Source organism: Microlunatus sp. M237, from assembly GCF_056896895.1.
In genome coordinates, this window is sequence record NZ_JBXHBL010000001.1 from 793,606 (window position 1) to 849,894 (window position 56,289).

General features: G+C 69.8%; 53 protein-coding genes (2 of these 53 cut by a window edge). 23 read left to right on the forward strand and 30 right to left on the reverse strand.

Going from position 1 to position 56,289, the window contains the following annotated elements:
* Positions 1-460, forward strand: the 3' end of a protein-coding gene (locus AC1XX3_RS03750) for a hypothetical protein (RefSeq protein WP_483319731.1). The gene continues 860 nt to the left of window position 1, outside the view; the window shows 460 of its 1,320 coding nt (coding positions 861-1,320); its start codon lies beyond the left edge, outside the window; it ends in the stop codon at positions 458-460.
* 142 nt (positions 461-602) lie between these two features.
* Positions 603-2,567 carry a M13 family metallopeptidase gene (locus tag AC1XX3_RS03755; RefSeq protein ID WP_483319732.1) on the forward strand — a complete coding sequence of 655 codons (1,965 nt, stop codon included), beginning with the start codon at positions 603-605 and terminating at the stop codon, positions 2,565-2,567.
* 34 nt (positions 2,568-2,601) lie between these two features.
* On the opposite strand, the gene AC1XX3_RS03760 is transcribed toward AC1XX3_RS03755, so the two are convergent.
* Positions 2,602-3,207, reverse strand: coding sequence for a class I SAM-dependent methyltransferase (locus tag AC1XX3_RS03760; protein ID WP_483319733.1), 606 nt, complete (start codon positions 3,205-3,207; stop codon positions 2,602-2,604).
* Positions 3,208-3,326: 119 nt separating this feature from the next.
* On the opposite strand from AC1XX3_RS03760, the gene AC1XX3_RS03765 reads away from it, so the two are divergent.
* Complete coding sequence (locus AC1XX3_RS03765) at positions 3,327-3,803, forward strand: DUF1203 domain-containing protein (protein ID WP_483319734.1); 477 nt, start codon at positions 3,327-3,329, stop codon at positions 3,801-3,803.
* Between the two features lie 23 nt (positions 3,804-3,826).
* Here the strand turns inward: AC1XX3_RS03765 and AC1XX3_RS03770 are convergent, their stop codons facing one another.
* The 16 genes from AC1XX3_RS03770 to AC1XX3_RS03845 all read right to left on the reverse strand — a co-directional run bounded on the left by AC1XX3_RS03770 (position 3,827) and on the right by AC1XX3_RS03845 (position 22,499).
* A complete protein-coding gene (locus AC1XX3_RS03770) occupies positions 3,827-4,807 on the reverse strand; it encodes a polyprenyl synthetase family protein (protein ID WP_483319735.1) in 981 nt (326 codons plus the stop codon).
* Between the two features lie 19 nt (positions 4,808-4,826).
* Entirely contained in the window at positions 4,827-6,434 is a 1,608-nt protein-coding gene (gene nuoN / locus AC1XX3_RS03775; RefSeq protein WP_483320208.1) for an NADH-quinone oxidoreductase subunit NuoN, read from the reverse strand.
* Positions 6,434-7,984: an NADH-quinone oxidoreductase subunit M gene (locus tag AC1XX3_RS03780; protein WP_483319736.1), complete on the reverse strand. Its 1,551-nt coding sequence runs from the start codon at positions 7,982-7,984 to the stop codon at positions 6,434-6,436. The genes nuoN and AC1XX3_RS03780 overlap by 1 nt, the downstream gene beginning before the upstream one ends.
* Before the next feature lie 14 nt (positions 7,985-7,998).
* Positions 7,999-9,921 carry an NADH-quinone oxidoreductase subunit L gene (nuoL, locus tag AC1XX3_RS03785; protein WP_483319737.1) on the reverse strand — a complete coding sequence of 641 codons (1,923 nt, stop codon included), beginning with the start codon at positions 9,919-9,921 and terminating at the stop codon, positions 7,999-8,001.
* Between the two features lie 9 nt (positions 9,922-9,930).
* Positions 9,931-10,227 (reverse strand): NADH-quinone oxidoreductase subunit NuoK, encoded by a 297-nt coding sequence (nuoK, locus tag AC1XX3_RS03790; RefSeq protein WP_483319738.1) that lies wholly within the window; start codon positions 10,225-10,227, stop codon positions 9,931-9,933.
* Complete coding sequence (locus AC1XX3_RS03795) at positions 10,224-11,063, reverse strand: NADH-quinone oxidoreductase subunit J (protein ID WP_483319739.1); 840 nt, start codon at positions 11,061-11,063, stop codon at positions 10,224-10,226. The genes nuoK and AC1XX3_RS03795 overlap by 4 nt, the downstream gene beginning before the upstream one ends.
* Positions 11,060-11,635, reverse strand: coding sequence for an NADH-quinone oxidoreductase subunit NuoI (nuoI, locus tag AC1XX3_RS03800; RefSeq protein ID WP_483319740.1), 576 nt, complete (start codon positions 11,633-11,635; stop codon positions 11,060-11,062). The genes AC1XX3_RS03795 and nuoI overlap by 4 nt, the downstream gene beginning before the upstream one ends.
* Positions 11,635-13,005 carry an NADH-quinone oxidoreductase subunit NuoH gene (gene nuoH, locus AC1XX3_RS03805; RefSeq protein WP_483319741.1) on the reverse strand — a complete coding sequence of 457 codons (1,371 nt, stop codon included), beginning with the start codon at positions 13,003-13,005 and terminating at the stop codon, positions 11,635-11,637. The genes nuoI and nuoH overlap by 1 nt, the downstream gene beginning before the upstream one ends.
* Entirely contained in the window at positions 13,002-15,524 is a 2,523-nt protein-coding gene (locus AC1XX3_RS03810) for an NADH-quinone oxidoreductase subunit G (protein WP_483319742.1), read from the reverse strand. The genes nuoH and AC1XX3_RS03810 overlap by 4 nt, the downstream gene beginning before the upstream one ends.
* Positions 15,521-16,846 (reverse strand): NADH-quinone oxidoreductase subunit NuoF, encoded by a 1,326-nt coding sequence (gene nuoF / locus AC1XX3_RS03815; protein WP_483319743.1) that lies wholly within the window; start codon positions 16,844-16,846, stop codon positions 15,521-15,523. Before nuoF ends, AC1XX3_RS03810 begins: the two co-directional genes overlap by 4 nt.
* On the reverse strand, positions 16,843-17,706 hold the full coding sequence (gene nuoE / locus AC1XX3_RS03820) for an NADH-quinone oxidoreductase subunit NuoE (RefSeq protein WP_483319744.1): 864 nt from the start codon (positions 17,704-17,706) through the stop codon (positions 16,843-16,845). Before nuoE ends, nuoF begins: the two co-directional genes overlap by 4 nt.
* Positions 17,703-19,073 (reverse strand): NADH-quinone oxidoreductase subunit D, encoded by a 1,371-nt coding sequence (locus AC1XX3_RS03825; protein ID WP_483319745.1) that lies wholly within the window; start codon positions 19,071-19,073, stop codon positions 17,703-17,705. The genes nuoE and AC1XX3_RS03825 overlap by 4 nt, the downstream gene beginning before the upstream one ends.
* On the reverse strand, positions 19,073-19,888 hold the full coding sequence (locus AC1XX3_RS03830) for an NADH-quinone oxidoreductase subunit C (protein WP_483320209.1): 816 nt from the start codon (positions 19,886-19,888) through the stop codon (positions 19,073-19,075). Before AC1XX3_RS03830 ends, AC1XX3_RS03825 begins: the two co-directional genes overlap by 1 nt.
* Positions 19,889-19,977: 89 nt before the next feature.
* On the reverse strand, positions 19,978-20,532 hold the full coding sequence (locus AC1XX3_RS03835) for a NuoB/complex I 20 kDa subunit family protein (RefSeq protein WP_483319746.1): 555 nt from the start codon (positions 20,530-20,532) through the stop codon (positions 19,978-19,980).
* 51 nt (positions 20,533-20,583) lie between these two features.
* A complete protein-coding gene (locus tag AC1XX3_RS03840; RefSeq protein WP_483319747.1) occupies positions 20,584-20,943 on the reverse strand; it encodes an NADH-quinone oxidoreductase subunit A in 360 nt (119 codons plus the stop codon).
* 302 nt (positions 20,944-21,245) lie between these two features.
* On the reverse strand, positions 21,246-22,499 hold the full coding sequence (locus tag AC1XX3_RS03845; protein ID WP_483319748.1) for an isochorismate synthase: 1,254 nt from the start codon (positions 22,497-22,499) through the stop codon (positions 21,246-21,248).
* Between the two features lie 98 nt (positions 22,500-22,597).
* On the opposite strand from AC1XX3_RS03845, the gene AC1XX3_RS03850 reads away from it, so the two are divergent.
* The 4 genes from AC1XX3_RS03850 (at position 22,598) to AC1XX3_RS03865 (ending at position 26,500) form a co-directional block, all read left to right on the forward strand.
* Entirely contained in the window at positions 22,598-24,145 is a 1,548-nt protein-coding gene (locus AC1XX3_RS03850; RefSeq protein WP_483319749.1) for a molybdopterin-dependent oxidoreductase, read from the forward strand.
* A 20-nt stretch (positions 24,146-24,165) separates the two neighbouring features.
* Entirely contained in the window at positions 24,166-25,152 is a 987-nt protein-coding gene (locus tag AC1XX3_RS03855; RefSeq protein WP_483319750.1) for a phosphotransferase family protein, read from the forward strand.
* 110 nt (positions 25,153-25,262) lie between these two features.
* Positions 25,263-25,880, forward strand: a complete 618-nt coding sequence (locus AC1XX3_RS03860) for a ClpP family protease (protein ID WP_483319751.1) — start codon at positions 25,263-25,265, stop codon at positions 25,878-25,880.
* Positions 25,880-26,500, forward strand: coding sequence for an ATP-dependent Clp protease proteolytic subunit (locus AC1XX3_RS03865; protein WP_483319752.1), 621 nt, complete (start codon positions 25,880-25,882; stop codon positions 26,498-26,500). The genes AC1XX3_RS03860 and AC1XX3_RS03865 overlap by 1 nt, the downstream gene beginning before the upstream one ends.
* Here AC1XX3_RS03865 and AC1XX3_RS03870 read toward each other — a convergent pair.
* A complete protein-coding gene (locus AC1XX3_RS03870) occupies positions 26,478-26,882 on the reverse strand; it encodes a helix-turn-helix domain-containing protein (protein ID WP_483319753.1) in 405 nt (134 codons plus the stop codon). The genes AC1XX3_RS03865 and AC1XX3_RS03870 overlap by 23 nt on opposite strands.
* Positions 26,883-27,054: 172 nt before the next feature.
* Between AC1XX3_RS03870 and AC1XX3_RS03875 the strand changes: the two genes are divergently transcribed.
* Positions 27,055-28,119 (forward strand): YihY/virulence factor BrkB family protein, encoded by a 1,065-nt coding sequence (locus AC1XX3_RS03875; protein ID WP_483319754.1) that lies wholly within the window; start codon positions 27,055-27,057, stop codon positions 28,117-28,119.
* Between the two features lie 96 nt (positions 28,120-28,215).
* Positions 28,216-29,559, forward strand: coding sequence for an MFS transporter (locus AC1XX3_RS03880; protein ID WP_483319755.1), 1,344 nt, complete (start codon positions 28,216-28,218; stop codon positions 29,557-29,559).
* 31 nt (positions 29,560-29,590) lie between these two features.
* On the opposite strand, the gene AC1XX3_RS03885 is transcribed toward AC1XX3_RS03880, so the two are convergent.
* The 3 genes from AC1XX3_RS03885 to AC1XX3_RS03895 form a co-directional block, all read right to left on the reverse strand.
* Positions 29,591-31,243 carry a protein kinase domain-containing protein gene (locus AC1XX3_RS03885; RefSeq protein ID WP_483319756.1) on the reverse strand — a complete coding sequence of 551 codons (1,653 nt, stop codon included), beginning with the start codon at positions 31,241-31,243 and terminating at the stop codon, positions 29,591-29,593.
* Positions 31,244-31,307: 64 nt separating this feature from the next.
* Positions 31,308-32,948 carry a DUF6297 family protein gene (locus AC1XX3_RS03890; RefSeq protein ID WP_483319757.1) on the reverse strand — a complete coding sequence of 547 codons (1,641 nt, stop codon included), beginning with the start codon at positions 32,946-32,948 and terminating at the stop codon, positions 31,308-31,310.
* Complete coding sequence (locus tag AC1XX3_RS03895) at positions 32,945-33,589, reverse strand: ABC transporter ATP-binding protein (RefSeq protein WP_483319758.1); 645 nt, start codon at positions 33,587-33,589, stop codon at positions 32,945-32,947. The genes AC1XX3_RS03890 and AC1XX3_RS03895 overlap by 4 nt, the downstream gene beginning before the upstream one ends.
* A gap of 156 nt (positions 33,590-33,745) precedes the next feature.
* Between AC1XX3_RS03895 and AC1XX3_RS03900 the strand changes: the two genes are divergently transcribed.
* From AC1XX3_RS03900 to AC1XX3_RS03920, 5 genes are all read left to right on the forward strand, one after another.
* A complete protein-coding gene (locus tag AC1XX3_RS03900; RefSeq protein WP_483319759.1) occupies positions 33,746-34,414 on the forward strand; it encodes a fasciclin domain-containing protein in 669 nt (222 codons plus the stop codon).
* 31 nt (positions 34,415-34,445) lie between these two features.
* Positions 34,446-35,057: an ECF RNA polymerase sigma factor SigK gene (sigK, locus tag AC1XX3_RS03905; protein WP_483319760.1), complete on the forward strand. Its 612-nt coding sequence runs from the start codon at positions 34,446-34,448 to the stop codon at positions 35,055-35,057.
* Positions 35,054-35,866 carry an anti-sigma factor gene (locus AC1XX3_RS03910; protein WP_483319761.1) on the forward strand — a complete coding sequence of 271 codons (813 nt, stop codon included), beginning with the start codon at positions 35,054-35,056 and terminating at the stop codon, positions 35,864-35,866. Before sigK ends, AC1XX3_RS03910 begins: the two co-directional genes overlap by 4 nt.
* Positions 35,867-35,941: 75 nt before the next feature.
* Positions 35,942-36,646, forward strand: coding sequence for a demethylmenaquinone methyltransferase (locus tag AC1XX3_RS03915; protein WP_483319762.1), 705 nt, complete (start codon positions 35,942-35,944; stop codon positions 36,644-36,646).
* A gap of 13 nt (positions 36,647-36,659) precedes the next feature.
* Complete coding sequence (locus tag AC1XX3_RS03920) at positions 36,660-38,405, forward strand: TM0106 family RecB-like putative nuclease (protein WP_483319763.1); 1,746 nt, start codon at positions 36,660-36,662, stop codon at positions 38,403-38,405.
* Here AC1XX3_RS03920 and menD read toward each other — a convergent pair.
* Positions 38,380-40,008, reverse strand: coding sequence for a 2-succinyl-5-enolpyruvyl-6-hydroxy-3-cyclohexene-1-carboxylic-acid synthase (menD, locus tag AC1XX3_RS03925; RefSeq protein WP_483319764.1), 1,629 nt, complete (start codon positions 40,006-40,008; stop codon positions 38,380-38,382). The genes AC1XX3_RS03920 and menD overlap by 26 nt on opposite strands.
* Positions 40,001-40,969, reverse strand: coding sequence for an o-succinylbenzoate synthase (locus AC1XX3_RS03930; protein ID WP_483319765.1), 969 nt, complete (start codon positions 40,967-40,969; stop codon positions 40,001-40,003). Before AC1XX3_RS03930 ends, menD begins: the two co-directional genes overlap by 8 nt.
* A gap of 47 nt (positions 40,970-41,016) precedes the next feature.
* On the opposite strand from AC1XX3_RS03930, the gene AC1XX3_RS03935 reads away from it, so the two are divergent.
* Both AC1XX3_RS03935 and AC1XX3_RS03940 read left to right on the forward strand, forming a co-directional pair.
* Positions 41,017-42,174, forward strand: a complete 1,158-nt coding sequence (locus tag AC1XX3_RS03935) for an AMP-binding protein (RefSeq protein ID WP_483319766.1) — start codon at positions 41,017-41,019, stop codon at positions 42,172-42,174.
* Complete coding sequence (locus tag AC1XX3_RS03940; protein WP_483319767.1) at positions 42,171-43,070, forward strand: 1,4-dihydroxy-2-naphthoate polyprenyltransferase; 900 nt, start codon at positions 42,171-42,173, stop codon at positions 43,068-43,070. Before AC1XX3_RS03935 ends, AC1XX3_RS03940 begins: the two co-directional genes overlap by 4 nt.
* 16 nt (positions 43,071-43,086) lie before the next feature.
* Here the strand turns inward: AC1XX3_RS03940 and cds1 are convergent, their stop codons facing one another.
* Entirely contained in the window at positions 43,087-44,244 is a 1,158-nt protein-coding gene (cds1, locus tag AC1XX3_RS03945; protein WP_483319768.1) for an L-cysteine desulfhydrase Cds1, read from the reverse strand.
* A 41-nt stretch (positions 44,245-44,285) separates the two neighbouring features.
* On the opposite strand from cds1, the gene AC1XX3_RS03950 reads away from it, so the two are divergent.
* Positions 44,286-45,155, forward strand: a complete 870-nt coding sequence (locus tag AC1XX3_RS03950; protein WP_483319769.1) for a glycosyltransferase family 2 protein — start codon at positions 44,286-44,288, stop codon at positions 45,153-45,155.
* 73 nt (positions 45,156-45,228) lie between these two features.
* Here AC1XX3_RS03950 and AC1XX3_RS03955 read toward each other — a convergent pair whose 3' ends face one another.
* Positions 45,229-46,680 (reverse strand): HNH endonuclease signature motif containing protein, encoded by a 1,452-nt coding sequence (locus tag AC1XX3_RS03955; protein ID WP_483319770.1) that lies wholly within the window; start codon positions 46,678-46,680, stop codon positions 45,229-45,231.
* A gap of 167 nt (positions 46,681-46,847) precedes the next feature.
* On the opposite strand from AC1XX3_RS03955, the gene AC1XX3_RS03960 reads away from it, so the two are divergent.
* Positions 46,848-47,576: a GNAT family N-acetyltransferase gene (locus AC1XX3_RS03960; RefSeq protein ID WP_483319771.1), complete on the forward strand. Its 729-nt coding sequence runs from the start codon at positions 46,848-46,850 to the stop codon at positions 47,574-47,576.
* On the opposite strand, the gene AC1XX3_RS03965 is transcribed toward AC1XX3_RS03960, so the two are convergent.
* On the reverse strand, positions 47,554-48,402 hold the full coding sequence (locus AC1XX3_RS03965; RefSeq protein ID WP_483319772.1) for a CDP-alcohol phosphatidyltransferase family protein: 849 nt from the start codon (positions 48,400-48,402) through the stop codon (positions 47,554-47,556). The genes AC1XX3_RS03960 and AC1XX3_RS03965 overlap by 23 nt on opposite strands.
* A gap of 184 nt (positions 48,403-48,586) precedes the next feature.
* Here AC1XX3_RS03965 and AC1XX3_RS03970 point away from each other — a divergent pair, with 184 nt between their 5' ends.
* From AC1XX3_RS03970 to AC1XX3_RS03980, 3 genes are read left to right on the forward strand one after another with little or no spacing between them, the layout of a single operon-like run.
* Positions 48,587-48,841 carry a PLD nuclease N-terminal domain-containing protein gene (locus AC1XX3_RS03970; RefSeq protein ID WP_483319773.1) on the forward strand — a complete coding sequence of 85 codons (255 nt, stop codon included), beginning with the start codon at positions 48,587-48,589 and terminating at the stop codon, positions 48,839-48,841.
* Between the two features lie 37 nt (positions 48,842-48,878).
* The gene (mobA, locus tag AC1XX3_RS03975; protein ID WP_483319774.1) at positions 48,879-49,478 is read left to right on the forward strand and encodes a molybdenum cofactor guanylyltransferase; all 600 of its coding nucleotides are present in this window, start codon (positions 48,879-48,881) and stop codon (positions 49,476-49,478) included.
* Between the two features lie 40 nt (positions 49,479-49,518).
* On the forward strand, positions 49,519-50,121 hold the full coding sequence (locus AC1XX3_RS03980) for a DinB family protein (RefSeq protein WP_483319775.1): 603 nt from the start codon (positions 49,519-49,521) through the stop codon (positions 50,119-50,121).
* A 2-nt stretch (positions 50,122-50,123) separates the two neighbouring features.
* Here the strand turns inward: AC1XX3_RS03980 and AC1XX3_RS03985 are convergent, their stop codons facing one another.
* The 3 genes from AC1XX3_RS03985 to gndA are packed head-to-tail and all read right to left on the reverse strand — an operon-like array spanning position 50,124 to position 53,050.
* Positions 50,124-51,053, reverse strand: coding sequence for an oxidoreductase (locus tag AC1XX3_RS03985; protein ID WP_483319776.1), 930 nt, complete (start codon positions 51,051-51,053; stop codon positions 50,124-50,126).
* 9 nt (positions 51,054-51,062) lie between these two features.
* A complete protein-coding gene (locus AC1XX3_RS03990; protein WP_483319777.1) occupies positions 51,063-51,617 on the reverse strand; it encodes a gluconokinase in 555 nt (184 codons plus the stop codon).
* The gene (gene gndA / locus AC1XX3_RS03995; protein WP_483319778.1) at positions 51,614-53,050 is read right to left on the reverse strand and encodes an NADP-dependent phosphogluconate dehydrogenase; all 1,437 of its coding nucleotides are present in this window, start codon (positions 53,048-53,050) and stop codon (positions 51,614-51,616) included. The genes AC1XX3_RS03990 and gndA overlap by 4 nt, the downstream gene beginning before the upstream one ends.
* A 133-nt stretch (positions 53,051-53,183) precedes the next feature.
* On the opposite strand from gndA, the gene AC1XX3_RS04000 reads away from it, so the two are divergent.
* The gene (locus AC1XX3_RS04000) at positions 53,184-54,152 is read left to right on the forward strand and encodes a helix-turn-helix domain-containing protein (RefSeq protein ID WP_483319779.1); all 969 of its coding nucleotides are present in this window, start codon (positions 53,184-53,186) and stop codon (positions 54,150-54,152) included.
* A 215-nt stretch (positions 54,153-54,367) separates the two neighbouring features.
* Here AC1XX3_RS04000 and AC1XX3_RS04005 read toward each other — a convergent pair whose 3' ends face one another.
* Complete coding sequence (locus AC1XX3_RS04005; protein WP_483319780.1) at positions 54,368-54,772, reverse strand: hypothetical protein; 405 nt, start codon at positions 54,770-54,772, stop codon at positions 54,368-54,370.
* Positions 54,773-55,271: 499 nt separating this feature from the next.
* Between AC1XX3_RS04005 and AC1XX3_RS04010 the strand changes: the two genes are divergently transcribed.
* Positions 55,272-56,289, forward strand: the 5' portion of a protein-coding gene (locus tag AC1XX3_RS04010) for a protealysin inhibitor emfourin (protein WP_483319781.1). It continues 335 nt past the right edge of the window; the window shows 1,018 of its 1,353 coding nt (coding positions 1-1,018); its start codon is at positions 55,272-55,274; its stop codon lies beyond the right edge, outside the window.

A 56,289-nucleotide genomic window follows, 5' to 3' on the forward strand; every position in this document is an offset into this window, starting at 1 on the left:
CAGCGGCAGCAAGCTGGTCGACTACGGCAGCGAGAACGTCCTGCTGCTGAAGAGCCCGTCGGACTACCCCAGCGCCAGTGACATCAAGCCCACGCTGACCGAAGAGGGCTACAACACCTTCGTGAAGACGGCCAAGGCGGGCCTCGACAACTGCCTGAAGCAGAAGCAGCTCGCTCCGGCGAACTGCCCGTTCGGCATCAAGGCGCAGTCGGGCCAGAAGATCACGGCCTCCACCATCAGCTGGAAGCTCACCGAGGACCCCTTCGCCAACCTGAAGCCGCGGCTGAACTACCAGAACCCGGCCCTGGTCGAGGGGTCGGCGTCGATGACCTTCTCCTTCCAGGCCCAGGGCAGCCAGGACGGTCGCAAGGCGACCTTCGGTCCACAGCGGGTCTACCGCTTCGTGAAGCTCTCGGGTGACATCACCAAGGAGCCGATGAAGGTCACCTTCTCCAACTGACGCTGGGCCCGTCTGAACCCGGCACCGACCACGGCGCGTCCGCAGCTCAGCTGCGGGCGCGCCGTCGTCTTTCGCCCGCCCCGACGACCGAGGTGGCGCGGGCGATCCGAGCGCACCGACCGCGCTGGGTAGCATCGGGTGCGTGACCGACACCCAGATCCCTCCCGTTATCGAGTTCGCCGACTTCGACCCCAGCACCCGGGTGCAGGACGACCTGTTCCGCCACGTGAACGGGGCCTGGCTGGACCAGACGGAGATTCCCGAGGACAAGCCGCTGACCGGCTCCTTCATGGAGCTGCGCGACGCAGCCGAGGCTGCCGTCCGCGACATCATCACCGGCATGGACGCCGCGCAGCCCGGCACGGACGAGGCGAAGATCGCCGACCTGTATGCCAGCTTCATGGACGCCGACGCCGTGGAAGCGGCCGGCGCCACCGCCTTGTCCCGACCGTTGGGCCGGATCGACGCGATCACCAACCCGGCGGAGCTGATGCGCCTGGTCGGTGGCTTCGCCCGCCGGGGCGTGCGTGGCCTGATCGACTTCGAGGCCGAGCCGGATCCGGGTGACCCCACTCGCTATGTGATGTTCGTCGGCCAGGGCGGCCTAGGCCTTCCCGATGAGGAGTACTACCGCCTGGACACGTACGAGGAGATCCGCGACGCCTACGGCGAGCACCTGGCGAAGGTGTTCTCCCTGGCCGGCCAGTCCTATCCGGCGACCCAGGCGCAGCGGGTGCTCGACCTTGAGACCGATATCGCCGCCGCGCACTGGGACAAGGTCAAGTCCCGCGACATGCGGGCCATGTACAACCTGATGGACCTGGCCGCCTTCGAGGCGTCCGCTCCGGGCCTGCACTGGCGCGAGTTCCTGGCCGGGGCGGAGATCGATGAGTCCACCATGGCCGAGCTGGTGGTGACCCAGCCGTCCTTCTTCACCGAGGTGGCCGAGCTGCTGACCGAGGAGCGGCTCGCCGCCTGGAAGGCGTGGGCGAAGTGGAAGCTGATCTCATCCATGTCGCCGTACCTGTCCAGCGCGTTCGTCAACGAACGGTTCCGGTTCTACGGCACCGTCTTGTCGGGCACCCCGGTGCTGAAGGAACGGTGGAAGCGGGGCGTCGAGCTGGTCGAGGGCGCGCTGGGCGAGGCCGTCGGGAAGGTCTACGTCGAGCGGCACTTCTCCCCCACCGCGAAGGCGCGGATGGACGAGCTGGTGGCCAACCTGATCGAGGCCTATCGGCAGTCCATCACCGCGCTGGACTGGATGACCGACGCGACCAAGGAGCGGGCCTTGGACAAGCTGAGCAAGTTCCGCCCGCACATCGGATATCCGTCGAAGTGGCGCGACTACTCCGCGCTGGAGATCTCGGCCGACGACCTGATCGGCAACGTGATGCGCGCCGCCGCCTTCGAGCTGAACCGGTCGCTGGCCAAGATCGGTCAGCCGATGGACCGGGAGGAGTGGCTGATGACCCCGCAGACGGTCAACGCCTACTATCACCCGCTGAAGAACGAGATCGTCTTCCCGGCCGCCATCTTGCAGCCCCCGTTCTTCCACGAGCAGGCTGACGACGCGGTGAACTACGGCGGCATCGGCGCGGTCATCGGCCACGAGATCGGCCATGGCTTCGACGACCAGGGCTCCACCTGCGACGGCGACGGCAAGCTCGAGGACTGGTGGACCGCCGAGGACCGGTCGGCGTTCGAGCAGCGCACCGGCGCCCTGATCAGCCAGTACGACGCTCTAGAGCCGGCGCAGACGCCCGGTCACCACGTGAACGGCGCGCTCACCATCGGTGAGAACATCGGCGACCTGGGCGGGCTCTCCATCGCGCTGAAGGCGTATCGGATCGCCCGCGGCGACACCGAGGTGGCACCGCTCGACGGCTACACCGACGAGCAGCGGCTGTTCCTCAGCTGGGGTGCCATCTGGCAGCAGAAGGCGCGGACCGAGATGGTGAAGCAGCGGCTGGCCACTGACCCGCACTCGCCGAATGAGTTCCGGTGCAACCAAATCGTCCGCAACCTCGACGAGTTCTATGCCGCCTTCGACGTGACCGAGTCGGATGCCTTGTGGCTCGCACCGAATGAGCGCGTCACCATCTGGTGAGCACCGCGGAGGTGGTGAGGCTCCGGTGTGTCGATCAGGCGCGCGACTTGGTCCAGATGATCGAGTAGCGCCACATCGGCAGCCGGCGCCAGGTGGCCCCCGGCAGGACTTCGGTGGCGCTGCGTCGTACGTCGACATAGGTGTGGGGCGGCGGCCACACGATCGGGGCGGAGTGCTCCCAGATGCCGTACCGACGCTGATAGCCGTACTGCTGCACCAGGCCTGCGAGGTCATAGAGCGCATCGAGCGGCCGTGACGACTTCGCCAGACCGACCACGGCCACCACCCCGCCCGGCGCGGTCAGGTCGGCGAACCGGGCGAACGTCTGGTCGAGGTCGGGCAGGTGATGAACCGTCGCCACCGAGGCCACGATGTCGAAGGAGGCCAGCGGGAAGGGATACGTCAGCACATCGCCGTGGATCCAGTCCACGGCCGGATCCTCGGTGCGGGCAGACTCCAGCACTCCGGCGTCGGGGTCCAGACCGGTCACCTTCGGCACCCGCTGATGCAGCTCGGCCGCCAGCAGACCGTTTCCGGTGCCGACGTCGAGAGCGGTCCGCGCTCCGGCCGGCACGGCATCGAGGATGCGGCGATGATAGTGAATGTTGTTGTTCCACCGAACCGCCCGCTGATCGATCATCGCCCTACCGTGCCCGGTCCGGCTGGCCGGGGCAACCAGCGACGCGGGCGGAAACCAGAATTAGCTCACCGGTCGCCAAGATCGGCTCACGATCACGGTGGCTGCGTCGTCTTCTAGCTATGACATCCTCACCAGACCTCCACGTCCACCCCATCGACCCCAGCGAGCTCGAGGCGATCCGGGCCCGGGGTCTCGACGCGTTCGGCAACGTCCCGGAGCTGCGGATCAGCGACGGCGGCGACCAGCTGCGCTGCTGTCTTCGACACAGTTCACCCGGTGACCGCCTCTGGGTGATCTCCCACGCTCCGCTGACCGCCCGGCGACCCTGGCGCGAGGTGGGCCCGGTGTTCGTGCACGCGGTGCCCTGCCAGGGCTATCACCCCGCCGGCGGCCTGCCGGACTTCGTCGCCGGCAAGCCCCGCGTGCTGCGCAGCTATACCGCCGACCAGGCGATGTACTACCGCGGCAACCGGATCACCGGAGCCGATGACGACCTGGACGCCGTCCTGCGCGAGCTCTTCACCGACCCCATGATCGCCGAGGTGCACCTGCGCAACCTGGAGGCGCAGTGCTTCATCGCCCGCGTCACGCGGTGATCACTGGACGCATCGGACGACGCTCAGGCGGAGCGGCTCACCACGGTGTCGCAGAGCTCCTCCAGCGCGCTCCGCGCCCGGCCCGCCGGCAGCGTACGCAGCTTGGACCGCGCCACCTCCGCGCGACGGAGCACCTCGGTCCGCGCCTGCTCGACCGACGGGTGTGCCCGCAGCAGCTGCAACGTCTCGGCGTGCAGCCCGTCGTCGGAGAGGTCGGCGTCCAACAGCTCGAGCAGCCGCGCGTCCGCCGGGTCGGTGGACCGTCGGGCCAGCAGCGTGGGCAGGGTCGGTACGCCTTCGCGCAGGTCGGCGCCGGGGGCCTTGCCGGTGGAGTCGCTGGTGATGTCGATGATGTCGTCGCTGAGCTGGAAGACCAGGCCGATCTCCTCGCCGAACTCCGCCATGGTCTGCTGCACCGCCGCGTCGGCCCCGCCGAGCTTGGCCCCGAACACCGCTGAGGTGGCGATCAGGGAGCCGGTCTTGTCGGCCAGCACCTGGAGGTAGTGCTGGACCGGGTCCTCGCCGTCCTGCGGCCCGACGGTCTCGGCGATCTGGCCCTGGACCAGCCGGGCGAAGGTGCGTGCCTGCAGCTGGACGTACTCGGGGCCGAGCTCGGAGACGAGATCGGAGGCACGGGCGAAGAGGAAGTCACCGACCAGGATGGCGACCGAGTTGCCCCAGCGCACGTTGGCGCTCGGAGCACCGCGGCGCAGCGGAGCGTCGTCCATCACGTCGTCGTGGTAGAGGCTGGCCACGTGGGTCAGCTCCACCACGACGGCACCGCGGACCACGTCGGCGGCGTCCGCCGCGGGACCCAGCTGGGCTCCCAGGACGACGAGCAGCGGACGGAACCGCTTCCCGCCGGAGGCGATGATGTGCTGTGCGACGTCGGTGACCATCGGGGTCCGGGCCTCGGCCGCGTCCAGGAGCGCGGCCTCGATCACCTCGAGCTGGGCACGGACGGAGTCGGCAAAGACCTCGTCGTGCGTCGATTCTGCAAGCACATCTCTCCTCAGCGCCCGATCAGCGCAAGAACTCCCCCGCATGCTGGGCGAGATCCAGCAGCGGTCCGGGGAACACACCTAGGGCCACAGTAGCGACGACCCCAAGTCCGACGGCGGTCAGCGTAGTCCACCCGGGCCGCGCAACCACTGCCGCACGCTCGGTGGGGTCGGAGAAGAACATCATCACGATGACCCGGATGTAGAAGAAGGCGGCGATGACGCTGATGACCACGGCGACGACCACCAGCCAGTGCGCCCCGCCGGTCCAGGCAGCTGCGAAGACCGCCCACTTCCCGATGAAGCCACTGGTCAGCGGAATGCCGGCGAAGCTCAGCAGGAACAGAGCGAAGACCAGCGCCACCATCGGCGAGCGCCGGCCCAGGCCGACCCAGCTGGTCAGCAAGGTGGCCTCCCCGCTGGCGTCGCGGACCATGGTGATCAGGGCGAACGCACCGATGGTCGCCGCGCCGTAGGCCACCAGATAGAACAGGATCGACGAGACGCTCGTCAGTGCGCCGGGCGGGCTGCCGGTGGCGGCCTGGGAGGCGCCCACCAGCGCAGTCAGGATGAACCCTGCATGGGCGATCGAGGAGTACGCCAGCATCCGCTTGACGTCGGTCTGGGTGATAGCCAGCACCGAGCCCAGCGCCATGGTGGCGATCGCGACGACAGTCATCAGTGGCTGCCAGTCCCAGCGATCGGCCCCCAGGGCGACGTAGAACACCCGGAGCAGTGCGCCGATGGCGGCGATCTTCGTGCAGGCGGCCATGAAGGCGGTGACCGGGGTCGGCGCGCCGGCGTACACGTCGGGCGTCCAGGAGTGGAACGGCACCGCCCCGAACTTGAAGAGCAATCCCGCGCCGACCAGCGCCATGCCGGCCAGCAGCAGCCCGGTGCCCTGCTGGCTGGTGCGCAGCGCGGCGTCGATCGCGGCCAGCTCGAAGGAGCCGGCATAGCCGTACAGGAGGGCGGCGCCGTAGAGGAAGAACGCCGAGGACAGCGCCCCGAGGAGGAAGTACTTCAGGGCCGCCTCCTGTGACAGCAGCCGCCGGCGCCGGGCCAGCCCACAGAGCAGGTAGAGCGGCAGTGACAGCACCTCGAGGGCGACGAACATGGTGATCAGGTCGTTGGAGGCGGGGAACAGCATCATGCCGACCAGCGCGAACAGAGCCAGCGGGAAGACCTCGGTGTGCTCCACCTTGGCTTCGGCAGCCTCCCGCTCGGCCGCGGTCCCGGGGACGGCTGCGGCCTGCGGCGCGAAGACGCTGGCCCCGTTGTCCAGCCGGCGCTCGGCGAACACGCCGAAGGAGACGGCACCGAAGACCAGCAGGATCGTCCACATGAAGTACGTCGGACCATCGATGGCCACCGACCCGACTGCGGTGATGGCCGGGTCGTGCACGTACCAGTTGCGCAGGGTCATGACCAGCGCGGCCAGGATGGATCCGAACGTCACAGTCAGCTGGAGGGCCTGCCGGTTCGCCCGCGGTGCGAGAGCCTCGACCAGCACCCCGATGAGCGCGCCGGCGAAGACCAGCAGCATCGGCGACAACAAGGCGTACTCAAGCTTCGGGGCGGGCATGCTCGGCAACTGCAGAGCCACTGCCAGGAACGGTGTTGCGGGCATCATCGGCCACCCTCCGCGAGCACTGTGGGTTCGGGGTCGGTCACGCCGACGTGTTGCATGGTGGCGACCACGGTCGGCTCGATCACGTCAAGCAGCGGCTTGGGGAAGACACCGAGGACGATGATCAGCAGCACCAGGGGGGCCAGGGCGAGCCGTTCCCGACCGCGGAGGTCGTCGACCTGCTCGGACACGACCGGATCCAGCGGTCCGGTCATGATGCGCTGATACATGATCAGGATGTAGAGCGCGGCCAGCACGATGCCGAGCGTCGACACCGCCGCGAACACCGGGTGCCGGGTGAACGTACCGGCCAGCACCATGAACTCCGACACGAAGCTCGACAGTCCGGGCAGCGACAGCGTCGACAGCCCGGCGAACAGCAGCACCCCCGCCAGCACCGGTGCCGTCTTCTGCACCCCACCGAAGGCGCCGATGTCGGCCGACCCGCGCCGCTTCACCAGATAGCCGACGGTGAGGAAGAGCGCCGCGGTGGAGAGACCGTGGTTGAGCATGTAGAGCGTCGAGCCGGTCAGGCTCTGGGTGGTGAAGGCGAAGATGCCGAGCACGATGAAGCCGAAGTGACTGATCGAGGTGTACGCCACGAACCGCATCAGGTCGCGGCTGGCGATGGCGAGGATGGCGCCGTACAAGATCGAGATGGTGGCCAGCGTGAGCACCACCGGGGTGGCCCAGGTGCTGGCCTCGGGGAACAGGCCCAGACAGAACCTGATCATGCCGAAGGTGCCGATCTTGTCCATCACGCCGACCATCATGGTCGCCCCGCCAGGGCTGGACTGCTCCGCGGCGTCCGGCAGCCAGGTGTGGACCGGGACCAGCGGCGCCTTGATCGCGAAGGCGAACATGAAGCCCACGAACAACCAGCGGCCGGTGCCGGTGGCGATGTCCAGCTGGGCGAGGTCGGCCAGCAGATAGCTGGGCTGCCCGGCGCGGGCCGAGGCGACGTACAGCCCGATCACCGACGCCAGCATGACGAAGCCGCCGAGCAGACCGAAGATCAAGAACTTGGCCGCGGCGCGGGCGCGCTTGGGTCCGCCGAACCGTCCGATCAGGAAGTACATCGGGACGAGGATGACCTCGAAGAAGACGTAGAACAAGAAGACGTCGGTGGCCAGGAACAAGAACAGCGCACAGCTCTCGACGGCCAGCACCAGGGCGAAGAAGAGCCGTGGGTCCTGCTGTGGGGCGGTGTCGTCGCGGATCCAGCCGTTGCTGCCCGACTGGTCGGCGTCGTTCCAGCTGGCCACGATCACCACCGGGGTGACGATGGCGACCAGCAGGACCAGGACCAGACCGATCCCGTCGAGGCCGAGGGCGTAGTAGGCCCCGAGCGGCTTGATCCAGGACACCTGTTCGGCGAGCTGCATCCCACCGCCCGGGCGGAACCGCACGGCCAACACGATCGCCAGTGCCAAGGTGAGCAGCGAGACCGCCAGCGCCGTCTGCTTGGCGGCGCGGCCGCGGACGCCGATCAGCGCCAGGGCGCCGACCGCCGGAAGCAGGGCGAGGACAGTGAGCCAGGGGAAAGACATGTCTTCCTTTCCTCTCAGCCCAGCCGGCCGAGGACGAGGATGGCTCCGACAGCGGCGGCTCCGGCCACCATCGTCAGCGCGTAGGTCCGGACGAACCCGTTCTGGGCCCGGCGCATCCACATGGACAGGCCGCCGAGGACGGCTCCGGTGCCGTTGGCGGCAGCGTCGATGCCGCTGTCGTCCAGCCGGGCCAGTCCGGCGGTGAGGTGCTGCCCGGGCCGCATGAACACCGCCTCGTTGATGGTGTCACCGAACAGGTCGGAGCGACCGGCGAGGACGAACGGCGATCGGGTCTGCGGCTGCGTCACCGGGATGTCGCGTCGAGGCCCGAACAGCAGAACCGCGACCGCCACGCCGGCGGCGACCACCAGCAGCGTCACCACGCCGACCAGCGAGAAGTGCAGCAGGCTCGGCGCGTGTGCCTCGGCGTGGGCGCCGCCCGTCGCCGGATCGAGCCAGCCGCTGATCCAGTTGTTCAGCACCAGGCCACCGAGCACCGAGCCGGCCGCCAGGATGATCAGCGGCACGGTCATCACCAGCGGTGACTCGTGCGGGTGCACGTCCTTGGCCCACCGCTTCCGGCCGAGGAAGGTCATCAGCATCAGCCGGGTCATGTAGAACGCGGTGACGCCGGCGCCGAGCAGCGCAAGCACACCGACCACGATGTTGTGCTCGAACGCCGCCTCGATGATGTGGTCCTTGGAGTAGTACCCGGAGAAGAACGGGAAGCCGATGATGGCCAGATAGCCCGCGGCGAAGGTGGCGAAGGTGATCGGCATCACGCGGGCCAGCGCACCGTAGTGGCGCATGTTCACGTCGTCGTCCATGGCATGCATCACCGAGCCGGCGCCGAGGAACATGTTGGCCTTGAAGAAGCCGTGGGTGATCAGGTGGAAGATCGCGAACGCGTAGCCGGCCGGACCGATGCCGGCCGCGAGCATCATGTAGCCGATCTGGGACATAGTGGAACCGGCCAGGGTCTTCTTGATGTCGTCCTTGGCGCAGCCGATCCACGCACCGACGAGCAGGGTGACGGTGCCGATGATCACCACGGCCGTGCTGGCCGTTTCGGTCTCGGCGAAGATCGCGTGGCTGCGGGTGACGAGATAGACGCCGGCGGTGACCATGGTGGCCGCGTGGATGAGTGCGGACACCGGGGTCGGGCCCTCCATCGCGTCCAGCAGCCAGGACTGCAGCGGCACCTGGGCCGACTTGCCGCAGGCACCGAGGAGCAGCAGCAGTCCGAGCACCGTGGCCGTTGTGCCACTCATCTGGGCCGCGCCCTGGTTCACGGTGGTGAACGCCGAGGAGCCGAAGGTGGCCAGCATCAGCATGATCGCCACGGACATGCCGAGGTCACCGACCCGGTTCACCACGAACGCCTTCTTGGCGGCAGTGGCGGCGGACGGCTTGTGCTGCCAGAAGCCGATCAGCAGGTAGGAGGCCAGGCCGACGCCCTCCCAGCCGACGAACAGCACCAGATAGTTGTCGGCCAACACCAGCAGCAGCATCGCCGCGATGAACAGGTTGAGATAGGCGAAGAAGCGCCGGCGGCGCTCATCGTGGGCCATGTAGCCGATCGAGTAGACGTGGATCAGGCTGCCGACACCGGTGATCAGCAGCACGAACAGGATCGAGAGCTGATCCAGCTGCAGCCCCACCGAGATGTCCCAGCCGCCGGTCGGGATCCACGAGTAGAGCGGCAGTGCGACCGAGCGCTCTGCCTCCCCTCGACCCAGCAGCTGCACGAACAGCACCAGACCGAGCGCGAACGAGACGATCGGAGCCACTGTGCCGAGCAGGTGGCCCCAGCGATCGCTGACTCGGCCGCTGAGGAGCAGAAACGCCGCGCTCAGCGCCGGCACGGCGATCAGCAGCCAGGCCCAGGAGAACAGGCCGGAGGCGGCCACCGGGGTGACGATCTCGAGTGGGTTCACGTTCGCCTCTCAGAACTTCAGCAGGTTGGCGTCGTCGACCGATGCCGAGCGTCGAGTACGGAAGATGGTCACGATGATCGCCAGCCCCACCACGACCTCGGCGGCCGCCACCACCATGACGAAGAAGGCGGCGATCTGGCCGTCGAGGGTGCCGTACATCCGCGAGAACGTCACCAGCGCCAGGTTCGACGCATTCAGCATCAGCTCCACACACATGAAGGCGACGATGGCGTTGCGGCGGACCAGGAACCCGACCGCGCCGATGGTGAACAAGATCACCGACAAGATGATGTAGTGATCGGTCATTGCGCATCCCCCTTCCGGTCGAGTCCCTCGGACTCCTCCGAGCCGGGGGTGATGGCGGCGACGGTGTCGGTCACCGGCTGCGACAGCTCGCGGCTGTCAGCCACGGTGCCACGGCTGCGCAGCGTAGCGGAGACCGACCGTTCGGCAATGGTGCCGTCGGGCAGCAGGGCCGGGGTGTCCACCGCGTTGTGGCGGGCGAAGACGCCCGGGGTGGGCAGCGGGCCGGGGTGCTCGCCGGTCTCGGCGTAGCGCTGCATCCGCTCCGACACCAGGTCGGCCTGGGTGCGCCGCTTGGTCAGCCGTTCGCGGTGGGCCAGCACCATCGCCCCTAGGGCGGCGGTGATCAGCAGCGCCGAGGTGGCCTCGAAGATGAAGACGTAGCGGTTGAACAGCAGAGCGGCCAGGCCCTGGACGTTGCCGCCATAAGCGCTGTTGGCCCGCTCCAGCCCGATCGGGTCGCCCACCACGGCATTGCCGACGGCGGCGACGAGCAGCAGGGCGAAGCCGAGACCGGCCACCGCAGCCATCGCGCGCTGGCCCTTGATCGTCTCGACCAGCGAGTCCGCCGCGTCGACGCCGACCAGCATCAGCACGAACAGGAACAGCATCAAGATGGCGCCGGTGTAGACGATGATCTGCACGGCGAACAGGAAGGGGGCGTCCTGGGCCGCGTACTGCACGGCCAGCGAGATCATCACCGTCGCCAGGCAGAGTGCGGAGTGCACCGGCTTCTTGGACAGCACCATGCCCAGTGCGGCCAGCACCATCACCGGTGCCAGCAGCCAGAACGCCACCGAGGCGCCCGTCACCATGGGCATCAGCCCCAGTGTCGTCATCGCTTGATCCCTTGGTTGATCTTCTTCGGTTCGACGCCGCTGATGTCGCCGGCCCGGTCGTCGGGGCGCCCGCTGGCGGGCAGCCCGAGGAAGTAGGTCTGCTCGTCGTCGCCGAGACGCCGCGGGTGCGGCGGCTGCTCCATCCCCGGCAGCAGCGGACCCAGCAGATCCGACTTCTCATAGATCAGCGCGGCTCGGTTGTCGTCGGCCAGCTCGAACTCGTTGGTCATGGTCAGCGCCCGGGTCGGGCAAGCCTCGATGCACAGCCCGCACAGAATGCAGCGCAGGTAGTTGATCTGGTAGACGCGGCCGTAGCGCTCGCCCGGGGAGAACCGCTCCTCCTCGGTGTTCTGGGCACCCTCGACGTAGATCGCGTCGGCCGGGCAGGCCCAGGCACAGAGCTCACAGCCGACGCACTTCTCCAGTCCGTCGGGCCAGCGGTTGAGCTGGTGACGGCCGTGGAAGCGCGGTGCGGTGACCTTCGGCTTGAGGGGGTAGTCCTCGGTGAAGGTCTTGCGGAACATGGTCTTGAACGTGACGCCGAAGCCGGCGACCGGGTCTAGCCAACCCATCAGGAACTCTCTCCGTTCTCAGACGTCCTGCTCGGTGCGGTGTCGGTGAGGTCGCCGTCCTCAGCGGTCAGCACCCCCGCCAGCTCGGGCAGCCGCTGGTCGCCCATCGGTGGTACGGGATAGCCGCCGGCGAAGGCGTCGAACTCGGCCGGCTCGTCGTCGACCTCCTCGACCTCCTCCTTGCCGCCGAAGAAGCTGAGGGCCAGCAGCGCCACGAAGACGACACCGGCGCCCACCAGGAAGGTCCGCGACTGGATCCAGCCCTCGGCGGTGCCGACCCGGAAGGTCGCGATGACCACCAGGTAGGCCAGCGAGAGCGGAATCAGCCAGCGCCAGCCGAACCGCATGAACTGGTCGTAGCGCAGTCGCGGCAACGTGCCCCGCAGCCAGACGAAGATCGACAGCATCAGCACGACCTTCAGCAGGAACCACAGGATGCCCCAGTAGCCGGAGTCGAGGCCGGGGATCAGGTTGAACGGCAGCGGGGCGTGGTAGCCACCGAGGAACAAGGTGGTGGCCAGGGCCGAGACCGTGATCATGTTCATGTATTCGGCCATGAAGAACATCGCGAACCGCATCGAGGAGTATTCGGTGTGGAAGCCGCCGACCAGCTCGCCTTCGGCCTCGGGCAGGTCGAACGGGGCGCGGTTGGTCTCCCCCACCATCGAGATCAGATAGAGCGCGAACGCCGGGAACAGCACCACGGCGTACCAGCTGGGCAGTGGCACATTGAGGCCGAAGATCTCGGTGTAGGCGACCTGGTCCTGAGCCGCCACGATCTCGGAGGTGGACATCGAGCCCGCGTAGAGGAAGACGGCGACCAGGGCGAGCCCCATCGCGACCTCATAGCTGATCACCTGGGCGCTGGAGCGAATCGCGCCGAGCAACGCATAGGTGGAGCCCGACGACCAGCCGGCGAGAACGATGCCGTAGACGCCGATGGACGCGATGGCCAGCACGAACAGCACCGACACCGGCAGGTCGGTGACCTGTAGCGGCGTGGTGATGTCGGTGAACGGGATCCGCACCTCACCGGCGATCGGGATGACCGCGAACGCGGTGATGGCCGGGATGGCGGTGATGAACGGAGCCAGCATGAACACCACGCGGTCGGCGGCCTTCGGGGTGAAGTCCTCCTTGAACATCAGCTTCATGCCGTCGGCCAGCGACTGCAGCAGACCGAAGGGCCCGTTCATGGTCGGACCCTTGCGGTGCTGCATGATCCCGACCAGGCGGCGCTCGTACCAGATGGTGAACAGGGTCATCACCAACAGCACGGCGAAGGCGAAGACGGCCTTGATCAGGACCACCCACCACCGGTCCGCACCGAAGATGGTCAGGTCGAGCGGGATCGTGGCCAGGGCGCTCATGCGTGGGCTCCGTTCCGGTTGTCGGCGGCACTCCCGCTGGACTCCGGGATGACGCCGGCCGCGGCCAGCGTCACCACGTCGCCGGCAGCGGCGGCCAGGTGCTCGGACACGGCCATGCCGGGTGCGCGGGTGGGCACCCACACCACCCCGTCCACCATCGCGGGCACGATCTGCACCGGCAGCGTCAGGGCCCCGCGGTCGTTGGAGACCACCACCCAGTCGCTGACCCCGGCGTTGGCGGCGGTGCGCGGCGACATCCGGGCGACCGGTGGGCGCGCGGTGGCCATCAGCGGAGACTCATAGTCCACCGCCCGGCTGTCGTCGATCGCCAGGCGCCAGGTCGCGAGCACCGCTGTGTGGTCACCGGCGGCGCTCGGTACGCCCGCCCCGATGGTCGGCGCCGGAGCGCGGGTGCCCTCCCACGGGCCCAGCTCGGCCAGCTCGGCGCGGGCCTGAGCCGGTGTCCGGACGCCCAGGTCGGCGCCCATCGCGTCGGCCAGCGCGGCGAGCACCCGCAGGTCGCTCATCGAGTTGTCGGTCCGGATGACCACGTCGAAGGAGCGTTCGCGGCCCTCCCAGGTCAGGAACGACCCGGCCCGCTGCTCCATCAGGGAGACCGGGAACACGACGTCGGCACGTTCGGTGACCAGCGAGGCGCGGGTCTCCAGGCTGACCACGAACCCGATGGACTCCAGCCCGGCCAGGGCCGCCTCCGGGTCCAAGAAGTCGCGCGGGTCGACCCCGGCGACGACCAGGGCGGCCAGCTCGCCGTCCTCGGCGGAGAGCAGCATCTCGTCGGCGTCGCGACCCTCCAGCGCCGGGACCGAGTCCACGCCCCAGGTGGTGGCGGTGTCGATCCGGGCCGAGGCGTCGGCAACCGGACGGCCACCGGGCAGCAGGTTGGGCAGGCAGCCCGCCTCGACCGCCCCACGGTCGCCGGCCCGGCGCGGCACCCAGGCCAGCCGGGCGCCGGTCTCCCCGGCGAGCGTCACCAGGGCCGACAGGGTGCCGGAGGACTCCGCCGCCCGCTCGCCGACCAGGATGACCGAGTCGGCGTCGAGAACAACCTCGCTCGGCAGCGCAGCCAGCACCTCGGCCTCGGCTCCCGGCACCGCCGGGACCAGCGTGCTGCCGGCCTTGCGGGCACCGTTGCTGAGATAGGGCGCGACGGTGAACGAGCGCAGTCCCTTCTTGCGGAACGCCTTGCGCAGCCGCAGGAACAGCACTCCGGCCTCTTCCTCCGGCTCGAAGCAGACCATCAGCACCGAGGAGGCGCGCTCGACATCGGCGTAGGTCACACCGCGGCCGGTACCGGCGACGGCGTGCGCCAAGAAGTCGGCCTCTTCGGCCGAGTGCGGCCGGGAGCGGAAGTCGATGTTGTTGGTGCCCAGCACGGTACGGGCGAACTTGGCGTAGCCGTAGGCGTCCTCCACGGTGAGCCGGCCACCGGTCAGGACGCCGACCGAGCTGCCGGCCGCGGCCAGACCCTGCACCGCGACGTCGAGCGCTTCGGGCCACGATGCCGGCCGCAGCACGCCGTTCTCGCGGACCAGCGGCCGGGTCAACCGGTCCTCGCCGCGTCCGTAGCGGAAGGCGAACCGGTCCTTGTCGGTGATCCACTCCTCGTTGACCTCGGGGTCGTCGCCGGCGAGGCGGCGCAGCACCAGACCACGCCGGTGGTCAACCCGGATCGCGGACCCGCAGGAGTCGTGCTCCGACACCGACGGGGTGGAGACCAGGTCGAACGGCCGCGACCGGAACCGGTACTCCGCACTGGTCAGCGCACCGACCGGGCAGATCTGGATGGTGTTGCCCGAGAAGTAGGACTGGAACGGCTCACGTTCGTAGATGCCGACCTGCTGGAGCGCGCCGCGCTCGATCAGGGCGATGAACGGGTCGCCCGCCACCTGCTCGGAGAACCGGGTGCAGCGGGCGCACAGCACGCAGCGTTCCCGGTCCAGCAGGACCTGGGCGGAGATGTTGACCGGCTTGGGGTACGTCCGCTTCACGTCGGTGAAACGCGACTCGTCGTTGCCGTAGGCCATCGCCTGGTTCTGCAGCGGGCACTCGCCGCCCTTGTCGCAGATCGGGCAGTCCAGCGGATGGTTGATCAGCAGGAACTCCATCTGACCGTGCTGGGCCTTGGCGGCCACCGGTGACGTCACATGGGTGTTGATCACCATGCCCGGTGCGACCTCGATGGTGCAGGAGGCCTGTGGCTTGGGCATCCCTCGGCCGTTGCCCGCGTCGGGCACCTCGACCAGGCACTGCCGGCAGGCGCCGACCGGGTCCAGCAGCGGGTGGTCGCAGAACCGCGGAATGGCCACGCCGATCAGCTCGGCGGCACGGATGACCAGCGTTCCCTTGGGCACCGACACCTCGGTGTCGTCGATCGTCAGGGTGACCAGGTCCTCCGCCGGCGCCAGGTCGGTGCCGGCCGTGCTGGGCCCGTCGGGCTTCTGTCCGCTGGCCGTACCCGTGCCCTGCGACCCGGAAGGGCTGTTCGTGGTGACCGTCATGGTGTGGCTCCTGACCCGGACGTCGCCCGGACGAAGGTGGTGCTCCGCTCGTAGGGGAAGAGCTCCCAGGCCGGGGTGTGCATGGCGGCCTCGAACTCGTCACGGAAGTGCTTGATCGCCGAGGAGATCGGCGACGTGGCGCCGTCGCCCAGGGCGCAGAACGAACGACCCAAGATGTTGTCGCACAGGTCGAGCAGCTTCTCGATGTCGCCGTCTTGACCCTGACCGGCCTCCATCCGCTTGAGGATCTGGACCAGCCACCAGGTCCCCTCGCGGCACGGCGTGCACTTGCCGCAGGACTCGTGCTTGTAGAACTCGGTCCAGCGCAGCACCGTGCGGACCACCGAGGTGGTGTCATCGAAGCACTGCAGCGCCTTGGTGCCGAGCATCGACTTCACGCTCGCCACCCCCTCGTAGTCCAGCGGTACGTCGAGGTGCTCGGGGGTGAGGATCGGGGTGGAGGAGCCGCCGGGCGTCCAGAACTTCAGCGAATGTCCGTCCCGGATGCCGCCGGCCAGCTCGAGCAGCTGGCGCAGCGTGATGCCGAGTGGCGCCTCGAACTGACCTGGCTGCTTCACATGGCCGGACAGCGAATAGATCGTCATGCCCTTCGACTTCTCGGTGCCCATCGAGGAGAACCACTCGGCGCCGTTGCGCAGGATGGACGGCACCGATGAGATCGACTCGACGTTGTTGATCACTGTCGGGCTGGCGTAGAGACCCGCCACGGCAGGGAACGGCGGCCGGAGCCGGGGTTGGCCGCGGCGTCCCTCCAGCGAGTCGAGCAGCGCCGTCTCCTCGCCACAGATGTACGCCCCGGCGCCGGCGTGCACCACGACCTCCAGGTCGTAGCCGGTACCGAGCACGTTCTTGCCGAGATAGCCGGCCGAGTACGCCTCGCGGACGGCCTGCTGCACCCGGCGCACCACGTGCAGCACCTCGCCGCGGACGTAGATGAACGCGTAGTTGGCGCGGATGGCGTAGGCGGAGATGATCACCCCCTCGACCAGGGTGTGCGGGCTGGCCATCATCAAGGGGATGTCCTTGCAGGTGCCCGGCTCCGACTCGTCGGCGTTGACCACCAGATATTTCGGCTTCGGGTTGTCCTGCGGGATGAAGCTCCACTTCATCCCGGTCGGGAAGCCGGCGCCGCCGCGGCCACGCAGACCCGAGTCCTTGACCAGCGTGACCACGTCGGCCGGAGCCATCTGCAGGGCCTTGCGCAGCGCCGAGTAGCCGCCGCCGCGCTCGTAGTTGACGATCTTCCACGCGCGCTCGTCGCCCCAGTTGGCGGTGAGCACCGGGGTCAGGGTGTCGGTCACTTGTCCTCCTCGCTTTCAGCGGCGCCGTCGGCCGGGGCCGGCGGAGCGGCCCAGCCGTTCTCGGCGGCGATCCGCAGCCCCAGCTGCGACGCCGGACCCGAGGTCGGTCCCTCATCGGCCCGGTTGTCGGGGAAGCCGGCGAGCACCCGCTCGGCCTGCTTCCAGGTGCAGACCCGGGCACCGCGGGTCGCGGTGACCTCTTCGCCGGCTCGCAGCGCGTCAACGACGGCCACGGCGGAGTCCGGGGTGGTGTTGTCGAAGAACTCCCAGTTGACCATCATCACCGGGGCGTAGTCGCATGCCGCGTTGCACTCCAGGTGCTCCAGGGTGATCGTGCCGTCCGCCGTGGTCTCGTCGTTGCCGATCCCGAGGTGGTCCTGCAGCGCGGAGTACACCTCGTCGCCGCCCATGATCGCGCAGAGCGCGGTGGTGCAGACCCCGACGTGGTAGTCCCCCACCGGACGCCGCTTGTACATCGTGTAGAAGGTGGCGACGCCGCTGACCTCGGCCGGCGTGAGCTGCAGGATCTGCGCGCACGCCTCGATCCCGGCCGGGGTCACCCGCCCTTCGACGCTCTGCACCAGGTGCAGCATCGGCAGCAGCGCGCTGCGCGGCTGGGGATAGCGGGCTGCGATGGAGCGCATCTCTTCCAGCGTCTGCGCGGTGATGGCGGTCTCCACCGTCGAATAGTCCAGGCTCGGCTCGTCGAAGTGGGTGGGAAAGTGACCGTGCCCGATCAGCTCGTTGCTGCCGGTGTCACTGCCGGTGTCGCCGCCGGCGTGGCCGGCGCGGGCGTGCGCCTGCGGCTCGATCTTCGCCGTGGCCTCCCGCTCGGGACTTCCCTGTGGCTCGTTGGTCATCGGTCCACCCCACCCATCACCGGATCCAGCGAGGCGACTGCCACCACCACGTCGGACACCATCGCACCCTCGCACAGCGCGGGCATGGCCTGCAGATTCACAAAGCTCGGGTCGCGGAAGTGCGCCCGGAACGGCTTGGTCCCGCCGTCGGAGACGAGGTGCGCACCGAGCTCGCCGCGCGGGCTCTCGATCGGGACGTACGCCTGACCGGCCGGCACCCGGAACCCCTCGGTGACCAGCTTGAAGTGATGGATCAGCGCCTCCATCGACTCGCCCATGATGTGCTTGATGTGCTCGTTGGAGTTGCCCATCCCGTCCGAGCCGATCGACAGCTGCGCCGGCCAGGCGACCTTGGGGTCGGCGACCATGACCGGGTCGCCGGTCATCTTCTCCAGCCGGTCGACACACTGCTCGACGATCTTGAGGCTCTCCCACATCTCGTTCAGCCGGATCCGGAACCGGCCGTACGCGTCGGGGGTGTCCCAGGTCTGGACCTCGAAGTCATACGTCTCGTAGCCGCAGTAGGGCTGCTTCTTGCGCAGGTCCCAGTCATAGCCGGTGGCCCGCAGCGGCGGGCCGGTGATCCCCAGCGCCAGACAGCCGGCCAGGTCCAGGTGGCCGACGCCTTGCAGCCGGCCCTTGAAGATCGGGTTCTCGTTGCAGAATGCGGCGTACTCGGGCAGATGCTTCTTCATCCAGCTGACCATGTCACGGACACTGTCCAGCGCGCCGTCGGGCAGGTCGTTGGCCACCCCGCCGGGACGGATGTACGCATGGTTCATCCGCAGACCGGTGATTAGCTCGAAGACATCGAGCACCTTCTCCCGCTCGCGGAAGCCGATGGTCATCACGGTCAGCGCGCCGATCTCCATGCCACCGGTGGCGATGCAGACCAGGTGCGAGGAGATCCGGTTCAGCTCCATCATCATCACCCGGAGAACGCTGGCCTTCTCGGGGATCTGGTCCTCGATGTCGAGGAGTCGCTCCACCCCCAGGGCGTAGGTCGTCTCGTTGTGCAGCGGGGCCAGGTAGTCCATCCGGGTGCAGAAGGTGACGCCCTGGGTCCAGTTGCGGAACTCCATGTTCTTCTCGATGCCGGTGTGCAGATAGCCGATGCCGCACCGGGCCTCATGGACGGTCTCGCCCTCCATCTCGAGGATGAGCCGGAGCACGCCGTGGGTGGACGGGTGCTGCGGTCCCATGTTGACCACGATCCGCTCGTCGCCCCGCTCGGCGTGCTCGGCCACGATCGAGTCCCAGTCCTGACCGGTCACCGTGTAGACCCGACCCTCCGCCGCGTCTGCGGCTGCGCCGTACGGGTCCTCTGCTGCTCCGGAGCTGGCGCCCCCGGCTGTGAAGGTGGTCATCAGTTGTAGCTCCTCCGCTGATCAGGTGGCGGAACGGTGGCGCCCTTGTATTCCACGGGCACGCCACCAAGGGGATAGTCCTTGCGCTGCGGGTGACCAGGCCAGTCGTCCGGCATCATGATCCGGGTGAGAGCTGGGTGGTTGTCGAACACGATCCCGAACATGTCGTAGGTCTCGCGCTCGTGCCAGTCGGCGGTGGGATAGGTAGCCACCACCGACGGGAGGTGCGGGTCGTGCTCGGAGACACTCACCTCGAGCCGGATCCGGCGGTTGTAGGTCATCGACTGCAGGTGATAGATGACGTGCAGCTCACGGTCGGTGTCGGCCGGGTAGTGCACCCCCGACACCGAGCTGCAGAACTCGAACCGCAGGTGGGCGTCGTCGCGCAGGTGGCGGACCAGCGTCGACAGGTGCTGCCGGGCCACGTGGAAGGTGATCTCCCCACGATGCACGACCACCTTGGTGATCACGTCACCGTAGTTGGGCAGCAGTGCGCCGATACGGTCGTAGACCTGGTCCCACCAGCCACCGAACGGCTGGTCGCTGGGCGCCGGGAACTCGATCGTCCGGCTCAGTCCGCCGTACCCGGAGGTGTCGCCGGTCCCCCGGACACCGAACATGCCCTTGCGGACCTCGATCACCTCGGGCCCGGCCGGGTCCTGGCCGGCATGGGCGACCGCGTTCTCACCCGTCTCGGTCTTGGCCTCCGAGGCCTGGCTCTGGTCCGAGGCGACGGCCGGCTCGGCGCCGGTGGCCGACCCGGCGCGGGTACCGGCGTCGGGGGCCGACTCACCCTCTGCGGTCGCACCCTTGATGCGTGCCTTGGCGTCCGACTCGGCGTTGATCGGCTCCCCGGTTGCGGTCCGGTCCCCCGACCCGCCCGATGGCTTGTCGTTGTCCCCGCTCACCGGAGCAGCCCCTTCATCTCGATCGTCGCCGGGGCGTTGAGCTGGATCTGCTCGCGCTCGGTGTTGGCCGCAACCTCGTTGAGCCCGATCGGTCTGTGCGCCACCTTCTCCCGCAGCTTGAACATCGCATCGATCAACATCTCCGGGCGCGGCGGGCAGCCCGGCAGGTAGATGTCGACCGGGACGACGTGGTCGACGCCCTGGACGATCGCGTAGTTGTTGAACATGCCTCCCGACGAGGCACAGACACCCATCGCCAGCACCCACTTCGGGTTGGCCATCTGGTCGTAGATCTGCCGCAGGACCGGTGCCATCTTCTGGCTCACCCGACCCGCGACGATCATCAGGTCGGCCTGACGCGGGGACGCCCGGAAGACCTCCTGGCCCCAGCGGCCGGAGTCGTAGCGTGGAGCGCCGTAGGTCATCATCTCGATGGCACAACAGGCCAATCCGAAGGTCGCCGGCCAGAACGACGCGCTCCGCATGTAGCCGAACAGTCCCTCGACGGTGGTCAGCAGGACCCCGGTCGGAAGCTTCTCTTCTGCACCCATATCAGTGGGCCCCTCTCGGTTCGGTGCGACAGGCGACGCGGTGGCGGCGGGTCAGTCCCATTCCAGTCCTCCGCGACGCAGCACGTAGAAGTAGGCGACGAAGACAGTCGCGATGAACAGCACCATCTCGACCAGGGCGAACGTCCCCATCTGGTCGAAGGAAACCGCCCACGGGTAGAGGAAGACGATCTCGATGTCGAAGACGATGAAGAGCATCGCCGTGATGTAGTACTTCACCGGGAACCGGCCACCACCCACCGGCTGCGGGGTCGGCTCGATGCCGCACTCGTAGGAGTCGTACTTGGCGCGGTTGTAGCGGCCCGGTCCGACCAGCATGCTGGTCACGATGGTGAGCGCGACGAATGCGGACGCGATGCCCAGCAAGATCACGATCGGCAGGTAGGGACTCATGCCCGCCACCCCCCACGCCGGGGTCCGCGAGCGGACAGCAGGTCTCCAGAGTGGGCTCCGGCCCTGGCTGACATAGCCTCTCCTACCTGGTTCGATGGCAGCTGATCCACGAGGGCCACCCGGTGATCGGGGTGACGCTCGTGAAACTGTTCACGATCTCGCACGCAGTCTACGACTATCCGTTTGCGTTCAACACCCACCCCTCGCGGCATGTCCAGCGGTCGGATTCCCAATCCTGCAAGGGATGTCATGATCAATTACGCACACCGGAAGTTGCGTAATTGCCCGCGGAGGGCGTCGCGCTAGAGGCCGAGGGCATCTCGCATCGGAACGAGCTTGGCGTTGGACTCGGCCAGCTCCGCCTCGGGGTCGGATCCGGCGACGATCCCGCAGCCGGCGAACAGCTCGATGGAGCACGGGTCGGTGGCCGACACCTGTCCGCAGCGCAGCGCGATCGCCCACTCGCCGTCGCCGGCGGCATCGATCCAGCCCACCGGCCCGGCGTAGCGCTCACGGTCCAGCTTCTCCAGCTCGGCGATGGTGGCCCGGGCCAGATCGGTGGGCGTACCGCAGACGGCGGCGCTGGGGTGCAGGGCGGCGGCCAGTGCCAGTGAGCTGGCGCGCGGGTCGGCCACGGCGGTGACGTCGGTGGCCAGGTGCAAGACGTTGGGCAGCTCCAGCACGTACGGGGCGTCGGGGACGTTCATTCCCGAGCAGAACGGCGCCAGCGCCCGCGCCACCGAGCGGACGGCGTACTCGTGCTCCTCGAGGTCCTTGCTCGACTGGGACAGCGACGCCGCCAGTGCCAGGTCGGCCTGCCCGTTCCCGGAGCGGCGGATCGTGCCGGCCAGTACCCGGGAGGTGGCCAGTCCGTTCTGGCGACGGATCAGCATCTCCGGGGTCGCTCCGACCAGACCGTCCACCAGGTAGGTCCAGCAACGGGTGTATTCCCGGGAGAGCCGGTCGGCCAGCCACCGGGGGTCGATCTCGTTGTCGGCGAAGGCCAACAGCTTCCGCGCCAGCACCACCTTGTCCAGCCCCTGGTGGCCGATCCGGTCGACGGCCTCGGCCACCACCGCCTCCCACTCCGGACCGCTGAGATCTCCGTCCGCGTAGCTGACGTTACGCGGAGGCTCGGGGGCGGGGGTCGGGCTGAGCGGTGCGAGCTCGTCGAGGTCACAGCCGATCCGCGTCAGCCAGGTACGCCCGTCGCGGCGCCCCACCACGGTCTCCGGGACGACCAGCGTGGACTGGGCGGCCGTGTTGTCGGGGTCGAAGACGAAGCTGCCGAAGGCGATCAGCCCGGATCCGACCGGCGGGTCGTCGTAGTCGGAGTGCACCTCGACCGTCGCAACGAGGTCTGCCCACCACTGTGCCGCCTCGGTCACCGAGGTGGGCTTGTGCCGGACCGCCTCGCCCCAGCCGACCATGCCGTCGCCCTGACGCAGCCAGACGTACGCGTCGTCGCGCGGCGCCAGCGCCAGCAGCGGCCCCGGGTCGTCGATCGGGACAGTTCGCGCCACCAGCTGCGGTGCCACCGGGTCGGGCGTGCTCACACCGGCCAGCCTAGTGCGGCCCCGACAGAGCCTGGCGCCCACCGGCATGGGATCGGCCCGGGGCCAAACCACAGCGGCCGCGGTGTCGAAGAAGTGACATGAGTCATCTCGCGACCGCGACGCCCACCAGCACCGCCCCTCCAGCGGGCTGGCGAGTGCTGGCCGGCGTGCTGGCGGCGCTGGCAGCTGTCGGCGTGGGTCACGGCACCGCGATCCTGATCAACCCGGTGGCGTCTCCGCTGCTGGCCGTCGGCTCGACGGTGATCGACGCGGCGCCGACCCCGGCCAAGGAGCTCGCGATCCGTACCCTCGGCACGTACGACAAGCCGGTATTGGTCGCTTCCATCGGGTTGGTGCTGCTGCTGTTCGCGGCAGGGCTCGGACTGATCGCCTGGCGGTTCCCCACTGTCGCCCTGGTCGGCATCTCGCTGCTCGGCGTGGCCGGCCTGATGGCGGCGGTTGCCCGCGGTGGAGCGGTGGACGGGATCCCGTCGTTGGTCGCCGGTGTGGTCGGCATCCTCACCCTTGTGGTGCTGACCCGGCTCGGCGCCATCCGCCACCCACCGCCGGCCTCCGGCCGACCCACCCGGCGCCGGTTCCTGATCGGTCTGGGCGCCGCGGCCGCTGTCGCCGCAGCCGGGAGCGGTGGTGGCATCCTGCTCGACCGCGCCCGGCAGGCCACCTCCGCGGCCCGCCGCGCCCTCGGGCTGCCCGCGCCGGCCTCGCCGGCGGCACCGGTCCCGGCCGGCGCGCAGGTGCAGGACATGACGCCCTTCGTGACCCCGATCAACGACTTCTACCGGGTCGACATCGCGCTGGTGACTCCGCGGGTGGACGTCAGCGGCTGGACCCTGACCATCGACGGGATGGTCGACCGCCCGCTCACCCTGACCTACGACGACCTCCTCGCCCTGCCGATGATCGAGCGCACCATCACCCTCACCTGCGTCTCCAACGAGGTGGGCGGGCCCTACGTCGGCACCGCGACCTGGCTGGGTGTGCCGTTTCGCGAGATCATCTCCCGCGTCGGCGTCCGGGGTGGGGTGGACCAGGTCTTCTCCTACTCCTCCGACAGCGGCTACACCTGCTCCACCCCGTTCCAGGCGGTGAGCGACGGCCGCGACGCGATGATCGTGGTCGGCATGAACGGCGAGGTGCTGCCCGACAAGAACGGCTTCCCGGCCCGGATGCTGGTGCCCGGTCTCTTCGGCTTCGTCTCCGCCACCAAGTGGCTGGAGCGGATCGAGTTCACCAGCTACGCCGAGCGGACCGCGTACTGGACCGAGCGGAAGTGGGCCACCGACGCCCCGATCCTGACCCAGAGCCGGATCGACGTTCCCGCATCGCTCGGCACACTGAGCCGGGACAAGCCGGTGCTCGCCGGGGTCGCCTGGGCACAGCACCGCGGCATCGAGAAGGTCGAGATCCGGATCGACGGGGGTGACTGGCAGCGGGCCACCCTGGCCGCCGACGCCGGTATCGATCTGTGGCGGCAGTGGACCTTCGTCTATGACGGCCCGGCCGGGCGGCACGCCGCCCAGGTCCGCGCCACCGACCTGACCGGTGCGACCCAGCCCGAGCAGCGAACCAAGGTGTTTCCGTCCGGCGCGCGCGGCTGGCACGAAATCCAGTTCACCGTGGAATAGGTCGCTGCCACGATGGGGCCATGCCGGCCCTGCCCCGCGATCGTCCACCGATACCGCTGACCCTGCCGCCCGCCGCCACGGCGCAACGGCCGGAGTGGTCGGCGCTGCCGGCGGCGGTCCGCCGGCGGATCGAGCAGTACCTCGGCTCGCCGGTGGTCGCGGCCGTCAGCCAGGGCAGCGGCTACACCCCGGGGTTCGCGTCCCGGCTCCGGTTGGCCGACGGTGGACGGCACTTCGTCAAGGCGGCCTCGCTCGAGCATCCGTGGCTGACGGCGTCCTACCGGGACGAGGCGGTGAAGTTCCGCCGGCTGCCGGCGGAGGTGCCCGCCCCGCATCTGCACGGCGTACTCGACGAGACCATCGACACCACCACCTGGGTGGTGCTGTTCTTCGTCGACGTGGCCGGCCGACCACCGCACCGTCCCTGGGTGGACGCGGAGGCCAGCGCCGTGCTGACCACGGTCGAGGCGATCAGCCGCGTCCTGACGCCCGCGCCGCCCGGGCCGGGTTGGCACCCGCTCGCCGACGAGTTCGCCGACAACGCCGAACGGTGGTCGCTCCTGCTGGAGCAGGGCTTCCTCGGCGGGCACGGGGTGCAGGCGGCCGCCCTGGCCGCGGAGACGTCGCATCTCCAGGGCAGCAGCCTGGTGCATGCCGACCTGCGCGACGACAACGTGATCCTCGACGCCCAGGGTGGCGTGTGGGTGTGCGACTGGAACTTCCCCGCCATCGGCCCGGCCTGGTTCGACACGCTCACCGTGCTCATCTCCATGCACGGCGACGGCTTGGACGCCGAGGCTCGGTTGGCCGCCTCGCCGCTGACCGACGGCGTGGACCCCGAGGTCATCGACGCCGCCCTGGCGACCCTGCTCGGCTATTTCGCCACCGCCGGCGCCACGCCGGAGGTCGACAACTCCCCTTACCTGCGCCGACTGCAGCGCTGGTACGCCGCCGCGAGCCGGGACTGGCTCAGCCGACGCCGCGGTTGGCCGGTGATCGCCGCCTGATCTGCTGTCAGGCGATCTGCTGCGGGCAGATTCGTTCCCGGTCGGGGCGCTGCGGCGGGCACCGTGGTGATCACGGGCCCGCCACCGGAGCTGGCCGACGAGGAGACACCATGATCACCAGTAGCGTCGAGAGTCCCCCAGTGGCTCTGCTCGACGACCAGCTCAGCACCAGGCTGTTGCACCAGCGGATCGTCGTGCTGGGGGCCGCCGTGGACGACCCCATCGCCAACCGCGTCTGCGCCCAGCTGCTGCTGCTGTCGGCGGAGGACCCGCGCCGCGACATCAGCCTCTACATCAACTCCCCCGGCGGCTCCGTGTCGGCCGGACTGGCCATCTACGACACCATGCGGCTGATCCCCAACGACGTCGCCACGCTGGCGATGGGGATGGCGGCCAGCATGGGCCAGTTCCTGCTCTGCGCCGGCACCGCCGGCAAGCGGTACGCCCTGCCGCACTCGCGGGTTCTGATGCACCAGGGCTCGGCCGGGTTGGGCGGCACCGCGGCCGACATCGAGATCCAGGCCGAGAACCTGGCGTACACCAACGAGCTGATGAGCCGGCTGATCGCCGAACACACCGGTCAGCGGTTCGAGCGAGTGGTGGCCGACAGCGAGCGGGACCGGTGGTTCACCGCCGAGCAGGCGGTCGAGTACGGCATGGTCGACCGGGTGCTGACGTCGCTGGACGACGTCTCACCGCAGCGCTCCTCGCGCCGGGCGAGTCTGTGATGGCCAGCTACACGATCCCCACCGTGGTGGAGCGTACGGCCACCGGCGAGCGGGCCTTCGACATCTACTCCCGGCTGCTCTCCGACCGGATCATCTTCCTCGGCACCGAGCTCGACGACGGCGTGGCCAACGTGGTGATGGCCCAGCTGCTGCATCTGGAGGCGATCAGCCCTGACCTGGAGATCGGGCTCTACATCAACTCCCCGGGTGGCTCCTACAGCGCCCTGATGGCGATCTACGACACCATGCAGTACGTCCGCCCGCCGATCTCGACCATCTGCATGGGACAGGCGGCGTCGGCCGCCGCGGTGCTGCTGGCGGCCGGCACCCCCGGCAAGCGGGCGGTGCTCGAACACAGTCGGGTGCTGCTGCACCAGCCGTCGAGCGGTGGCCAGGGGACGATGCCGGACCTGGCGGTGCAGGCCAAGGAGGTGGCCCGGATCCGCACCCAGCTGGATGAGGTGCTGGCCCGCCATACCGGTCATCCGGCCGCGAAGATCCGGGCCGACACCGACCGGGACAAGCTGTTCACCGCGGCCGAAGCGGTCGACTACGGCCTGGCCGACGAGGTGATCGCCAGCCGGAAGGTGGGAGGGCTCACGCGGCCAGCAGGGCTGTGACCTGGCCGTCGGGCCGGGATCCGAGCCGCCCGGGATAGGCCTCGCGGACCTGGAGCGGGGTCAGCTCGAGCGGCTGCTGGAGCGGCACGCTGCGGGCCAGCAGCTCGGCCATGGGCAGCCGGAGCGCGGTGCAGACGGCGGCGAGGATCTCCGAGGACGGGTCCTTGCGGCCCCGCTCCACCTCGGACAGGTACGGGGTGGAGACTCCGGCCCGCTGGGCGACATCGGTCAGGGTGCGGCCCTGCTCATGGCGGACGGCGCGCAGGGTGGCCCCGAGCGCGGTCCGCAGCAGTGGCTCCGGGCGACGCTCACCGAGCACCACCACCGCGGCCTGAGCGGACCCACGATGGTCAAGACGACTCGGACGGGGACGACGCGCCATGTTGCACCTCCAGTTCGGGTGCTCTCACGCTAACCCCCGGCGATGGCGCCGTCGCCGGGGTTCGCTGGAGGCAGAAGACCGCGGTGCCCCACGCGCGGCTGACTTGTGCCCGTCCCGCACAGCGGGCTGCCCAAACGGTGGCTAGCATCACCAGAGACGAGACGGGGGTGCGGTGACCGAGGACGCGACGACCGAGGACGCGACGACCGGGGCCGGTGAGCACCGGCCGAGCCCGGACGCGCCCGGCAAGCCGACGGCGCTGCGCGAGCTCACCCGCCGGTCGTGGCGCTATCTGCTTCGCCGCACGCTGCGGGAGTTCCTCCGCGACGAGTGCCCCGACCTCGCCGCCGGTCTCACCTATTACGGCGTGCTGGCCATCCTGCCCGGATTGATCGCGCTCATCTCGCTGCTCGGCATCTTCGGCCAGGGGCCGGAGTCGGTGGCCACCATCCTCGGGATCGCCGCCGAGCTGGTGCCGGCCCGCGGGCTGGACATCCTGCGACCGGTGCTCGAGAGCCTCACCCAGTCATCAGCGGCCACCCTCGGCTTCCTGCTCGGCCTGCTCGGTGCACTGTGGTTCGTCTCCGGCTACGTCGCGGCCTTCGGTCGGGCGATGAACCGGATCTATGCGATCCGCGAAGGGCGGCCGTTCTGGAAGCTGACGCCGCTGCTGCTGGCGGTCACCGTCTCGTTCGGCGCACTCAGCTTCTGCGCCGTCGTACTGCTGCTGATCTCCGGACCGATCGCGCGGGCCATCGGCGAAGGGCTCGGGCTGGGCTCGTCGGTGATGCTGGCCTGGAACGTCGCGAAGTGGCCGTTGTTGGCCCTGGTGGTGATGGTGGCCATCGCGCTGCTCTACTACGTCACGCCCAACGTGCGCCAGCCCCGGTTCCGCTGGCTCAGCCCGGGCGCGCTGCTGGCCATCGTGGCCTGGCTGGCCGGTTCGGCCGCCTTCGGTCTCTACGTCAGCAACTTCCCCCGCTACGACGCCGCCTACGGCTCGCTCGGCGGCGTGATCGTCTTCCTGGTCTGGCTGTGGGTGTCCAACGTCGCGTTGCTGCTCGGCGCCGAGCTGGACGCCGAGGTGGAGCGCGCCCGCGAGCTGCAGGCCGACATCGGCGCCGAGCGCACCGTCCAGCTGCCGCCGCGCGACACCCGGGGCAGCGAGAAGGAGCAGGCCCGACACGACGTGGATGTCGCGGGTGCCCGCTCACTGCGCCGTCGCCACCGCCGGTAGCCCGGTCGGCGTCCGCCAGCCCGCCGGCGTGAGCGGTGCTCCCGGCAGCGGCGGACAGGTCGATCACGGCGCCCAGGACTGGGAGACACTACTCGGGTGAGCACCACTCCCACACAGTCGCTGAGCCGTACCGAGCGTCTGGACCGGCTGCCCCTCACCCGCCAGCACGGCCGGCTGGTGGTCGGCTCCGGCCTCGGCTGGGCCCTGGACGCGATGGACGTCGGCCTGATCAGCTTCGTCATGGCCGCGTTGGCGGTGCAGTGGAATCTCGGGGCGACCACCTTGTCCCTGATCGGGTCGATCGGGTTCGTCGGGATGGCCATCGGGGCCGGGCTCGGTGGGCTGCTGGCGGACCGCATCGGCCGTCGTCAGGTCTTCGCGATCACGTTGCTGGTCTACGGACTGGCCACCGGCGCGGCCGCGCTGTCCTGGTCGGTCGGCGCCCTGCTGGTCTTCCGGTTCGTGATCGGGCTGGGGCTGGGCGCCGAGCTGCCGGTGGCCGCGACCTTGGTCAGCGAGTTCGCGCCGGCGAGGATCCGGGGCCGCATGGTGGTCCTGCTGGAGGCGTTCTGGGCCGTCGGCTGGTTGCTGGCCGCCCTGATCGGCTATCTCGTCGTGCCGGCCAGCGACAACGGCTGGCGCTGGGCCCTGGCCATCGGTGCGCTCCCCACCCTCTACGCGGTCGTGGTCCGGCGCGGGCTACCGGAGTCGGTGCGTTTCCTCGAGCAACGTGGCCGCACCGACGAGGCGGAGCGGGTGGTCCGCCGCTTCGAGGCCGCCGCCGACGTGGCGGCGCCGGCAGCCGAGGCCACGCCCAGCGCTGCGGCGATGCCGAGCCGCAGCGAAGGTCCGGCGGCGCTGTGGCGCTCAGCCATGCGCGTCCGCACTGCCTCGTTGTGGCTGGTCTGGTTCGGGGTCAACTTCTCCTACTACGGCGCCTTCATCTGGCTGCCCTCGCTGCTGGTCGCCTCGGGGCTGGACCTGGTCCGCTCGTTCGAGTTCACCTTGATCATCACGCTCGCCCAGCTGCCGGGGTACGCCGTCTCGGCGTTCCTGGTGGAGGTCTGGGGCCGCCGGCTCACCCTGTCGGTGTTCCTGGTCGGCTCGGCGGTGTCGGCGGTGGCCTTCGGCAACGCCGACAGCACCGCCACGCTGGTCGGCGCCGGCATGGCCTTGTCCTTCTTCAACCTCGGCGCCTGGGGTGCGCTGTACGCCATCACGCCCGAGGTCTATCCGACCACCATCCGGGCCACCGGCTCCGGCTGGGCCACCGGGTTCGGCCGGATCGGGTCCATCCTCGCGCCGCTGTCGGTGCCGGTGCTGCTCGACGGCCGCAGCAACACCTTGCTGTTCGCGGTGTTCGCGGCCTTCTTCCTGCTGGCCGCGGCGGCCACCTGGGGCCTGCCCGAGCGCCGCGGCGTACCGCTGGAGGCTCAATGACGGGCGGGCCGGCCGACGGACGTGCGGCCGGTCAGCGGGTTGAGCTGTTCACCACGGTGGACTGGTCGATCTTGAGCGTGCCGTCGTCGTTGACCAGCATGAACGACGTCTCCTCGTTGACCCGCCGGCCGTCGTCGAACTCGTAGCTGATGGTGGCCGTGGCCCGGTTCGGCGGCTCGCCCCGGACATTGCTGACCGAGACCCGTTCCACCGGCTTCCAGAACCGCTCGTACGCGCGCCGCCCGCCGCTCTGATTCTTCTGATAGCTGCTGGTCATCCGCGACCAGGCGGCATCGGTGTCGTCGGGCATCAGCGCGTAGTAGCCGGTGATGGCGGCAGCCAGCTGCTCAGCGGTCACCGGACCGTCCGCTTCGCTCGAGGTCTCGGTCGGGGTCGGGGTCTTCGACGGCTTCGGCGAGTCGGGCTTCTCAGACTCCTCGGACTCCGCAGACGTCTCGGTCTCCTCCGGGTCAGCCGACTCCGACTCGTCCGGCTCTGACGTGGTGGACTGCGACTCCTCGGCGGAGGCGGTGGGTCCACCCGCGGACGCAGGAGGGCCGGTTGAGGTGTCCGGCGGCTGCTGGGTGGTTCCGGTCCGGTCAGACACCAGGTTGGCGCCGACCGCGGTCAGACCGGCGAGCAGGACGATCGCGAGCGCTGCCCACAGCAGCCGGCGGCGCGGCCGTGGGGTGGCTCCCGCCCCACCCGCCGACGTGGGTACGGGCGGCGCGGACGCGGGTACGGGCTTGGGTACGGGCGAGGGCGTGGGGTCGGCGCGGGGTACGGGTTCCGGAGCGGGCAGCACCTCGGTCCGGGGGGCGGCGGGAGCGGGCTGGCGCCGGGTCGGCTCCAGGGCCTCGTCCTCGTCGGGATATCGGGCGGCGAGCCGGTCGGCGGCCTCGCTCATGGCCGGACGGTCGTCCGGGTCGATCGCGAGCATCTGCTGCAGCAGCGGCGTCAACGCTCCGCTGCGGCTCGGCGGCACCACCTGACCGAGTGCGACCTTGTGCAGCAGCGCCATCGAGTTCGACCCGCCCCCGAACGGTGGCGCTCCCTCGACCGCGGCATAGAGCGTGGCCCCGAGCGAGAACACGTCCGAGGCGAAGGTGGCGTCTCCACCGCGGGCCACCTCGGGAGCCAGGTAGGCCGGCGTGCCCGACACCATCCCGGTCGTGGTCAAGGTGACGTCGCCGAGGGCGTGCGAGATGCCGAAGTCGCTGATCCGGGCAGTGCCGTCCTCGGCGACGAGCACGTTGCCGGGCTTGACGTCACGGTGCACGATCCCGACCCGGTGCGCCGCAGCCAGCGCCGCGGAGATCTGCGCTCCCAGCTTCGCCGCACCTGCAGGCGACAACGGCCCCCGCTCGCGCAGGATCACCGAGAGCGGCTTCGACGGCACGAACTCCATCACCAGGCACGGCTGGCCCTCGTGCTCGACCACGTCGAACACCGAGACGGCGAACGGGTGGTGCAGCCGGGCGGTGATCCGGGCTTCGCGCATGGCGCGTTGGTTCGCCAGCTCGGCCTCGGCCGGGCTGAGCCCCACCTGCGCGTGGAGCTGCTTGATGGCGACGGTGCGGTGCAGGCGCTCGTCCCAGCCCTCCCAGACGACACCCATGCCACCGGTGCCGACCCGCCGGCGGATCCGGTAGCGACCGGCGATGAGGGCGTCGGGTGCGCTCACCGCCACCTCCTCTTGGGTCCTCCCGGCCGGTGCCGGGCCTTCACCTTATGACACGCCGGGGCACTCACTTCTTCTTCTGCTTGGCAGCGGCGAGAGCGGCGTCGCGCAACCGGCGCTGTTCCTCCAGCATCTTCTGCTGTTCGGCCTGCTTGGCCCGCAGCGACTCCGCGTCCATCGAGTTGAGCAGGACCGCGGCGGCGATGGCGGCGATCAGCAGTGACCACACCGGTGAGAAGCCCAGCAGCATCGGTGCGGTGATCAGCAGGCAGACGTCGAACCCGCGGAACAGGTTCGTCATCAGCCCGGGCGGGAACGCACCCGCCTGGGTGGAGATCATCGGGGCGCCGAAGTCGACGCCCTTGGCCTGGGTCCACCGCACGGCGGCCAGCAGCCCGGCGACGGCGGTGGCGAAGGCCATCAGCCAGGCGCCGGGGATGCTCCGCTGCACGGCGCCGTCACCGAAGCCGACGTACGCCGCCGTGGTGGCGATGGCCCAGAGCAGCGACACCGCGGCCGGCACGGTGATGGAAGCCAGCTTGATCGCGGCCACCGAGAAGGGCAGGCAGCGGGCCAGGCCGCCGGTCCGGGTCAGCACCCGCAGGCCGCCGAGCATCGGGATCAGCGCGCCGAACAACGCCAGGGCGGAGAACACCGGCGTCAGGGTGCTCATCCCGAGAGCGTCGGCGGCGTACGGGACGACGATCGTCCCGGTCAGCACCAGCAGCGGCTGCGGGAACCGCAGCAACCGCTGCAGCTCGCGCCACATCAAGGCCTGCAGGCCCAATCCGCGACCGCGCTTGGGCTTGACGTGGCCGATCTCGATCGCCCGCCGCTCCACCACGATGTCGCGGGCCAGGCCGATGTCGAGGGCGAAGAAGGCCCCGGAGATGCCGCTCACCAGCGCTCCACCGCTGAGCAGTCGGGCGCTGCGGATCTGGCTCAGCCGCAGCCGCGCGACGACGAGGCTGACCACCAGCACCGTCAGGGCGAAGCCGGCCAGCACCACCGCGACCTCGAGACCGACGTCATAGGAGACGCCGAGCACGAACCAGCCGGCCGAGATGCCGATGACCGCCACCATCGCCGCGATGCCGATCAGGGCGAAGAGGTACGTCGCGCCGCGGGTCAGCCGGTGCTTCTCGATCCCCTGCTGGGCGGCGGAGAACGCCACGGCCGCGGCTGCGGACAGCCCGGTCGCGCCGGCCCAGACCAGGACCGCCGTCAGGCTGGACCCGGTCAGGGCGGCGACCAGGCCGCCGACCAGGGCTCCACCGAGCAGGGCCGCTGCGACGGCACCGACCAGCCGCGGGCCGAGCAGCTTCGCCCGCTGGATCGGGGCGTCCAGCAGCCAGAAGCCCTCTGCGGCCGAGGCCAGCACCGGGCCGAACAGCCGGGCGACGGCCAGCGAGGCCGCGACGCCGAGGGCGAAGGCCGCCCACGGCAGCACCGCACGGGCTGACAGGCACCCCGTGCTGTCGCACTGGGAGATGACCCGCTGCGCCTTGAGCACGACGTTGACCAGCATCGCGCCGATCATCAAAGCGGCGATCAGCACCACGTACGCATCGTGGAACGCCTCGCCGAGAGTCTTCGTGGCCCGACCGGCGCGCCAGTCCTTGATCAGGCGCTTCAGCTCCCGCGGGCTGGCGGGCGTCAGCGGTTCGGGCTCCGGGGCCAGCGCCAGATCGGCGTCAACGCTGCTCATCCGCGCGCAGCCCCCAGCTCCACCACGCGGGTCGCCACCGACTCGACCAGGGACGGCTCATGGCTGGCGAACACGATCGCCAGCCCTTTGTCGCGCTCCGCGATGAGTCTGCGGGCGAGCCAGTCGAGCCCTTCGGTGTCCAGTCGCTGCTCCGGCTCATCCAGCACCAGCAGCTTGCGCGGCCGGACGAAGGCGGTGGCCAGCGCCAACCGCCGGCGCTGGCCCGAGGACAAGGTGCCGGGCAGCTGACCCGACTGCGGCACCAGCTGCACCTCTTCGAGCACCTCATCGACGATCGTGTCCGGGTCATTCAGACCGTGGGCCCGGGCCAGCAGGTCGAGATGCTCGACCACGCTGAGGTCGGGGAAGAAGTCGAGGTCGTCGATCACCGTGGCGACGTCACGCCGGATCTGCGGCGAGGTCTCCGACATCTTGGTGCCACACACCTCCACCGTGCCCTCGTCCGCACGGTCAGCTCCGATCAGGCACCGCAGCAGGGTCGACTTGCCCGCACCGTTTCGACCGGTCAGCGCCACCGCCTCACCGGTGCGCACCTCCAAGGAGAACTTGTCGAAGATCGTGTTGGGGCCGAAGGCGCGCTTCAGGCCGGACACCTTGAGCACGGTGCTGCGTTTTGCCATGGGTGTGATTCTGCCTCGCCGGGTGGAAAAACCCCGCACTGCCCGCGGCGACACCACGCTCGGGTGCGGGTCCGGCACCAATCCGCACCTCGGCGGGTGACGAAGAACAGCCGAGGGGCAGCACCACAGTTGGCCCTCAACCCTTAGGAGAATCTCATGCCCACCACCCGGCTCGCCAAGATCGCCGCCCTCACCGCGGCGGTCGCCTTCCCGCTCAGCCTCGCGGCGTGTGGCAACACCGAGACCACTGCCGATCCCATGTCGAGCGCATCCAGCATGTCGAGCCCATCGAGCATGTCGAGCTCCTCGGGTGCACCCAGCATGTCCTCCTCGGCCTCCATGGCCGACGCCCCGTTCGGCACCGGCTGCGCCGACGTACCGACCAGCGGGAAGGGCTCCTTCGACGGCATGTCCAAGGACCCGGTCGCCACCGCGGCCAGCAACAACCCCGCTCTGAGCACGCTGGTGAGTGCGGTCAAGGCTGCCGGCCTGGTGGATACCTTGAACAACGCCGAGGACATCACCGTCTTCGCGCCCGCCAACAGCGCCTTCACCGCCATGGACCAGGCCACCTTGAAGAAGGCCATGGGCGACCCCAAGGGTCTGCTGACCGATGTGCTGACCGCCCACGTGGTCTCGGGGCGGCTCACGCCGGCCGACCTGGCCGGTGAGCACCAGAGCCTGAACAAGGACCAGATGGTCACCGTCACCGGCTCGGGCGAGGACTTCACGGTCAACGGCAACGCGATGGTCGTCTGCGGAAACGTGCAGACCGCCAACGCCACGGTCTACATCATTGACGCCGTTCTGCTGCCCAAGTCCTGATCCACGCCCTCGAGGTGACATCGTCGTGAGCATGAACATCTCTGGATCGCCGGATCCGACGTCCCGGGGACGCCGGTTGCCGGGGCTCGATGCCGAGAGCGAGCACCTGGCCGACCTGGTCGCCAGGTCCGCCCGCGGCCAGGAGGATGCGTTCGCCGAGCTCTACGACCTGACGTCGAGAAGGATCCATGGGCTGGTGCTGCGGGTGCTCCGGTCGGCCGACCACGCTGCCGAGGTCACCCAGGAGGTCTACGTCGAGGTCTGGCGTCAGGGATCGCGATACGAGCCCACCAAGGGCAGCGTGATGGCCTGGATGACCACCCTGGCCCACCGGCGTGCGGTCGACCGGGTCCGATCGGTCAGCAGCGAGGTAGCCCGCGACGAGCGCTACGCCCTGCGTACCGTTGACCGCGAGGTCGACCACGTCTGGGACGGCGTGGAGCAGCGGCTGGACGTGGACCGGGTCCGTAGAGGGATGGCCTCACTGACCGCCATCCAGAGAGAAGCACTGACGTTGGCCTACTTCGGGGGCTACACCCAAAGCCAGGTGGCTCAGCTGCTGAAGCTGCCCCTGGGCACAGTCAAGACACGAATACGAGACGGCATGATCGGGCTTCGAGACGCGTTGGGAGTGGAAGCATGAGCGACATCCATGGGGCCATCGGCGCCTATGTCTCCAATGCCCTCGACGACGCCGACCGGATCGAGTTCGAGCAGCACCTGGCGGTCTGCCCGACCTGTGCCGGGGAGGTGGCGGAGTTCGGGGAGACCATGGCGGAGCTGAGCCGGCTGGTGGAGAGTCCACCACCACCCGCCCTGCGGGCGTCGGTCCTCTCCTCCATCGCCCAGGTGCGCCCGCTGCCGCCGCTGCCGGCCGAGATCCCGCAGGCCGAGGTAGCGCCGGCACCGCAGGCTGGGGCACCGCAGGCACCGCAGGCGCCGCCGGCACCGGAGATCGGCGAGCCGGAGGTCGACGAGCTCGCCGTCCGGCGACAGGACCCGCGACCCCGGATCCTCACGCTGGCCCTCGCGGCGGCGTTGGTGGTCGCGCTGGCGATGGGGGGCTGGGTTGCCACCCTGGTCCAGCAGCGCGAGACACAGAGTGCCGAAGCCACGGCCGAGACCTCACTGCTCAGCGCGCCCGACGCCAAGGTGCTGGGCGCGACGCTGCCCAACGGTGACCGGGTGTCCTTCGTGGTCTCGAAGGCGCTGAACAAGGCCATGCTCGTCGGCTCGTCGATCGCCGCACCGGGCCCGGGCAAGGTCTACAAGCTGTGGATCATCGCCCCGAACGCCGACCCGACACCCAGCACGACCTTCGTCGGCGGTACCGCCCAGAAGGTCTGGCTGACCGGCGACGTGGCAGACGCCGCCACCTTGGCCATGACCGTGGAGACCGACCCAGACGTCGCGGCGCCGACGGGCAAGCCGGTCGTCGCCGTCACGCTGTGACCGGACCCGGGAGCGCTGCACCGGCGCCCCGGGCTGCGGTCCGGGACTGTCAGCGCGGCGTGGCAGGCTGTTCCCGTGCCTGAACGAGTCGAGTCCCGAGCCACCCTGGCCAAACGCCGAGCCGATGTGGCCGCCATGTTCGACGGCGTGGCCGCCCGCTACGACCTGGCCAACGACGTGCTGTCGCTCGGCCAGGACCGCGCCTGGCGCCGCCTCGTGGTCGAGGCGGTCGACCCTCGGCCCGGACAGCTGGTCCTCGACCTGGCCGCCGGCACCGGCACCTCCAGCGAGCCGTTCGCCGAGGCCGGCGCCGTGGTCGTCCCGACCGACCTCTCGCTGGGCATGCTCCGGGTCGGCAAGCAGCGCAAACCGCAGCTGTCCTTCGTCGCCGCGGACGCCCTCCAACTGCCGTATGCCGACGACAGCTTCGACGCCGTGACCATCTCGTTCGGGCTGCGCAACGTCGAGCACACCGTGACCGCGCTGACCGAGCTGCGCCGGGTCACCCGTCCGGGCGGGGTGCTGGTCGTCTGCGAGTTCTCCACCCCCGTGTGGAGGCCGTTCGCCTCGATCTACGCCAACTATCTGGTGGCGGCCATCCCCCGGCTGGCCCGGGTGGTGTCGTCCAACCCCGCTGCCTACGAATACCTGGCCGAGTCGATCCAGGCATGGCCCGACCAGGAGCAGCTGGCCTCTCTGATCAGCAGCGCCGGCTGGCACGACGTGCAGTGGCGCAACCTGACCGGCGGCATCGTCGCTCTGCACCGAGCCCGCGCCTAGGCGAGGGCGGGCGATGACGATCCTGCTCCGGGCGTACGCCGCCCGCAGCTGCCCGGTGAAGACGCACAACGCCTTCGACCAGACGATCCAGCAGGGCACCTGGGAGCCCGACGAGTCGCTGGCCGAGCTGTTCGACGGCGGCCTGCAGTTCGAGGCCGCCATGCTCGACCGGCTGGCCGCGACCTTCGCCGGGTCGCTGGTCGACCTGCGTGCCACCGCCGGGTCCGACCCCGAGCTGGCAGTACGGACCCGCCGCTGCCTTGAGGCCATGGCCGCCGGGGTGCAGGTGATCGTCGGCGGGCCGCTGCCGGTCGACGTCCGCGGCCACCGCAGCGGCTGCCCGGACCTCCTGGTCCGCGGCGCCGACCGTGCCGACGGGCGCTGCGCGTACCACCCGGTCGAGGTCAAGTGGCACAAGATCGTTGAGCGACGCCGCTCCGCCCGCAGCCAGCGCCCCACCGGTGCGCTCCGCTACTCCACCTTCGAGGCGCCGTCCCCGGCGGGGTCGAGCGAGCTGGCGGGCTACGGCCTGCGGGTGGCCAGCCGGGAGGCCGACCTGATCCAGCTCGCGCACTACCACCGGATGTTGGAGGCCGCTGGCTTCGCGCCGGACGCGCAGCGGTGGGGGGCGGTGATCGGCACCGACGACGTGCTCGGTCAGCCCATGCTGGCTTGGGTCGATCTCGGCGAGCCGATGGTTCGCACCTTCTCCCGCAGCCAGGCCGAGGGCTGGCGACTGCGGAGCATCTTGGAGCGCTATGACCATGAGCACGCGTTCCGGGTCGACGTGGCCGCCGTCGCCGCACGACAGACCGGTCAGCCGGCGGCCGACCCACCGCCGCTGGTCCGTCCGATCGTGACTGACGAGTGCCGCCGTTGCCAGTGGTGGGAGCATTGCCGACCGCAGCTGGACCCCGACGATGTGAGCCTGCGGATCGACAAGGGCCCGCTCGACGTGCGTGAGATCGCCACCCTCCGCCGACACCGGATCGCCACCATCACCGACCTGGCCGGGGCCGACCTGGACGGGGTGCTCGACTGGTATCTGCCGGAGGTGACGCACCGCAGCGGAGCCGAGAGCCGGTTGCGGCTGGCCGCCCGCCGGGCCCGGATGCTGCTCGCCGACGTCGGCCTGGAGCGGGAGACCAGCGGCCCGATCGAGGTGCCCGCCGCCGAGCTGGAGATCGACTTCGACATCGAGACCGCCGCCGACGGCCGGGTCTATCTGTGGGGCTTCGAAGTCAACGACACCGCGGCCGGGACCGCGCGCTATGTGGAGTTCAGTGCCTTCACCGAGCTGGACGCCGACGCCGAGCTGGCGCTGGCCCGCCGGGCGCTGGGCTGGCTCCGCACCCTGGTGCAGGGGCCGCGGTCGGTGCGGGTCTATCACTACAGCTCTTATGAGGTGTTCACCGTGACCTCGTTGGCCGAGCGAGCCGGCGCGGACCCTGCCGCGGCCGAGGACCCGCTCCACTGGGGCGCCCGCTATGCCGCCGCGGAGTTCTGCGACCTGCTCGACGTGGTGAAGTCGCACTTCTTCGGGGCGGCCGGCCTGGGACTGAAGATCGTGGCCCAGGACAGCGGCTTCCGCTGGCGTGACGACGACCCGGGCGGGCTGAACTCGCAGCGGTGGTTCGCCGAGGCGGTGCACGGCGAGACCGCCGAGGTCAGGGCCCTGGCCCGGCAGCGGGTGCTGGAATACAACGAGGACGACGTCCGGGCGACCGCCTGGGTCAGAGGTTGGCTGCGAGCGCAGTGATCCGGCTGGTCAGCGTCCGCCGTCCCGCCCGGTCGACGACAGCTTCCACCACCTCCAGTCCGAGGGCCGGCTCGGCCAGCACCTCCGCCAGCTCCGCTGCGGTGGTCACTCGTCGGTAGCCCGCACCCATGGACTGCGCCAGGGCGGCCAGCTCCACGTGGTGCGGCGTACCGAAGATGCGCTCGAACGAGCGCAGGTGCGACGGCTGGCCGTGCTCGAGGGTGGCGAAGATGCTGCCGCCGTCGTCGTTGGCCACCACGATCCGCAGGTCGGGCCGTGGTTCCTCCGGGCCGATCACGAGACCGTTGGAGTCGTGCAGGAACGTCAGGTCGCCCATCAGCGCATGAGTCGGGCGTTCGACCGCCAGCGCCACCCCCACCGCGGTGGACACCATCCCGTCGATGCCGGCCAGGCCTCGGTTGGCGTAGACCGTCGGAGCCGACGACGACACGGCCGCCAGATCCAGGTCCCGGACCGGGTTCGAGGAGCCGACGACAAGGGTGTCGTGGGCGTCCAGCGCCCCCCACACGGTGGCGGCCACCGCGGGGCCGGTCAATGGTCCCGGTGCCGCCAGGAGTGCGTCCAGGCCGGCGCGCAGCTCACGGTCCCCGGCTCGCCAACGGTCCAGCCACGCCGTCTCCTGCGGTTCCAGCCGTACGGCGCTGGTCACCGTGCCGGCCCGCATTCCCGGGTCGGTCCAGTCGGCGTACGGCGTGACCATCACCAGCTCGATGTCGTCGCGGGCCAGCAGCCGGTTCACCGGGCGGGACAGCGTGGGACGCCCGAAGACCACCACCCGCTCGATCTCCTCGGCGAGCTCGGTGGTGAGCAGCAGTCGGTAGGTGCCGATGGCCTCCGCCCCCACGCGGGCGTTGCTGGACGGCTCGGCGAACAGCGGCACGCCGGCGGCGGCGGCCACGGCGGCGGCCGCCACACCCTCGGCGGGCGTGCCGTCCCCGGCCACCACCACGGTCTGCGGACCGCTGGGCAAGACGGTGGGCTCGCTGGCATCGGTGACCTCGGCCACCAGCAGCTCCGGCAGTGACGACACCGCCACCGGCTCCGGCGCCAGCGGTTCGGAGAAGGACACGTTGAGGTGCACCGGGCCCGGGTTGCCCGTCCGGGCGCCGGTGGCCAGGCTGAGCAGCCGGGCGAGCTGGAACCGCCAGCTGTGCGGGGCGCCTTGGTGATCGTCGAGCTGGGCCTGGCCACGGACGTGGTCGGCGAACAGTGACCGCTGATCGGTGGTCTGGTTGGCCCCGGTGTGCATCAGCGTCGCCGGCCTGTCGGCCGACACGACGACCAGCGGCAGATGGGTGTGCGACGCCTCCAGGACGGCCGGGTGCAGGTTGGCCACCGCGGTGCCCGAGGTCGTCACCACCGCCACCGGCGCGTCGCCGGCCTTGCACAGACCCAGGGCCAAGAAGGCGGCGCTGCGCTCGTCGATCCGCACGTGCAACCGCAGCAGCCCGATCTTGTCGGCGTCGAACAGCTCGTAGGCCAGGGGCGCGCTGCGCGAACCCGGCGCGAGCACCACGTCGCGGACGCCGCGGGTGAGCAGCTCCTCCACCACCACCCGGGCGCACCGGGTCGCGTCAGCCACGGTCGGCCCCGGCGGCTACGCGTACGTCCATGAGCCGAGCCTGCCAGAACGCCGCCGTGGCCGGGTCCGCGGCGCACCGAGACCAGGCAGCCTCGTCCACCTCCAACGGTCCGACGGCCAAGGAACCGTCGATCGCGACCAGCGGCTCGGCGACCAGGTCGTCCGTCAGCAGCGCCACCGTGTTGAGACCGCAGGCGTACGGCAGCTCGGGCAACGCCGCGGCCAGTGCGATCCCCGCCCGGATCCCGACCGAGGTCTCCAACGCGCTCGACACCACCACCGGCAGTCCGATCCGTTCGGCGATCTCCAGGCAGGCCGCGACGCCGCCCAACGGCTGCACCTTGAGCACCGCCACGTCGGCCGCCTGCAGGGCAGCCACCCGATACGGGTCGTCGACGCGGCGGATCGACTCGTCGGCGGCGATCGGCACCGAGATCCCCGCCCGGACCAGCTGACGGCGCAGCCGGGCCAGCTCCTCCACCGTGGCACACGGCTGCTCGGCGTATTCCAGGTCGAACGCCGACAACCTTCTCAGCGCGGTCATCGCCTCGGCCACGGTCCAGCCTCCGTTGGCATCCACCCGAACCCGGCCGCCCGCGCCGAGCGCGGCCCGCACCGCGGCAACCCGATCGGCGTCGTCGGCCAGCGTCTGACCGGCTTCGCACACCTTGACCTTGGCCGTGGTGCAGCCCGATCCGCGGACCAGCGCGTACGCGGCATCGGCGCCGACGGCGGGGACGGTGACATTGACCGGCACGGCGGCGCGACGCGGCGCGGGCCAGCCGGTCTCGGCCGCCTCCACGGCGGCGCGCCACCAGGGCACGATCTCAGGTCCGCCGTAGTCCAGGAACGGGCTCCACTCGGCCCAGCCGGCGGAGCCGCGCCACACCATGCCCTGCCTGGTGGTGATGCCCCGGAACCGGGTCCGCATCGCGATGGCGTACGCCCGGGGTTCGCTCACGCCCCCCAGTCTCGCGGATGCCGCCGGCGGACGGCCACACTGGAGGCGTGAACCGCTCCACCGCCACCCCGCTGCTGCGCCTGGTCTCGGACACCGACGTACACGCCGGGCTGGCAGCGGCCCTGGCCGGCGGCCCACCGATCGCACCGCTGCCGCCCGGCTCGCGCGAGCAGCGTCAGGCGCTCGCGATGCTCGCCCCGGACCAGCCCGTGACCGAGGCCGACGCAGCCGTTGTCGTGTCGACGTCGGGCTCCACCGGCACGCCCAAGGGGGTGGTGCTGACCAGGTCGGCCATCACGGCGTCGGCCGAGGCCACCAGCCGGCGCCTCGGTGGAGACGGCAGCTGGGTGCTGGCCCTGCCGGGGCATTACGTGGCCGGACTGATGGTGCTGGCCCGGGCCGTGGTCGCCGGCACCGCCGTGCGGACGGCGGCGGCGGACCTGTTCGACCTGCCCGCCGCCATGACCGGGCTGACCGGTCGCCGATATCTGTCGGTGGTGCCGACCCAGCTGCGCCGAGCGCTGGACGAGCCGGCCCTGCTCGACGCGCTCACCGGGCTCGACGCCATCTTGCTCGGCGGTGCCGCCGCGGACCCCGCCCTGCTCGCCACCGCCCGCCGACACGGGCTGCGGGTGGTCACCACATACGGGATGAGCGAGACGTGCGGCGGCTGTGTCTACGACGGGGTGCCGCTGGACGGTGCCACCGTGGCGCTGGAGCCGGACACCGACCGAGTGCTGCTCGGCGGTCCGATGCTGTTCGCCGGCTACCGCGGCCGACCCGACCTGACCGCTGCCGCCCTGGCTGAGGGACGGCTGCGGACCCAGGACCGCGGCGCTCTGGTCGACGGCAGGCTGGTCATCCTCGGCCGGGTGGACGACGTGGTGATCACCGGCGGGCTGAACGTCGACCTGGCGTCGGTGGAACGCCAGCTGATGTCCGTGCTGCCGGCCGCCGACACGGCCGCGATCGGGGTGGCCGACCCGGAGTGGGGCACCCGGGTCGTCGCAGTGACCACCGCGGCGACCACGCTCGCTGCCGTCCGGCACGGTGTGAGTCAGGCGCTGCCCGGCTATGCCGCCCCCCGCGAGCTGGTCCGGGTCGACTCGCTGCCACGCACCAGCAGTGGCAAGATCGATCGGCAACGTCTCGTCTCCTGGGTGGAGCAGGACGACCCCACCATCCTCGAGAGGAGCCGGCTGTGAGCGCCGACCTGGCAACCGGACCGACAGCGAGCCAGTGGCTGGCCGGAGCGCGACCCCGGACCCTGCCGGCCGCGATAGCACCCGTTGTCGTCGGGTCGGCCGTGGCCGCCTTCGAGAACGGGTTCTCCTGGCCGCGTGCGCTGCTGGCCCTGCTGGTCAGTCTCGCGCTGCAGGTCGGGGTGAACTACGCCAACGACTACTCCGACGGCATCCGCGGCACCGACGCCGACCGGGTCGGACCGCTGCGGCTGGTCGGGTCAGGGCTGGCCCGGCCGGTCTCGGTCAAGGCGGCGGCTTTCGGCTGCTTCGGGGTGGCCGCGGTGGCCGGAGTGGTGCTGGTGGTGCTCTCGCAGCAGTGGTGGCTGCTGGCCGTCGGCGCGGCGTCGATCCTGGCTGCCTGGTTCTACACCGGCGGCCGCCGGCCGTACGGCTATCTCGGCCTGGGCGAGCTGTTCGTCTTCGTCTTCTTCGGTCTGGTCGCGGTCGGCGGCACCACCCTGGTGCAGACCGGCCGGCTGTCGGCCGCGTCGCTGCTCGGCGGCGTCGGCGTCGGCGCCCTGGCCTGCGCCATCTTGGTGGCCAACAACCTGCGCGACATCGTCGGTGACGCGCACGCCGGCAAGCGCACCCTGGCCACCCGGATCGGGGCCCCCGCGACCCGGCGGGTCTACGTCGGCCTGGTCCTGCTGGCCGCTGCGGTGGCGGTCGCCCTCGGTGCCCTGGCCACCTGGTGGGCGCTGCTCGGGTTGCTGGGGCTGCTGCTGCTGCTCCCCGCCGTCCGCACCGTGCTGTCCGGCGGCACGGGCCCGGCGCTGATCGGCGTGCTCAAGTCGACCGGCACCGCCGAGCTGGCGTACGCACTCACCCTCGGCGCCGGCCTCGTCCTCGGCCGCTGACCCTCGCGGCGCGCCGTCAGTCGAGCACGGGCTCGACCAGCACACCGGTACGCCAGAACTCCTCCAGCGCTGCCCGATATGGCGCCAGCTGCCATCCCTGCCGGGCCACCCAGGCGTCGTCGTAGTAGGTCCGGGCGTAGCGTCGGCCGTCGTCGCACAGCAGCGTCACCACGCTGCCGCTACGTCCCTGGGCCCGCAGCTGGCTGACCAGCTGCAGCGCTCCCCACATATTGGTTCCGGTGGAGCCGCCGACCGAGCGGCCCAGCCGTTCGGTGGTCCACCGCATTGCGGCCACCGACGCCGCATCGGGTACGGGAATCATCCGGTCGACCAGGGCGGGCACGAAACTGGGCTCCACCCGAGGGCGACCGATGCCCTCGATCCGTGACCCGCGCGCGGTAGCCGTCGCGTCGCCGCTGACCCAGGCGGCATAGAACGCTGAGTTCTCCGGATCGACCACGCAGAGCCGGGTGTCGTACTTCTGCAACCGCAGATAGCGACCGATGGTGGCGCTGGTGCCGCCGGTGCCGGCGCCCACCACCACCCAGGCCGGGACCGGGTGGGCCTCCAGCTCCAGCTGGGTGAACAGCGACTGGGCGATGTTGTTGTTGCCGCGCCAGTCGGTGGCCCGCTCGGCGAAGGTGAACTGGTCGAGGTAGTGCCCGCCACTGGCTTCGGCCAGCTCGGCTGCGACGGCGTAGATGGTCGTCGGGTCGTCGACCAGGTGGCAGCGACCGCCGTAGAACTCGATCAGCTCGCACTTCTCGCGGACCGTCGAGGACGGCATCACCGCCACGAACGGCAGACCGATCAACCGGGCGAAGTAGGCCTCGCTCACCGCAGTGGACCCGGATGACGCTTCGACCAAGGTGGTGCCGCGGGTGATCCAGCCGTTGCAGAGTCCGTAGAGGACGAGGGACCGGGCCAGCCGGTGCTTCAGGCTGCCGGTGGGATGCACGGACTCGTCCTTGAGATAGAGCTGGACGCCCCAGTCGGCGGGCAGGTCGAAGACGTGCAGGTGGGTGTCGGCACTCCGGTTCGCGTCCGCCTCGACCCGATCGATGGCCCAGGCCAGCCAGGCCCGTTCGGTGCTGGCGACCGCCTCGGAACAGCGGTCGCGGCTGTCTGGGCCTGGCGCCGGGGAGGTCGGGTCGGGCGGACGGTGGGCAGACATGCGGGCAACGATAACTGCGGCGTCCCCTCTAAGGTGGCCCCATGGATGCGCAGCGCAGGGTCGGCATCATCGTGCTCTCGATGGGCGACCGGCCGGTCGAGCTGGACCGCTCACTGCGCAGCGCACTCGCCCAGGACTACCCCGGGGTGGAGGTCTTCCTCCTCGGGCAGGGCTGGGAGCCGGTGGACGTACCGGACGGCGTCCGTACGCTCGGGCTGGCCGAGAACCTGGGCAGCACGGCGGGACGCAACTTCGCCGTCACCCAGACCGAGAACGACTTCTTCATGTTTCTCGACGACGACGGGTGGATCCCCGACCCCGGCTTCCTCCGCCGCGCCATCGCCTTGTTCGAGCAGTCGCCCCGGCTGGCCCTGATCGTGCCGCGGATCACCGACACCGACGGCACCACCCTGCGACGCTGGGTGCCTCGGGCGCGCGTCGGCGACCCGGCCGTCTCCGGGCCGGCCTTCGCCTGCCCCGAAGGTGTCACCCTGTTCCGGCGCCAGGCCTGGGACGAGGTCGGCGGCTTCCCGAGCGCCTTCCGGTATGCCCACGAGGGCATCGAGCTGTGCTGGCGGCTGCGGGACCACGACTGGGAAGCGTGGTATCAGGCGGACCTGATCGTCCACCACCCAGCGCTGCCGGCCAGCCGACATGAGTACTACCAGCGGCTGAACGCGCGGAACCGGGTCTGGGTAGCCCGGCGCAACCTTCCGGCGCCGCTGATCCCGGTCTACGTCGGCGTCTGGACCGTCATCTCGCTGGCCCGCAATGGCACTGACTGGGAGTCCACCAAGAGCTGGGTGGCCGGCTGGCGGGAAGGCTGGCGTACCTCTCCCGGTGGGCGTCAGCCGATGTCTTGGCGCACGGTGGGCCGGCTGGCCCGACTCGGTCAGCCACCGGTCATCTGACCCACCGCTCCCGCCGGCGAGAGACCGTCTGTCCGCTCGCGATGGCCTGAACCAGCAATCCCTGCGCCTGCCATTAGGCGGCGGTAGTTGTCGGTGCTCGTGCGGACTGGCGGTGCATGGCGGTGGCGGTCTGCCAGATGCGTTCAGTGAACGCGTTGTTGCCGAGCGGTTGGGTGCCTTGATTGGTGACCAGGTAGACCCAGCCGTGCGGTGAGCGCCACAAGTACTCACCCGGCGCCGGTTGTCGCACCCGCCAGCGACCGTGTGTCTTCAACCGGTGATGACGCCGGTCCAGCGGGCCGAGGTTGTCGAGCCTGGTCTGACCGGTAGGCCCGTTGTTGGCGTAGGGAATCGTGTGGTCGAGGTCCATGCCTCGGCTCAGGCTGGTGCCGTAGGGGAACACGTCGGCCGGGTTGCGCAGTCGGAGGGCTTCGCGGTGGCGGTGCGGGATCTCGTACGCATCCACCGGCGCCGGATCCGGATCGACCACCGGCCGGACGGTGATCTGATTGGGAGTGTCACGGAGGAACCGGCGGACCTGGTCCACGGTGACCGGCCCATCGCCCTCGATCCGGCCCACGAGATCGGTGGGACCGTCCGTGGTCAACGCTTCCTGACTGAGGTGGACGTAAAGGGTGGTCTGCGGCCGAGCCTTCACCGGATCCAACCCGGTGGGCCCGTCGAACCGCACCGACACATGGGTGTCCGCGTGGGTTGAATCATCGTGGGCGGCAGGCTCGACCTGATCACACGCATCGCCTTGATGGGCCTGCAACATCGCTAAGGCCGTCGCCGGCTGACCCAGAATCCCGATGGCTTTCGCCCTGCGCACCCCCACCGGGGAGGTGTCGCCTTCGAGCTGCAGGATCTCGGCGATCCGATTCACCATCGCGGCGAACCAGACCACATCACCGGCGTTCGCCCGGGCCACCAACACCTTCAACCCACCCACCTCGGTGCGGCCGACCCGGACGAACCGTTCCGCCTCCCACAACCGCGCCCGTTCCTGCGCCCCCACCGGGTCAGCGCTCATCACCGCCGCCTGCAACAAGTTCTCGAATCGCGCCCATGAGATCGACCCGATCGGACCAGCCACCATCGCATCCACCAGCCCCGCCGCCTCCAAAGACAGATGCCGGGTGTGCTGGGCGACCTTCCGCGCCTTCCAGCCGCGGACTTCCCCGGCCAACACCCGGGCCCACAGCCGGGAGAACCGGTGCCGCAGATCCAAGGCATCCGCCAACTGCGCCGACGCAGCACCGGCGGTGGTCTCCTGCAACGCCCCCAGCTCGCCGGCGGCGAACTCCGACACCAACGGCGTCCCCTCGCCGCCGGGCTGGTGGAACCGCTCACGCTCCGGTGAGTCCCCAACCTCAGCGTCCGGCCCCGGTCCGTGCAGGTCTGCCCAGTGCGCAGCCGCAACCAACAGCTGAGTCTCAGCGGTCACCACCGAGCGGTGCAGGTCCGCCACCCAGGCCGCAGCAGCGGCCGTGTCGGCCGGCAACTCGATCCCCGAATCGAACATACGTACAATTTAGGATCCGCCACTGACATTTCTCTCATTCATCCACACGCGTGGGTGCCACCCCCTCATCGGGGCGGAGGCAGCAGCCACCTGACCAGGTCCTCAAGAACCCTCGACCGCTCGGAAAGTCCCTGTCCACGAGCACTCGTTCTCGGAGAGGATGCAGCATGCTTACCTTGGAGCAAGTCTTCCCACCGTTCGCGCTGCGGATCTCATCCGGCCCATTGGAGCTCAGGGTTCTGCGCGACGAGGACCTCCCCGAACTCGTCGAACTCGTCCGCGGGGGCATCGTGGCTCCCGGCTTGCCCATGCCCTTCCTCACCGCCTGGCACGAGGAGCCCTTCGCGCCAGGATCTCCCGACGGCTTCCCCACGAGCTCCCTGGGTTGGTGGTGGACGCAGAGGGCGACCTTCGCCCCTGACGAGTGGCGACTCGCCCTTGTGGTTCGTCGCAGCGGTGATCTCGTCGGCATGCAGGACTTGCACGCGAAGGACTTCGCGCAGACCCGCCATGTCATGACTGGCTCGTGGCTGGGGCGAGCACACCACGGGATGGGGACCGGCACGCTGATGCGACAGCTCGTTGTCGGGTTCGCGTTCGACGAGCTGGACGCGGACCAGTGCGAGTCGGGCTACATCGTGGGGAACCACGCATCGGCGGCGGTCAGTCGTAAGGTCGGCTATGTCGACAACGGCCGCCAACGGATTGTGCAGCGCACGCGGCAAGGCAAGGTTGGAGTGGACGAGCAGCGCGTGATGGTGACGCCTGCCACCTTCATCCGTCCAGACGAGCGGGTCTCAGTCGAAGGCGCTGAGGTCCTGCGCCGCTTCTTGGGGATCGACAGCAAGGCCGCTCAGACCGACCCGCGCCCGGTCAGGGCTGCCGCAGCCGACTAGACGAGAGAATTGACAGCAGATAGCCGGCGGCGGTGGCCAGCGACAGCGGCACAGCCAGCAGCAGCCAGCCCCGCAGCAGCGCCTCGTACGCCAGCTGGTCGCCGTCGCGCCACCAGCCGGATCCGGGCACATCGGACTCGATCCCCATCAGGCGCAGCACCAGGTCAGCGGTAGCGACCACGGCGAGGATCAAGGTGAACTCGATGGCGCCGAAGGCACGGAAGAACGGGAAGAACCGCAGCAACCCACGCAGCGATCGCAGGCCACCGGACCGGGGCGCCGCCAGTTCCGCATCCTCGGGCATCTTCGGCCAGCCGGAGTATGTCCGGGCCACGTGGACCAGGTCACCGAAGGACTTCTTCAACAGCACCACCACGGCGACCAATGCACCGATCGTGGTCCAGCCCCCCACAGAGGTCAGTCCCCCATCGAGGTGCACCCCCAGCGCGATCGGCAGCAGACCCTCGACGACGTAGTGTCCGACCCGGTCGATGTAGACCCCACTGGTCGAGCGCTGGTCCCGCCACCGGGCGACCTCGCCGTCGGAGCAATCGACCAGGATGTGCAGCTGGATCAGCACCGCGGCTGCAATGACCGGCCACCACCCGGGCACCATCAGCACTATGGGTGCGGCCACCCCGATCACGATCATCAGCCAGGTCACCGCATTGGCGCTGATCCCGGTGGGCAGCAGGGCACGGGTCAGATAGATCGACCCTTTGCGCAGGTACGTTCCCGCCCAGTGCTCGGAGTTGCGCCGCCCGACTACTGCCTCGGGCTGCGCCACGGCGCGGAGCTCGGCCATGGTGGGACGGTTGGTACGCACCACAGGCCTCCCTTCGGGCCCCGGAGCGGCAGTGGGCGCGGCCTCCGGGCGGTCCGCCATCGGATCTCCTGGCTGGTGTTGACCAACGGGACTCTGCTCGGGCGGGCGCATGGCGAACAGCATAAGGCGGACCCGTACGGCCTCAATTCTTGCGAAGGGGGCAATTCCGCCTAGTCTTACTGCCATGGGCAGATATTTGCCAGTCATCATCGTGGCACTGCTCACCATCTACTGCGTGGTGGAAGTGGCTCAGGCGCCGCCGTACGCCGTCCGCCGGATGCCCCGCTGGCTGTGGGCGACGGCGGTGATCTGCGTGCCGCTGGCCGGCGCGGTGTGCTGGCTGTTGCTCGGTCGTCCCAACGCCCAGTCCCTGGGCAAGCGGCACCGGAGCGAGCCGCGGGCACCCGATGATGACCCCGACTTCCTCCGCGGCCTGTGACCCACGCGCTCGGCTGAGCTGTGGCCCCGGTTAAGCGGTGACCTCCGCCGCGGTCCTCGAACCCTGTCTGGTCGTCTTCGCCGGCGGTACGTCGCGCCGGTTCGGCAGCGACAAGCTGGCGGCGGAGCTGGCCGGACGTACTCTCTTGGACCGCGCGTTGAGCGGTGTGCCTGGTACGTGGCCGGTGCTGGTGCTCGGTCCGACGCGCACCCTTCAGCGCAGCGTCGAGTTCGTGCCCGACGACCACCCGGACGGCGGTCCCGGTGCGGCCCTGGTGACGGGTGCCCGCGCCGTCCTGGCCCGCGGCAGCTCCGTGATGGTGACCACGCCCGGTGACGCGCCCGCCGGAGGCGACGCAGCGGTGCGGCTGCTGCAGGAGCTGAACCAACGCTCAGTGGATGCCGTGGTGGCGGTGGACCATACCGGCCGGGCGCAGCCGTTGCAGCTGGCCGTCCGCGGCGCCGCGCTCCGTGCGCTCGCCGCCCATCCGATCAGCTCCACAGACGGTGCCCGCGCCCGTTCCCTCGTCGCCGCGCTGGCGCCCGCCGAGGTGATACTCGACGAGGAGCTGACCACCGACATCGACCACCCGGCGGACGCCGCGGCCTGGACCCGCCGCCACGGCCGGGACCAGTGAGGCCGCGCGCGCTGTCTGTACCGGCCGCTACGTTGTCGGGATGGGAACCACCGACGACTTGCACAAGGAGACGCTGCACCGCTATCTCCGCCGCGAGCGGGACTCCTTGCTGGCGACGCTGGACGGGCTGACGGAGCGGCAGATCCGCTGGCCGGTCGTACGCACCGGCACCAACCTGCTCGGCCTGGTCAAGCACACGGCGAGCGTGGCGGCCGGATATTTCGGGGAGGTCTTTCACCGACCCTTCGGCGAGCCCACCCCCTGGTTCGACGACGATGCCGACGTCAACGCCGACATGTGGGCGACCCCGGCGGAAACTCGGGAGTTCATCGTCGGCCTGCACCACCGTGCCGCGGCGCACACCGACGCCACCATCGCCGCCCTCGATCTGGACGCCCCGGGCGTGGTGGCGTGGTGGCCGCCGGAACGCCGCGATGTCACGTTGCAACAGATCCTGGTGCACATGTGCGCGGAGACCGCTCGGCACGCCGGCCACGCCGACCTGGTCCGTGAGCTGCTGGACGGCCGGGCGGGCCGGGACAAGAACGACCTGCCCACCATGAGCGATCAGGAATGGGCTGCCTATCGGAACCAGCTGGAGGAGGCCGCACTGGAGGCGGAACAAAGAGCCGGCGGAAGCTGACCTCAGCCGGTGGAGGCGGCGAGCTCGAACCGGACGCCGGTCAGTTCCTCGGACCGCTCCCACAGCACCGCGGCGGCGGCCCGGTCACGCGCGTTGCGAGCCGGGTGCTCCCGGCTGGGCTTGCCCCGCAGCAGGAAGCGGGGGCCGATCAGCTCACCGCCCCGCAGCCGGGGGTCGGTAGCCGCCCGCAGCTGCGGTCGCGCGCCGGACGCCGGGTCGGTGCCGACGAGCGGGGTGACGACCTGGAAGAACAGGTCGGACGGCGTCGGCGCGGACTGCCGGCTGAACAGCTCTGTCTTGGACAGCCCCGGATGGGCGACCACCGAGATGACCCGGGAACCGGCAGCCTTGAGCCGGCGGTCCAGCTCGAACCCGAACAGTGCACAGGCCAGCTTGGACTGCGAGTAGTTCCGCATCGGCGCGTACGGTCCTTCCACGCCGAGGCGGGGGTCGAGCCCTCCGGTCAGCCGGTGGGCCAGGCTGGACAAGGAGACGACGCGGCCGGCCGCAGCGGCCTGCAGCACCGGCATCAGCTGGGCGGTCAATGCGAAGTGGCCGAGGTGGTTGACGCCCATGTGCAGCTCGAACCCATCACTGGTGAGCTCTCGTCGTGGCACCAGCATCAGGCCGGCGTTGTTGATCAAGATGTCCAACGGTCCGGCGTCGGCCTGCAGCTCGGCGAACCGCCGCACGCTGGACAGGTCGGCGAGGTCGCACTGCTGCAACGCCAACCGGGCGCCCGGCTGCCCGGTCCTGATGTCCTCCACAGCGGTCTGGCCGCGCGCCAGGTCGCGGACCGCGAGCGTCACCTCCGCCCCCGCCCGAGCCAGCTCGCGGGCACAGATCAGACCCAGGCCGGTGTTGGCTCCGGTGATCACGACCCGGCGGCCGGTGAGGTCGGGCAGGCCGGCATCAGGAGAAGACGAGAACATGGGCCAACTCTACGGACCCGGCAGCGCCCCGACGTCTGCCAGACCCAGAGCGGCGAGGGCCCGGTCGGTGATCTCGTCCGGCGTCCCGGCCACGCTGACCACGACCCCGTCCTCGTCCGGTTGCAGCGGCTCGAGCGTCGCCAGCTGAGACTCCAGCAACGCCGGCGGCATGAAGTGGTCGGTCCGGAGGCCGATCCGCTCCCCGATCACCTCGCGGCCACCGTCCAGGTGGAGGAACCGCACCCGACTGCCCGCCTGCCGCAGCAGATCGCGATAGCTGCGGCGCAGCGCCGAGCAGGTGACCACCACACTGCCGTCGGCGCCGTCGATCCAGTCCCGGATCGAGGTCAGCCACGGCAACCGGTCGGCGTCGGTCAAGGGCACGCCTGCCGCCATGGTGGCCACGTTGGCCGCACTGTGGAAGTCGTCGGCCTCAGCCGCGGTCCAGCCGAGTCGGCGGGCCAGCTCGGTGGCGATCGTGGTCTTGCCCGAGCCGGCGACGCCCATCACGACGATCGCCGTACGGTCGTCGCGCCCGGCCGGCTGCACTGCGGGGACAGTCATGCCGGCTGCTCGCTCCGATCACCGCTCCACTCGGTGTGGAAGGTCCCCGGCTTGTCCACCCGGCGGTAGGTGTGGGCGCCGAAGAAGTCCCGCTGCGCCTGGATCAGCGCTGCCGGCAGCCGCTCGGCCCGGATGCCGTCGTAGTAGGCCAGCGACGAGGAGAAGGCGGGCGTCGGGATGCCGTTCTGCGCTGCCGTGGCGACCACCCGGCGCCAGGCTGCCAGGCTGGAGCCCACCGCCTCGGCGAAATAGTCATCGGCCAGCAGGAGTGGGAGCTCGGCATCGCGCTCGTATGCCTCGGTGATCCGGTTGAGGAAGCGGGCCCGGATGATGCAGCCGCCTCGCCAGATCCGCGCCATCGCGCCGCGGTCGATGCCCCAGGAGAACTCGGCGCTGGCGGCCGCGATTTGGTCGAACCCCTGCGAGTACGCCACCACCTTCGAGGCATAGAGCGCCTGACGTACGTCTTCGATGAACTGCTCGGGATCGGAGATCGACCAGTCTGCGGGGTGAGCGGCCAGCTTGCCCCGCGCGGCCTCACGCTGCGGCACCGAACCCGACAGTGCCCGGGCAAAGGTGGCTTCGGCGATACCGGTGATCGGGACGCCGAGGTCGAGCGCGTTCTGCACGGTCCAACGGCCGGTGCCCTTCTGCTCCGCCTGGTCGAGGATGACGTCGACGAACGCGTTGCCGCTCTCCGCATCTACCTGGCTGAGGACGTCGGCCGTGATCTCGATCAGGAACGACTCCAGGTCGCCCTCGTTCCAGGAGCGGAAGATGTCAGCGATCTCCGCGGCGGACTTGCCGGTCCCCTGCTTGATCAGGTCGTACGCCTCGGCGATGAGCTGCATGTCGGCGTACTCGATGCCGTTGTGCACCATCTTGACGAAGTGGCCGGCACCGTCGGGCCCGACGTAGGTGCAGCAGGGGACGCCGTCGACCTTGGCCGAGATGTCCTCCAAGATCGGGCCGAGGGTCTCATACGACTCGGGCGAGCCGCCCGGCATGATCGACGGGCCGTTGAGCGCCCCCTCCTCGCCGCCCGATACCCCGGACCCGACGAAGTGCAGGCCGTGAGCCTTGAGCTCCGCCTCGCGGCGAATCGTGTCGGGGAAGTGCGCGTTCCCCGCGTCGATGACGATGTCGCCCGCCTCCAGCAGAGGGACGAGCTCGGCGATGACCGCGTCGGTCGGCCCACCGGCCTTGACCATGATCACAACCTTGCGGGGGCGCGCGAGCGAGGCCACGAAGTCAGCCATCGACTCCGAGGGGAGGAAGATCCCCTCCGAGCCATGATCAGCCACCAACGACTGGATCTTGGCGTTGCTGCGATTGTGCACTGCGACCCGATAGCCGTGGTGGGCGAAGTTTCGGGCGAGGTTGCGGCCCATCACCGCCAGCCCGGTCACGCCGATCTGAGCAAGGTCCTCCATGACAACTCCTCCGTGTTCGACACCGGACTGCAGCACCGCGGTGGGTCAGTCCCGAAGTCAGCGTATCCGTTTGCCCGCGGCGGCCCGTCCGTCGATAGTCTCGCAGTCTCAGCACCTGGTTGAGGGGGGTCGCATGCTCCAGCCGCTCGGCATCACTGCGCACGCCGAATCCGTGTACGTCGTGCTCGGGCCGATGGAGTCCGCCACGGTGGCCGAGCTGGCCGACCTGACGTCGAGCAGCGTCGCGACCACCGAGACGAGCCTGGAAGAGCTTCGCGACCTGGGACTCGCGGCCGAGGTCGTGCAAGGGCTGTGGCAGTCCCTCCCCCTGCTCGGGGTGGTGAACGCCCTGCGTGCTCAGCGACTCTCCGAGATCGAGACGGCGTCGATCGCCGCGGAGTCGCTGCACAGTCACCTGCTCCAGGCGTCGGAGTCGCAGGCGGACACGATCAAGATCCTGGTTGGCCGGGACGCGATCCTGGCCGCCCGACGAGAGATGTGCAATTCCGCCAAACGGGAGATCTGCGCCTTCGACAAGCCGCCGTACGTCCAAGGACGACCGAACGCGACGGTGCAGCATCTGGAGGAGGCGGCGCCCGAGTGGCAGGCCCTTGACCGTGGGGTTGCGCTGCGCGGGATCTACCACCCCGGCTTCGACTCCGACCGGCTGAGCGAGCTGTCGCTGTTCGCAGCCAAGGGCGAGCAGTCACGGACGGCGCCGGTGCCGATGAAGCTGGTGCTGGTCGACTCGCAGGTCGCCCTCATCCCGTCGATGCGCTCCTACCAGCCCGGTCACGAGCTGCGGGCATCGATCACCCGGCACCCGTTGCTGGTCGAGGCGCTGCAATGGTTGTTCGAGGCGGTGTGGGACACCGCAGTCCCGATCAAGACCTCGGGTTACCAGGACAGCGATCCGCGACGGCTGATGCTGATCTCGCTGTTGATGACCGGATCCACCGACAGTGCCATCGCCACCCAGCTCGGGGTGAACGTCCGCTCGGTGCGCCGCTGGATCTCCGACCTGATGGACGAGCTCGGCGTCACGACTAGGCTGCAGCTGGGCGCGGCGCTCGTTCGTGCGGACGCGATCCGCCATATCTAGGCCACGCCGAGCGGCGCCCGCGATCCTGGGAGGAACCGCGGGCGACGCCCAGGGGGATCAACCCGCGCGGGGCCGTGATGACCACTCGCTCGGGTTTCGTGCTGATGGACCGGCGCTCACTACGCCGACCATCGTCCGGGTCCGTCAGGTGACCCGGCTTCCTCGCGGAAGTCCTGGGCTCATACGCGCACCTGCCTGACCAGGAGCGGTGGTCCTCAGACGCCGTTGACGGCGGCGAGCTTCACGCCGTTGACCTTCACACCGTTGACCTTGACGCCGTTCACGGCCTTGACGCCGTTGACCTTCACACCGTTGACCTTCACGCCGTTCACCTTGACGCCATTCACGGCCTTCACGCCATTGACCTTGACGCCATTCACGGCCTTCACGCCGTTGACCTTCACGCCATTCACCTTCACGCCGTTCACGGCCTTGACGCCGTTGACCTTCACGCCATTCACCTTCACGCCGTTGACGGAGGAAGCGGCGGTCGTCTTGACGCCGTTGACCGCTCCGGTAGCGACGGGAGTGGCAGCCAGCAGGCTGGCCGACAGGACGCCGGCGGCGGCCGCTGCTCCAGCGAGACCGGCCGCGCGACGTGCGTTTTGTGCGAGAAACATGGATTTCCTTCCGTTTGATGTGGCTTTCCGGCGATTGCCGGTTCCCTCACCACACCCCTGACGTTTCATATGCACGGTATTGGCGTCCGCATACGAAAGGAATAGCAAATTACGTCCACTAGGCGACATGTCCTCAAGTGGACACGACAACATGGCGCTAGGTGCTCTCTACACCCGCGCTCATCGCGACCGGGCACACGGTCTCGTGGACACGTGCGACGTCTTGGCGTCGTAGCGAACTGGTCTCCCACACAGCCGCACGATCGGTCGAACGTTGTACCCGGTTGAGCGGGACGACCTGGTCGCCACGGCTCTGCGGGCCACTTTGCCGGTGAACGTGGCCCCGGTCAAGCGCCGGAACTGCTGCTCGGGTCCCCCTCCAGCCGCGAGTACGGTCGAAGTGTCAGACCCGTCCGCCACGCTCAGCACGACGGATCCGCATCGACGCGGACCACCGCCACCAGAAGTGCGCGCGGCGCACGCGAGCCAGGAGGTCGCCATGTCCTGTTGCTTCATCCCCCCGTATTTGCTGCGTCACGTGGTCGACGCGGGCCAGGACGACGACGCGCGCGAGCACGGGTCCGCCACCTTGCAGGCTGATGACCGGCTGCGTGCTCGGCGTGCCGGCGCCGCTGGCCGAAGCCTGGCCGAGCCGGAACGATCGGGGCCTGGTGGCGACGCCGAGGGTGACCGGGTCATCAGATCTGCGGGCAACACTGAGGAACTGCCGGGTGTGGTGGTGCGACGGGTGGGCGACCCCGCCTCCGGTGACCCTGCGGTGGACGAGGCGTTCGAGTCGTCGGGACAGGTGTGGTCTCTGTTTGACCAGGTGTTCGACCGGCAGTCAGTCGACGACGCCAACAGCACCGTGACCGTCACCGTGCACTTCGGCACGAACTACGACAACGCCTTCTGGGATGGCTCCCAGCTCGTGTTCGGCGACGGTGACCAGAAGATCTTCGACCGGTTCACCAAGCCGATGGACGTGCTGGCCCATGAGTTCACCCACGGCGTCACCCAGTTCACCGCCGGGCTTGCCTACCAGGGCCAGTCCGGTGCCCTGAACGAGAGCGTGTCGGACGTCTTCGCTGCGCTGACCAAGCAGTGGGTGGCGGGCGAGACGGCCGACCAGGCGGACTGGCTGATCGGAGAGGGCCTGTTCATGCCGTCGATCCAGGCCACCGCGCTGCGCTCGATGATCCGACCCGGCACCGCCTACGACGATCCGCAGCTGGGCCGCGACCCGCAGGTCGGCTCCATGGCCGACTATGTGGAGACCACCGACGACAACGGTGGGGTGCACCTCAACTCCGGCATCCCCAACCGCGCTTTCGCCCTGGCCAGCCTGTCGGTCGGTGGGCACGCGTGGGAGCAGACCGGTCGCATCTGGTATTCGGCGCTCACCGGAGGCGAGATCACCCCCGACACCGACTTCGCCGGGTTCGCTGCCGCGACGGTGAACGCGGCAGTCGTGCTTTTCGGGCCTGACGCTGCGGTGGTCGGGCAGGTCCGCGACG

What these genes read in the sequence shown, in the direction of transcription:
- AC1XX3_RS03960 (WP_483319771.1), top strand. Translation starts at nt 46,848, where the DNA reads ATGCTTACCTTGGAGCAAGTCTTCCCACCGTTCGCGCTGCGGATCTCA.
- AC1XX3_RS03795 (WP_483319739.1), bottom strand. Translation starts at nt 11,063, where the DNA reads ATGACGACACTGGGGCTGATGCCCATGGTGACGGGCGCCTCGGTGGCG.
- gndA (WP_483319778.1), bottom strand. Translation starts at nt 53,050, where the DNA reads ATGGAGGACCTTGCTCAGATCGGCGTGACCGGGCTGGCGGTGATGGGC.
- AC1XX3_RS03950 (WP_483319769.1), top strand. Translation starts at nt 44,286, where the DNA reads ATGGATGCGCAGCGCAGGGTCGGCATCATCGTGCTCTCGATGGGCGAC.
- nuoN (WP_483320208.1), bottom strand. Translation starts at nt 6,434, where the DNA reads ATGCCCGCAACACCGTTCCTGGCAGTGGCTCTGCAGTTGCCGAGCATG.
- AC1XX3_RS03970 (WP_483319773.1), top strand. Translation starts at nt 48,587, where the DNA reads ATGGGCAGATATTTGCCAGTCATCATCGTGGCACTGCTCACCATCTAC.
- AC1XX3_RS03895 (WP_483319758.1), bottom strand. Translation starts at nt 33,589, where the DNA reads ATGGCAAAACGCAGCACCGTGCTCAAGGTGTCCGGCCTGAAGCGCGCC.
- AC1XX3_RS03955 (WP_483319770.1), bottom strand. Translation starts at nt 46,680, where the DNA reads ATGTTCGATTCGGGGATCGAGTTGCCGGCCGACACGGCCGCTGCTGCG.
- AC1XX3_RS03840 (WP_483319747.1), bottom strand. Translation starts at nt 20,943, where the DNA reads ATGAGTCCCTACCTGCCGATCGTGATCTTGCTGGGCATCGCGTCCGCA.
- AC1XX3_RS03870 (WP_483319753.1), bottom strand. Translation starts at nt 26,882, where the DNA reads ATGGCGCGTCGTCCCCGTCCGAGTCGTCTTGACCATCGTGGGTCCGCT.
- AC1XX3_RS03980 (WP_483319775.1), top strand. Translation starts at nt 49,519, where the DNA reads ATGGGAACCACCGACGACTTGCACAAGGAGACGCTGCACCGCTATCTC.
- AC1XX3_RS03900 (WP_483319759.1), top strand. Translation starts at nt 33,746, where the DNA reads ATGCCCACCACCCGGCTCGCCAAGATCGCCGCCCTCACCGCGGCGGTC.
- AC1XX3_RS04005 (WP_483319780.1), bottom strand. Translation starts at nt 54,772, where the DNA reads ATGTTTCTCGCACAAAACGCACGTCGCGCGGCCGGTCTCGCTGGAGCA.
- AC1XX3_RS03990 (WP_483319777.1), bottom strand. Translation starts at nt 51,617, where the DNA reads ATGACTGTCCCCGCAGTGCAGCCGGCCGGGCGCGACGACCGTACGGCG.
- AC1XX3_RS03765 (WP_483319734.1), top strand. Translation starts at nt 3,327, where the DNA reads ATGACATCCTCACCAGACCTCCACGTCCACCCCATCGACCCCAGCGAG.
- nuoE (WP_483319744.1), bottom strand. Translation starts at nt 17,706, where the DNA reads ATGACCAACGAGCCACAGGGAAGTCCCGAGCGGGAGGCCACGGCGAAG.
- nuoI (WP_483319740.1), bottom strand. Translation starts at nt 11,635, where the DNA reads ATGGGTTGGCTAGACCCGGTCGCCGGCTTCGGCGTCACGTTCAAGACC.
- AC1XX3_RS03850 (WP_483319749.1), top strand. Translation starts at nt 22,598, where the DNA reads ATGAGTCATCTCGCGACCGCGACGCCCACCAGCACCGCCCCTCCAGCG.
- AC1XX3_RS03760 (WP_483319733.1), bottom strand. Translation starts at nt 3,207, where the DNA reads ATGATCGATCAGCGGGCGGTTCGGTGGAACAACAACATTCACTATCAT.
- AC1XX3_RS03865 (WP_483319752.1), top strand. Translation starts at nt 25,880, where the DNA reads ATGGCCAGCTACACGATCCCCACCGTGGTGGAGCGTACGGCCACCGGC.
- nuoK (WP_483319738.1), bottom strand. Translation starts at nt 10,227, where the DNA reads ATGACCGATCACTACATCATCTTGTCGGTGATCTTGTTCACCATCGGC.
- AC1XX3_RS03985 (WP_483319776.1), bottom strand. Translation starts at nt 51,053, where the DNA reads ATGTTCTCGTCTTCTCCTGATGCCGGCCTGCCCGACCTCACCGGCCGC.
- AC1XX3_RS03890 (WP_483319757.1), bottom strand. Translation starts at nt 32,948, where the DNA reads ATGAGCAGCGTTGACGCCGATCTGGCGCTGGCCCCGGAGCCCGAACCG.
- AC1XX3_RS03835 (WP_483319746.1), bottom strand. Translation starts at nt 20,532, where the DNA reads ATGGGTGCAGAAGAGAAGCTTCCGACCGGGGTCCTGCTGACCACCGTC.
- AC1XX3_RS03780 (WP_483319736.1), bottom strand. Translation starts at nt 7,984, where the DNA reads ATGTCTTTCCCCTGGCTCACTGTCCTCGCCCTGCTTCCGGCGGTCGGC.
- AC1XX3_RS03810 (WP_483319742.1), bottom strand. Translation starts at nt 15,524, where the DNA reads ATGACGGTCACCACGAACAGCCCTTCCGGGTCGCAGGGCACGGGTACG.
- AC1XX3_RS03860 (WP_483319751.1), top strand. Translation starts at nt 25,263, where the DNA reads ATGATCACCAGTAGCGTCGAGAGTCCCCCAGTGGCTCTGCTCGACGAC.
- nuoH (WP_483319741.1), bottom strand. Translation starts at nt 13,005, where the DNA reads ATGAGCGCCCTGGCCACGATCCCGCTCGACCTGACCATCTTCGGTGCG.
- AC1XX3_RS03825 (WP_483319745.1), bottom strand. Translation starts at nt 19,073, where the DNA reads ATGACCACCTTCACAGCCGGGGGCGCCAGCTCCGGAGCAGCAGAGGAC.
- AC1XX3_RS03855 (WP_483319750.1), top strand. Translation starts at nt 24,166, where the DNA reads ATGCCGGCCCTGCCCCGCGATCGTCCACCGATACCGCTGACCCTGCCG.
- cds1 (WP_483319768.1), bottom strand. Translation starts at nt 44,244, where the DNA reads ATGTCTGCCCACCGTCCGCCCGACCCGACCTCCCCGGCGCCAGGCCCA.
- AC1XX3_RS03920 (WP_483319763.1), top strand. Translation starts at nt 36,660, where the DNA reads ATGACGATCCTGCTCCGGGCGTACGCCGCCCGCAGCTGCCCGGTGAAG.
- AC1XX3_RS04000 (WP_483319779.1), top strand. Translation starts at nt 53,184, where the DNA reads ATGCTCCAGCCGCTCGGCATCACTGCGCACGCCGAATCCGTGTACGTC.
- sigK (WP_483319760.1), top strand. Translation starts at nt 34,446, where the DNA reads ATGAACATCTCTGGATCGCCGGATCCGACGTCCCGGGGACGCCGGTTG.
- AC1XX3_RS03910 (WP_483319761.1), top strand. Translation starts at nt 35,054, where the DNA reads ATGAGCGACATCCATGGGGCCATCGGCGCCTATGTCTCCAATGCCCTC.